Source organism: Corynebacterium sp. NML120713 (assembly GCF_001875735.1).
Lineage (GTDB): Bacteria > Actinomycetota > Actinomycetes > Mycobacteriales > Mycobacteriaceae > Corynebacterium > Corynebacterium pseudogenitalium.
This window is the reverse complement of sequence record NZ_MLCR01000024.1, coordinates 1-56,321: the sequence shown is the minus strand read 5'-3', so window position 1 is coordinate 56,321 and position 56,321 is coordinate 1. Positions and strand designations below refer to the sequence as shown.

Annotated in this window: 56 protein-coding genes and 1 pseudogene; 28 read left to right on the top strand and 29 right to left on the bottom strand. The window is 62.5% G+C overall.

All coding sequences use genetic code 11. The features are described 5' to 3' along the window. Window positions 1–379: 379 nt before the first annotated feature. From BJP06_RS10750 to BJP06_RS10740, 3 genes are read right to left on the bottom strand one after another with little or no spacing between them, the layout of a single operon-like run. A complete protein-coding gene (locus BJP06_RS10750) occupies window positions 380–1,396 on the bottom strand; it encodes a hypothetical protein (RefSeq protein WP_071573834.1) in 1,017 nt (338 codons plus the stop codon). After that, a complete protein-coding gene (locus BJP06_RS10745) occupies window positions 1,397–2,146 on the bottom strand; it encodes an ABC transporter ATP-binding protein (protein WP_071573833.1) in 750 nt (249 codons plus the stop codon). It lies immediately after the preceding gene. Then, complete coding sequence (locus BJP06_RS10740; protein ID WP_070361735.1) at window positions 2,143–2,520, bottom strand: GntR family transcriptional regulator; 378 nt, start codon at window positions 2,518–2,520, stop codon at window positions 2,143–2,145. Before BJP06_RS10740 ends, BJP06_RS10745 begins: the two co-directional genes overlap by 4 nt. 178 nt (window positions 2,521–2,698) lie before the next feature. On the opposite strand from BJP06_RS10740, the gene BJP06_RS10735 reads away from it, so the two are divergent. Continuing rightward, window positions 2,699–3,952, top strand: a complete 1,254-nt coding sequence (locus BJP06_RS10735; RefSeq protein WP_071573832.1) for an NYN domain-containing protein — start codon at window positions 2,699–2,701, stop codon at window positions 3,950–3,952. 182 nt (window positions 3,953–4,134) lie between these two features. Here BJP06_RS10735 and BJP06_RS10730 read toward each other — a convergent pair whose 3' ends face one another. Together BJP06_RS10730 and trxA are read right to left on the bottom strand one after the other, a co-directional pair. Beyond that, complete coding sequence (locus BJP06_RS10730; RefSeq protein WP_071573831.1) at window positions 4,135–4,872, bottom strand: PspA/IM30 family protein; 738 nt, start codon at window positions 4,870–4,872, stop codon at window positions 4,135–4,137. Beyond that, window positions 4,872–5,246 carry a thioredoxin gene (gene trxA, locus BJP06_RS10725; protein ID WP_071573830.1) on the bottom strand — a complete coding sequence of 125 codons (375 nt, stop codon included), beginning with the start codon at window positions 5,244–5,246 and terminating at the stop codon, window positions 4,872–4,874. The genes BJP06_RS10730 and trxA overlap by 1 nt, the downstream gene beginning before the upstream one ends. 93 nt (window positions 5,247–5,339) lie before the next feature. Here trxA and BJP06_RS10720 point away from each other — a divergent pair, with 93 nt between their 5' ends. Both BJP06_RS10720 and BJP06_RS10715 read left to right on the top strand, forming a co-directional pair. Further along, entirely contained in the window at window positions 5,340–5,540 is a 201-nt protein-coding gene (locus tag BJP06_RS10720; RefSeq protein ID WP_071565750.1) for a heavy-metal-associated domain-containing protein, read from the top strand. Further along, complete coding sequence (locus BJP06_RS10715) at window positions 5,540–7,729, top strand: cation-translocating P-type ATPase (RefSeq protein ID WP_071573829.1); 2,190 nt, start codon at window positions 5,540–5,542, stop codon at window positions 7,727–7,729. Before BJP06_RS10720 ends, BJP06_RS10715 begins: the two co-directional genes overlap by 1 nt. On the opposite strand, the gene BJP06_RS10710 is transcribed toward BJP06_RS10715, so the two are convergent. The 9 genes from BJP06_RS10710 to BJP06_RS10670 form a co-directional block, all read right to left on the bottom strand. Continuing rightward, window positions 7,719–7,913 carry a hypothetical protein gene (locus BJP06_RS10710; RefSeq protein ID WP_070361729.1) on the bottom strand — a complete coding sequence of 65 codons (195 nt, stop codon included), beginning with the start codon at window positions 7,911–7,913 and terminating at the stop codon, window positions 7,719–7,721. The two genes, BJP06_RS10715 and BJP06_RS10710, sit on opposite strands and share 11 nt — an antisense overlap. Window positions 7,914–8,042: 129 nt before the next feature. Beyond that, window positions 8,043–9,515 carry a replicative DNA helicase gene (dnaB, locus tag BJP06_RS10705; protein ID WP_071573828.1) on the bottom strand — a complete coding sequence of 491 codons (1,473 nt, stop codon included), beginning with the start codon at window positions 9,513–9,515 and terminating at the stop codon, window positions 8,043–8,045. 436 nt (window positions 9,516–9,951) lie between these two features. Next, window positions 9,952–10,404 carry a 50S ribosomal protein L9 gene (rplI, locus tag BJP06_RS10700; RefSeq protein WP_070361727.1) on the bottom strand — a complete coding sequence of 151 codons (453 nt, stop codon included), beginning with the start codon at window positions 10,402–10,404 and terminating at the stop codon, window positions 9,952–9,954. A gap of 47 nt (window positions 10,405–10,451) precedes the next feature. Continuing rightward, a complete protein-coding gene (locus tag BJP06_RS10695; RefSeq protein ID WP_071573827.1) occupies window positions 10,452–11,021 on the bottom strand; it encodes a single-stranded DNA-binding protein in 570 nt (189 codons plus the stop codon). A gap of 41 nt (window positions 11,022–11,062) precedes the next feature. Further along, window positions 11,063–11,359: a 30S ribosomal protein S6 gene (rpsF, locus tag BJP06_RS10690; protein ID WP_070361725.1), complete on the bottom strand. Its 297-nt coding sequence runs from the start codon at window positions 11,357–11,359 to the stop codon at window positions 11,063–11,065. A 138-nt stretch (window positions 11,360–11,497) separates the two neighbouring features. After that, window positions 11,498–11,686 carry a hypothetical protein gene (locus BJP06_RS10685; protein ID WP_071573826.1) on the bottom strand — a complete coding sequence of 63 codons (189 nt, stop codon included), beginning with the start codon at window positions 11,684–11,686 and terminating at the stop codon, window positions 11,498–11,500. After that, entirely contained in the window at window positions 11,614–13,128 is a 1,515-nt protein-coding gene (locus tag BJP06_RS10680) for a glycosyltransferase family 87 protein (RefSeq protein ID WP_071573825.1), read from the bottom strand. Before BJP06_RS10680 ends, BJP06_RS10685 begins: the two co-directional genes overlap by 73 nt. 10 nt (window positions 13,129–13,138) lie before the next feature. Further along, window positions 13,139–15,328, bottom strand: coding sequence for a transglycosylase domain-containing protein (locus BJP06_RS10675; protein WP_071573824.1), 2,190 nt, complete (start codon window positions 15,326–15,328; stop codon window positions 13,139–13,141). Between the two features lie 63 nt (window positions 15,329–15,391). Continuing rightward, window positions 15,392–15,754 carry a DUF5318 family protein gene (locus BJP06_RS10670; protein WP_070478730.1) on the bottom strand — a complete coding sequence of 121 codons (363 nt, stop codon included), beginning with the start codon at window positions 15,752–15,754 and terminating at the stop codon, window positions 15,392–15,394. 97 nt (window positions 15,755–15,851) lie between these two features. Between BJP06_RS10670 and BJP06_RS10665 the strand changes: the two genes are divergently transcribed. The 3 genes from BJP06_RS10665 to BJP06_RS10655 are packed head-to-tail and all read left to right on the top strand — an operon-like array spanning window position 15,852 to window position 17,760. Beyond that, complete coding sequence (locus BJP06_RS10665) at window positions 15,852–16,301, top strand: MarR family winged helix-turn-helix transcriptional regulator (protein WP_070361721.1); 450 nt, start codon at window positions 15,852–15,854, stop codon at window positions 16,299–16,301. Window positions 16,302–16,315: 14 nt separating this feature from the next. Then, a complete protein-coding gene (locus BJP06_RS10660; protein ID WP_071573823.1) occupies window positions 16,316–17,275 on the top strand; it encodes a universal stress protein in 960 nt (319 codons plus the stop codon). A gap of 2 nt (window positions 17,276–17,277) precedes the next feature. Further along, a complete protein-coding gene (locus tag BJP06_RS10655) occupies window positions 17,278–17,760 on the top strand; it encodes a hypothetical protein (protein WP_071573822.1) in 483 nt (160 codons plus the stop codon). On the opposite strand, the gene BJP06_RS10650 is transcribed toward BJP06_RS10655, so the two are convergent. Both BJP06_RS10650 and BJP06_RS10645 read right to left on the bottom strand, forming a co-directional pair. Next, a complete protein-coding gene (locus BJP06_RS10650) occupies window positions 17,723–18,631 on the bottom strand; it encodes a rhodanese-related sulfurtransferase (protein WP_070975355.1) in 909 nt (302 codons plus the stop codon). The two genes, BJP06_RS10655 and BJP06_RS10650, sit on opposite strands and share 38 nt — an antisense overlap. Window positions 18,632–18,641: 10 nt before the next feature. Next, complete coding sequence (locus BJP06_RS10645) at window positions 18,642–20,135, bottom strand: DUF1846 domain-containing protein (protein WP_070975356.1); 1,494 nt, start codon at window positions 20,133–20,135, stop codon at window positions 18,642–18,644. A 236-nt stretch (window positions 20,136–20,371) separates the two neighbouring features. On the opposite strand from BJP06_RS10645, the gene BJP06_RS10640 reads away from it, so the two are divergent. From BJP06_RS10640 to BJP06_RS10620, 5 genes are all read left to right on the top strand, one after another. Further along, the gene (locus tag BJP06_RS10640) at window positions 20,372–21,166 is read left to right on the top strand and encodes an Fpg/Nei family DNA glycosylase (RefSeq protein WP_071573821.1); all 795 of its coding nucleotides are present in this window, start codon (window positions 20,372–20,374) and stop codon (window positions 21,164–21,166) included. Between the two features lie 16 nt (window positions 21,167–21,182). Further along, on the top strand, window positions 21,183–22,610 hold the full coding sequence (locus BJP06_RS10635) for a bifunctional ADP-dependent NAD(P)H-hydrate dehydratase/NAD(P)H-hydrate epimerase (RefSeq protein WP_071573820.1): 1,428 nt from the start codon (window positions 21,183–21,185) through the stop codon (window positions 22,608–22,610). 281 nt (window positions 22,611–22,891) lie between these two features. After that, on the top strand, window positions 22,892–23,902 hold the full coding sequence (locus BJP06_RS10630; protein WP_070478580.1) for a hypothetical protein: 1,011 nt from the start codon (window positions 22,892–22,894) through the stop codon (window positions 23,900–23,902). A 10-nt stretch (window positions 23,903–23,912) separates the two neighbouring features. Further along, window positions 23,913–24,962, top strand: coding sequence for a hypothetical protein (locus tag BJP06_RS10625; RefSeq protein WP_071573818.1), 1,050 nt, complete (start codon window positions 23,913–23,915; stop codon window positions 24,960–24,962). 66 nt (window positions 24,963–25,028) lie between these two features. Then, window positions 25,029–26,141: an MFS transporter gene (locus BJP06_RS10620; RefSeq protein ID WP_083433286.1), complete on the top strand. Its 1,113-nt coding sequence runs from the start codon at window positions 25,029–25,031 to the stop codon at window positions 26,139–26,141. Here the strand turns inward: BJP06_RS10620 and BJP06_RS10615 are convergent. Then, on the bottom strand, window positions 26,133–26,786 hold the full coding sequence (locus tag BJP06_RS10615; protein ID WP_071573816.1) for an ABC transporter ATP-binding protein: 654 nt from the start codon (window positions 26,784–26,786) through the stop codon (window positions 26,133–26,135). The two genes, BJP06_RS10620 and BJP06_RS10615, sit on opposite strands and share 9 nt — an antisense overlap. After that, complete coding sequence (locus BJP06_RS10610; RefSeq protein WP_070363407.1) at window positions 26,787–27,758, bottom strand: ABC transporter permease; 972 nt, start codon at window positions 27,756–27,758, stop codon at window positions 26,787–26,789. Between the two features lie 120 nt (window positions 27,759–27,878). Between BJP06_RS10610 and BJP06_RS10605 the strand changes: the two genes are divergently transcribed. The 3 genes from BJP06_RS10605 (at window position 27,879) to BJP06_RS10595 (ending at window position 30,200) form a co-directional block, all read left to right on the top strand. After that, the gene (locus BJP06_RS10605; RefSeq protein ID WP_255365848.1) at window positions 27,879–28,997 is read left to right on the top strand and encodes a sensor histidine kinase; all 1,119 of its coding nucleotides are present in this window, start codon (window positions 27,879–27,881) and stop codon (window positions 28,995–28,997) included. After that, window positions 28,990–29,601, top strand: coding sequence for a response regulator transcription factor (locus tag BJP06_RS10600; RefSeq protein ID WP_070478570.1), 612 nt, complete (start codon window positions 28,990–28,992; stop codon window positions 29,599–29,601). The genes BJP06_RS10605 and BJP06_RS10600 overlap by 8 nt, the downstream gene beginning before the upstream one ends. Before the next feature lie 197 nt (window positions 29,602–29,798). Then, window positions 29,799–30,200: a hypothetical protein gene (locus BJP06_RS10595; protein WP_071573814.1), complete on the top strand. Its 402-nt coding sequence runs from the start codon at window positions 29,799–29,801 to the stop codon at window positions 30,198–30,200. 365 nt (window positions 30,201–30,565) lie between these two features. Here the strand turns inward: BJP06_RS10595 and BJP06_RS10590 are convergent, their stop codons facing one another. Then, complete coding sequence (locus BJP06_RS10590) at window positions 30,566–31,759, bottom strand: multidrug effflux MFS transporter (RefSeq protein ID WP_071573836.1); 1,194 nt, start codon at window positions 31,757–31,759, stop codon at window positions 30,566–30,568. Window positions 31,760–31,776: 17 nt separating this feature from the next. Between BJP06_RS10590 and BJP06_RS10585 the strand changes: the two genes are divergently transcribed. The 4 genes from BJP06_RS10585 (at window position 31,777) to BJP06_RS10570 (ending at window position 35,253) form a co-directional block, all read left to right on the top strand. Then, window positions 31,777–32,178, top strand: coding sequence for a hypothetical protein (locus BJP06_RS10585; RefSeq protein WP_071573813.1), 402 nt, complete (start codon window positions 31,777–31,779; stop codon window positions 32,176–32,178). A gap of 250 nt (window positions 32,179–32,428) precedes the next feature. Next, the gene (locus BJP06_RS10580; protein ID WP_255365847.1) at window positions 32,429–33,103 is read left to right on the top strand and encodes a hypothetical protein; all 675 of its coding nucleotides are present in this window, start codon (window positions 32,429–32,431) and stop codon (window positions 33,101–33,103) included. Then, entirely contained in the window at window positions 33,100–34,029 is a 930-nt protein-coding gene (locus BJP06_RS10575) for a hypothetical protein (protein ID WP_071573812.1), read from the top strand. The genes BJP06_RS10580 and BJP06_RS10575 overlap by 4 nt, the downstream gene beginning before the upstream one ends. A 27-nt stretch (window positions 34,030–34,056) precedes the next feature. Next, window positions 34,057–35,253 (top strand): hypothetical protein, encoded by a 1,197-nt coding sequence (locus BJP06_RS10570; RefSeq protein ID WP_071573811.1) that lies wholly within the window; start codon window positions 34,057–34,059, stop codon window positions 35,251–35,253. A gap of 403 nt (window positions 35,254–35,656) precedes the next feature. On the opposite strand, the gene BJP06_RS10565 is transcribed toward BJP06_RS10570, so the two are convergent. Genes BJP06_RS10565 through leuS form a run of 4 tightly spaced genes read right to left on the bottom strand, consistent with a single transcriptional unit; the run spans window position 35,657 to window position 40,705 of the window. Further along, a complete protein-coding gene (locus tag BJP06_RS10565) occupies window positions 35,657–35,977 on the bottom strand; it encodes a DUF202 domain-containing protein (protein WP_071573810.1) in 321 nt (106 codons plus the stop codon). Further along, window positions 35,974–36,696 carry a VanZ family protein gene (locus BJP06_RS12480; RefSeq protein WP_369822288.1) on the bottom strand — a complete coding sequence of 241 codons (723 nt, stop codon included), beginning with the start codon at window positions 36,694–36,696 and terminating at the stop codon, window positions 35,974–35,976. The genes BJP06_RS10565 and BJP06_RS12480 overlap by 4 nt, the downstream gene beginning before the upstream one ends. 22 nt (window positions 36,697–36,718) lie before the next feature. Then, the gene (locus BJP06_RS10550) at window positions 36,719–37,825 is read right to left on the bottom strand and encodes a hypothetical protein (RefSeq protein WP_143110625.1); all 1,107 of its coding nucleotides are present in this window, start codon (window positions 37,823–37,825) and stop codon (window positions 36,719–36,721) included. Window positions 37,826–37,879: 54 nt separating this feature from the next. Then, window positions 37,880–40,705, bottom strand: coding sequence for a leucine--tRNA ligase (leuS, locus tag BJP06_RS10545; protein ID WP_071573808.1), 2,826 nt, complete (start codon window positions 40,703–40,705; stop codon window positions 37,880–37,882). A 1,568-nt stretch (window positions 40,706–42,273) separates the two neighbouring features. Here leuS and BJP06_RS10540 point away from each other — a divergent pair. From BJP06_RS10540 to BJP06_RS10530, 3 genes are all read left to right on the top strand, one after another. Continuing rightward, window positions 42,274–42,753 carry a hypothetical protein gene (locus BJP06_RS10540; RefSeq protein WP_071573807.1) on the top strand — a complete coding sequence of 160 codons (480 nt, stop codon included), beginning with the start codon at window positions 42,274–42,276 and terminating at the stop codon, window positions 42,751–42,753. Between the two features lie 98 nt (window positions 42,754–42,851). Further along, window positions 42,852–43,343, top strand: a complete 492-nt coding sequence (locus tag BJP06_RS10535) for a hypothetical protein (RefSeq protein ID WP_071573806.1) — start codon at window positions 42,852–42,854, stop codon at window positions 43,341–43,343. A 70-nt stretch (window positions 43,344–43,413) separates the two neighbouring features. Continuing rightward, complete coding sequence (locus BJP06_RS10530) at window positions 43,414–43,872, top strand: hypothetical protein (RefSeq protein WP_071573805.1); 459 nt, start codon at window positions 43,414–43,416, stop codon at window positions 43,870–43,872. Here the strand turns inward: BJP06_RS10530 and BJP06_RS10525 are convergent. Then, on the bottom strand, window positions 43,869–44,390 hold the full coding sequence (locus tag BJP06_RS10525) for a flavodoxin domain-containing protein (RefSeq protein WP_071573804.1): 522 nt from the start codon (window positions 44,388–44,390) through the stop codon (window positions 43,869–43,871). The two genes, BJP06_RS10530 and BJP06_RS10525, sit on opposite strands and share 4 nt — an antisense overlap. Window positions 44,391–44,429: 39 nt before the next feature. On the opposite strand from BJP06_RS10525, the gene BJP06_RS10520 reads away from it, so the two are divergent. Further along, the gene (locus BJP06_RS10520; protein ID WP_071573803.1) at window positions 44,430–44,849 is read left to right on the top strand and encodes a YbaN family protein; all 420 of its coding nucleotides are present in this window, start codon (window positions 44,430–44,432) and stop codon (window positions 44,847–44,849) included. Here BJP06_RS10520 and BJP06_RS10515 read toward each other — a convergent pair. Beyond that, window positions 44,830–46,548, bottom strand: a complete 1,719-nt coding sequence (locus BJP06_RS10515; RefSeq protein ID WP_143110624.1) for a hypothetical protein — start codon at window positions 46,546–46,548, stop codon at window positions 44,830–44,832. The two genes, BJP06_RS10520 and BJP06_RS10515, sit on opposite strands and share 20 nt — an antisense overlap. A 28-nt stretch (window positions 46,549–46,576) precedes the next feature. Next, window positions 46,577–47,188: a DUF3558 family protein gene (locus BJP06_RS10510; RefSeq protein WP_071573801.1), complete on the bottom strand. Its 612-nt coding sequence runs from the start codon at window positions 47,186–47,188 to the stop codon at window positions 46,577–46,579. 143 nt (window positions 47,189–47,331) lie between these two features. Between BJP06_RS10510 and panB the strand changes: the two genes are divergently transcribed. Continuing rightward, window positions 47,332–48,135 carry a 3-methyl-2-oxobutanoate hydroxymethyltransferase gene (panB, locus tag BJP06_RS10505; RefSeq protein WP_071573800.1) on the top strand — a complete coding sequence of 268 codons (804 nt, stop codon included), beginning with the start codon at window positions 47,332–47,334 and terminating at the stop codon, window positions 48,133–48,135. Window positions 48,136–48,146: 11 nt separating this feature from the next. Further along, window positions 48,147–48,971, top strand: a complete 825-nt coding sequence (panC, locus tag BJP06_RS10500) for a pantoate--beta-alanine ligase (RefSeq protein WP_071573799.1) — start codon at window positions 48,147–48,149, stop codon at window positions 48,969–48,971. A 167-nt stretch (window positions 48,972–49,138) separates the two neighbouring features. On the opposite strand, the gene BJP06_RS10495 is transcribed toward panC, so the two are convergent. After that, window positions 49,139–49,348, bottom strand: coding sequence for a MarR family transcriptional regulator (locus tag BJP06_RS10495; RefSeq protein ID WP_071573798.1), 210 nt, complete (start codon window positions 49,346–49,348; stop codon window positions 49,139–49,141). 355 nt (window positions 49,349–49,703) lie between these two features. On the opposite strand from BJP06_RS10495, the gene BJP06_RS10490 reads away from it, so the two are divergent. The 3 genes and pseudogenes from BJP06_RS10490 (at window position 49,704) to BJP06_RS10475 (ending at window position 53,206) form a co-directional block, all read left to right on the top strand. Then, entirely contained in the window at window positions 49,704–51,422 is a 1,719-nt protein-coding gene (locus BJP06_RS10490) for a DUF5635 domain-containing protein (RefSeq protein WP_071573797.1), read from the top strand. A gap of 130 nt (window positions 51,423–51,552) precedes the next feature. After that, a pseudogene (locus BJP06_RS11765) lies at window positions 51,553–52,083 on the top strand (hypothetical protein); the annotation flags it as partial. Between the two features lie 67 nt (window positions 52,084–52,150). Next, on the top strand, window positions 52,151–53,206 hold the full coding sequence (locus tag BJP06_RS10475; RefSeq protein WP_071573794.1) for an NAD(P)-dependent alcohol dehydrogenase: 1,056 nt from the start codon (window positions 52,151–52,153) through the stop codon (window positions 53,204–53,206). 186 nt (window positions 53,207–53,392) lie between these two features. On the opposite strand, the gene BJP06_RS10470 is transcribed toward BJP06_RS10475, so the two are convergent. Together BJP06_RS10470 and BJP06_RS10465 are read right to left on the bottom strand one after the other, a co-directional pair. Next, window positions 53,393–54,190, bottom strand: coding sequence for a hypothetical protein (locus BJP06_RS10470; protein WP_255365846.1), 798 nt, complete (start codon window positions 54,188–54,190; stop codon window positions 53,393–53,395). Window positions 54,191–54,319: 129 nt separating this feature from the next. Beyond that, the gene (locus BJP06_RS10465) at window positions 54,320–55,276 is read right to left on the bottom strand and encodes a diaminopimelate dehydrogenase (protein ID WP_070361687.1); all 957 of its coding nucleotides are present in this window, start codon (window positions 55,274–55,276) and stop codon (window positions 54,320–54,322) included. 243 nt (window positions 55,277–55,519) lie between these two features. Here BJP06_RS10465 and BJP06_RS12360 point away from each other — a divergent pair. Continuing rightward, window positions 55,520–56,321, top strand: an 802-nt coding sequence (locus BJP06_RS12360; RefSeq protein ID WP_255365845.1) for a hypothetical protein, incomplete at its 3' end; no start/stop codon positions are given.

The following is a 56,321-nucleotide window of genomic DNA, read 5'->3' as shown; positions in this document are numbered from 1 at the left end:
TTCAAGCATCACCGCCGGCACACACCAAAACATGGCACACAGCACGCAACCAAAAGTCAATGCAATCAAAAAAATAAAAAGTACATTGGCACACTATCGAGTTCTCAAACAACAACCGCACACCCAAACACACCACAAAACACAGTGGCGCATTCAAAGCGACGAAGATTGACACTAACAAAACATTCTCAACAACGCAAACACGCGCCGTATCACAGAACCTATTTCATTATGTCGGCCAGCGGTAGTTTTCCTAACCGCCATCTCACCATCCAACCCTCTAAGGAGTCTGTCTGGCGGGGCGTTGTCGGTCTCGCTGACTCACATAAAGTTACACACACACCAACAACAACACAAATCGCCAGCCCAGACCGCATTTTTACAACTTCATTTCAGGGTTCTTTTGGGCGCCATTGACGCGCCCACTGACGTACAGGGCGATCGTCACAAGCGCCAGCAGCAACGCACATCCGGCCACACCGAGTACTCCTTTCCAGGGCACGGGGTTACGGAGGAATTGCCAGAGGATCATGATGGCCATGAACGTCACCAACTGGTTGCGCCCCCATGCCAACGGCATCGCAAGTCCGGTGAGGATCAAGATGAACGTCGCCCAGACAGGTGCGGAGGGGAGGGTGTGGGCGTCGAGAAGTGTGGGAAGGGAACGCAGCGCAACGTAGATCCCCGCGGATACCACCACTGCCCCCAGCCCATGCAGGCCCCATGTGCGGCGGGGGATTCCGTAGGCGCGGGCGGTCGTCGACGAACTTGCGCCCCAAGAATAGATTGCCGCGAAGCAACCGAAAAGGAAAAGGTCAGGGATGGTTGCGACGAACGGTATCCATGTTTTGTCGGCGAACGAGCGCACCGCAAACTGCACGGCGACCGAGCCAAGGCCGAAGGCCGCGGCCAAGAGGAGCGGCTGCTTCCAGAAGAGCTGGAACGTCAGCGGTTGGTCCAGGCGCAGCCCCATGATGGCCGAACCGTTGTCGGAAGAGTTGAGTTCTTCGCCGGTGGTGGCGTCGTTAGTTACGTATAGGGCAAGCCAGCCGGTGACCAGTGCGATGGCGAGCAGGCCGTACAGCGATGGGCTCACGATCAGCGTCGGGATGCAAAGTACGGCCCAGACCGCGAGGGCGGCGCGTCGCTTGTACGCGAGGGCGCGCTTGCGGTTCATCCCGTAGGAACGAAAAACGTTCGACTCGGGAATAAGGGTCATATAGAGGAGGAGCGAGGACATCGTCGCTGCTGTAATGACCAGTGGGACGCTGCCCAACCAGTCAGCAGAAATGGTCGCCGCGCCCATGAACAGGCCGAAGAGCGTCATCCAGAAGCGCCATTTCGAGCCCGCGAACATTTGCGCACGGAAGAAGCCAGGGCGAACAAAGGTCTGCATTTAGCTCACCTCCAGGAGGCGCTCGATGACATCGCCGAAGTCGACGGGCCGCAGGGGGTTGTGCAGGCCGAGACGTTCGGCGTGGGCGTCGGCATCGTCGGCGGTCACGTGCGCGCTGACCTTGCCGTCGCGCCCCAGCACCAGGGCGCTGCTCAGAATTTTCGACGCCTCTTCGATATGGTGCGTGGCCATCACAAACGTACGCCCGCCCTCGGCGACGTCGAGGAGGTGGCGGTAGAACACGTTGGTGTTGTGGACGTCGAGGCCGACGTAGGGTTCGTCGAGAAGCGTGAGCTCGGCGCCAGAGGCGATGCCGACAATGTTGCCGACCATCGCGCGCTGGCCGCGCGACATCTTGCTGTACGTGGTGCCGAGCGCCTCGTCGAGGTCGAAGTCGTCGATGAGGCGGCGCGCGAGCCCATCGTCCCAGTTCGGGTACCGCAGCTGCGCGCCCTTGAGAATGTCCTTGCCGCTCCAGCTCGCCGGGTAGCCGACGTCGACGCCGGTGAGCGCGACGCGGTCCATCACCGCTGCGTTATCGAACGGAGCCAGGCCGAACACCTCGACGGCGCCGCCGGAGGATTTCAGTTGGCCGGCGACAATCTGCAACAACGTCGACTTACCGACGCCATTTCGCCCCAACAGCCCGTGGATGCCGCCAGACGGCAGGTCGAAGGACACCCCGTTGAGGACGTGCTTCTTACCAAAGTGCTTCTCCAGCCCATCGGCGCGGATAATCGTGGCATTCATTGATACATTCCTCTACTTTCTGCTACTCGATGTACAAGGTCGATCAAGTCGTCGCGGCTAAGGCCAACGCGGACGGCTTCGTCGATGAGAGGGGCAACGAACGTACCCGGGAACGCTTCCCGGCGGGTTTCCAGGATCCGTTCGCGCGCGTCCGGGGTGACGAACATCCCGAGGCCGCGGCGCTTCTCGAGGACCTGGGCGTCGACAAGTAAGCCGAGGCCCTTGCGTGCTGTCGCGGGGTTGATGTTGTGGAAGGCTGCGAGCTCGTTTGTCGACGGTGCCCGCTCGCCCGACTTCAGTGTCCCGTCGACGATGAGGTCCTCCACTAACTTCGCGATCTGCACGAAGAGTGGCTCTGAATCCCCAACCACCATTCCTCCCTTCGAGCTCGTTGGTTAGTTACTGCACTAACTAACTATAGAACTGTGGTCAGGTAGCTCGCAAGGACCCCTACGAAATTTCTTGAACTACTAGCATGAGTAGGCACACAAACATATGTAGCCTTGTGATGAAAAGAATTTAACGACAATAAAGAATCGGAATTTAGGAGCCATGCTTGAACGCACACTGGTGTTCGTCGACACTTCTTACCTACTGGCGAGCTTTTACAACTCATGGGAAATCGGCGCGCGAGCACAATTAGAAATCGACTTACCCGAGGTAGTCGCCAACCTCGGAGTCATGATCAGCCACCAACTCCACCAACCCATCCACCGTCAAATGTGGTACGACGGCATCCCCGACTCCGGACCCCACCGCTACCAGCGCGCGCTGCGCTCCTGCGACGGGGTCCAACTCCGTACGGGGCAACTCATCGAATGGGGTGAGCGGCGCACCCAAAAAGGCGTCGACACCCGACTCGTCGCCGACCTGGTCATCAACGCAACACGTGGCCAGTTCAGCGACTTCGTCCTTGTCTCCGGCGACGCCGACATGATCCCAGGCGTCGAAGAAGCCACCAACAACGGCGTACGCGTCCACCTCTACGGATTCGGCTGGGACTCCATGTCCTCCGCCCTCCGCCACGCCTGCGACACCACCACCATCCTCGACCCACGCGAAGACTTCGCAGACTCCATGCAACTCCGCGTCCTCGAAGGGCCCCTCCCACCAAGCATCCGGGAACGCCCGATCGCCGACGCCGAACCCGTCGAAGACAACCAAGGCCCCACCGAAGTGCCCGGCCTGGGACCCGACCCACTCGCTGCGCCGGAGGAGCCTGCTGCTGAGGAGCCCGCTTCAGACGAGCCGGTCGATCCACCGGCCACGGAAACCCCAGTTACCCCGGCGGCCCCGCCGACCCCATCGCCTGCCGATATGCCGAAGCCCGGCCCAAAGCCTGGCCCGGTCCCCACGGAACCACCGACACCGGTCAAGTCGGCAGAGCCTGCAACACCTGCCGAGGACCCGAAGCCGGAAACCATCTCCGACGAGGACACCGACGACGTACCGGCCCCCAAACCGGCACCGAAGCCGTCGATGATGGCACCGCGCCGCAAACTCCGCTCCCGCTACGTCCCACTGCCAGAAGAAGTCTGGACGTCCTCCGGCTTCCAAACCCCCTACGACGTGGGACAACAGTACGCAGCCTGGTGGTTCGAGAACGCCGCATCCAGCGAACAGCGCGACAAGGCCCACATGCTTTCCGGTGGCGGTCTGCCGCCGGAGATCGATAGGCCGCTGCTCCAGTTCGCCTGCGAGACCCTGCACGAGTACACCCTGACGGAAACCCAGCGCGTCAACCTTCGCGACGGCTTCCACTCCGGCATCCGCGGCGTACTCATCAACATTCGCCGCGAAAGCTAACACACTTTCGATACAACAAGGCCCCTGTCCGACACATTCAGGTCGGGCAGGGGCATTCTTTCTGCGTTGTGCGCTGCGGTTTTTCTAAATGTGAGCAACAGGATTGTAGTAATCCCCATTTCGAACTTATTTTCGGGGAATACTACAATCCTGTTACTACAGTTTGCGGCGCTGAGGTTTTCCTAATCCTTGCTGTCCTCGATTTCCTTCGGGGCCTCGGAAGAGGACGAAGCCGACTTGCCGCCGGAAAGCTCAGCGCGGATCTGATCCAGGCGGGCGCTGGCGGCGACATCGCTGCCGGCCGACTCGATTTCGGTCATCCGGTCCGTCATGGAGGACTTAGCCAGCTCCTGCTCGCCGAGCGCCTGGGCGTAGCGGCGTTCGATCTTGTCGCGGACGCCGTCGAGGGTCGGGACGTTGTCGTTGCCACCGAACTGGTTCATGGAGTCCATGGTTTTGGTGGTCTGCTCTTGCATTTTCGCCTGGTCAAGCTGGGATTCCAGCTGGGAGACCTGGGCGAGCTGCTCCTGCAGGCGCGCTTCGGATTCCTTCTGCTTCGCTTGAGCTTCCTGGGCGGCTTGCTCGGCGGAGGCGTACGCCTGCTTGGTTTGCTCGAGTTCCTGCTCGACGGACACCAACTGGGTGGCGATGACCTCAGCGGCGGCGTCGTCGTTCATCTGGAGGGCGGTCTTGGCCTTCGCCTCGAGGTCCTGCTGGGACTTCAGCAGGCGATCCAGCTTCATGCTGAGCTGGTTGCGGTTACCAATGATGGCGGCTGCGTGCTCCGTGATTTCCTGGTGCTGCTTCTTGGCGGCGGCCACGGCCTGCTGGATTTGCACCTTCGGATCGGCGTTTTCGTCGATCTTGGTGTCGAAGGACTGCATCAGGTACTTCCAGCCCTTTACGAATGGGTTTGCCATTACTGTTCCTCCTGCGCGTTTTGGGCCTCGACCTGGCGGCGGACCTCGTCCATATCGAGTGCTTTGACCTGTTCAACGAGGTCATTGAATGCGGATTCCGGCAGGGCACCGGCTTCGCGGTAGACCATGATTCCGTCGCGGAACACCATGAGCGTCGGGATTGCCTGGATATCCAGGGCGACCGCTACTTGCTGGTATTCCTCGGTGTTGAGCTTCGCGAAGGTCACATCCGGGTGCTTCTCGGAGACCTTTTCGTAAACAGGCGCGAACTGGCGGCAGGGGCCGCACCAGGACGCCCAGCAGTCGACGATGACAATGCCCTCTCCGAGAACGGTTTCCTGGAATGTTTCCTCAGTGAGGTCGGTTGTGGCCATTAGGTAGCTCCTTTTCGTTTTTTGTTAGATTGGCAGCTATCAATGCAACACTAACAAGTGCGGGGCGATTCCCGCAGGAAGGAAGGAAATATTATGGCAACGCAAACATTCCAGGTTGAGGGCATGAGCTGTGGGCACTGCGAGCTCAGCATCCAGGAAGAGGTCGGGGAGATCCCAGGCGTGACCTCGGTGAACGCTGACCACACAACCGGCAAGGTTGTGGTTGAGGGCGCAGAGGTGAGCAGGGAGGACGTCGATAAGGCGGTTGAGGAAGCGGGGTTCAAGCTGCTCTAATGTCGAATGCACAGATAGAACTCGGCGTTTCGGGCATGACGTGTACGTCGTGCTCGTCGCGGGTGCAGCGAAAGCTGAACAAGATGGAGGGGGTCGAGGCGTCGGTGAACTTTTCGACGGAGACCGCCTCCGTCGAGTACGATCCGGCGCTCGCGGACCCTGATGCGTTGATCAAAACGATTCGGAACGCGGGCTACGATGCGTTCACGGTCACTGACGCCGACGAGCCGCTTGCCGACGCCCCCTCCGAACCCGAGCGCGACACCCTCCTGTGGACCATCGTGTGGTCCGCGGTGGTGTCGCTGCCGGTGATGCTGGTGTCGATGATTCCGGCGTTACAGTTCACGTACTGGCAGTGGGCGGCGTTTGCTGCCACGACCCTGGTGTATTTCTCGGCAGGGTCGCTGTTCCACCGCAATGCCCTGTTGAACTTGCGTCACGGCAGCATGACCATGGATACGCTGATTTCCATGGGCACCACGGCCGCCTACGGGTGGTCGATCTATGCACTGTTCTTCGGCAACGCGGGCGAACCGGGCATGAGAATGCACATGAGCCTGACGCCGAACTCTGCCGGGATGGACGAGGTCTATCTGGAGACGGTGTGCGTCGTCATCACGTTCTTGCTGCTTGGGCGCTGGTTCGAGCACCGCGCGAAGGGGCGTAGCTCCGAGGCGTTGCGCAACCTGCTGCACATGGGGGCGAAGGACGCGACGGTGCTGCGCGACGGCGTGGAGACGCGCGTACCCATCGCCGACGTGAAGGTCGGCGACACGTTCGTGGTGCGCCCGGGCGAGAAGGTCGCGACGGACGGCACGGTGGTCGAGGGACGCTCGGCGATCGACGCCTCGATGCTCACCGGCGAGTCTGTCCCCGTCGATGTCAAGGAGGGCGACGACGTCACCGGCGCGACCCTGAACACGCACGGGCGCCTCCTTGTACGGGCGACGCGCGTTGGTTCGGACACGACGCTGGCGCAGATGGGCCAACTGGTCAAGGACGCGCAGGCAGGCAAGGCGCCGGTAGAGCGGCTGGTGGACAGGATCGCGCAGATCTTCGTCCCGACCGTGATCGCTATCTCGGCGGTTTCCCTGGTAGCGCACCTGCTGTTGGGCTATAGCGTGGCCGCTGCGTTTACGGCGGCGGTGGCGGTGCTGATCATCGCGTGCCCGTGCGCGCTCGGCCTGGCCACCCCGACCGCCATCCTGGTGGGCACCGGGCGAGGAGCCGAGCTCGGGTTGTTGATCCGCGGCCCGGAGATCCTGGAATCCACCCGCCAGGTGGACACCATCGTGATGGACAAGACCGGGACCGTCACCACCGGCGAAATGACCGTGGTTGACGCGAATGGCAGCAGCGACGCCCTCGCACTCGCCGCCGCCGTGGAGGCGCACTCGGAGCACCCCATCGCCCGTGCCATCACCGCTTACGTCCAGGACGCTCGCACCGAGTCCGTCACCGACTTCCGGAACGAGCCCGGCATCGGCGCCAGCGCGACCGTTGACGACAAACACGTCCGGGTGGGGCGCCCAACGGTTGACCTCGGCGAATACCGGGACGACTTTGAGTCCATGGAGGCGACTGGCGCGACCGTGGTCGCCGTCGAGGTCGACGGCGTGCTTGAAGGGGTTATTGCGGTGCGCGACGCCGTGAAGGAAGACTCCCGGGTGGGCGTCGAAAAGCTGAAGGAGCTGGGGCTCGAGCCGCACCTGCTCACGGGCGACAACCGCGCGACCGCGCTCGCCGTGGCGAAGGAAGTGGGTATCGACGCCGCCAACGTCACCGCCGGCGTACTCCCCGCCGACAAAGTCGAGCTCGTGCGCAGCCTGCAGGACGCGGGCAAACGCGTGGCGATGATCGGTGACGGCGTGAACGACGCCGCAGCGCTCGCGCAGGCCGACCTTGGCATGGCGATGGGCGCCGGTACCGACGTGGCCATCGAGGCCTCCGACATCACCCTGATGAATAACTCGCTGGTCAGCGCCGCCGACGGCATCCGCCTGTCGCGCGCGACGCTGCGCACCATCAAAGGCAACCTGTTCTGGGCCTTTGCGTACAACGTGGTGCTCATCCCCGTGGCAGCCATCGGGCTGCTCAACCCCCTGCTTGCAGGCATAGCGATGGCATTTTCATCCGTGTTCGTGGTGACGAACTCGCTGCGGCTGCGCCGCTTCCGCGCTACGCGCTAAACAGGCCGCGGAGGCGGTGCAGGACACCGCTTGGCTGGGAGGTGGCGGCCAGCTCGTCGATGCTGCGGGGGAGGTTCAGCAGCATCGTCGAATCCTGGTTCTTCGCGACGGTAATACGTTCCTCTAATTGGGCCACCGTGTGGGCGCACGCGGACGGTGCGTCGTGCATCATTCGGACAGACATTGTGACTTTTCCTTCGTTCGTAACTGTGTTAGGCCACAATGCTAGCCAGAAACGCGCAGCGTGTCATGCATGGCGAGCCAACCCTAAGCAAGGGCAGCCTTGGCTGCCCACCCCCGGACGGGTGCAGGATTAGCCGTGCGCCATGTTCACGAAGCGCGAGTAGTGCAGCTGGTGTGCAACCGGAATCGTGTCGATTGGCCCGCCGCGGTGCTTCGCCACGATGATGTCGGCTTCGCCGGCGCGCTCGTCGTCGCGGTCCTGCGAGTCCGGGCGGTAGAGCAGGAAGACCATATCGGCGTCCTGCTCCAGGGAGCCGGATTCGCGGAGGTCGGCGAGCTGCGGCTTCTTGTCTGTGCGGGCCTCGGGGCCACGGTTGAGCTGGGAAATCGCGATCACCGGTACCTCGAGCTCCTTCGCCAATAGCTTCAGGTTACGGGAGAACTCGGAGACCTCCTGCTGGCGCGACTCCACTCGCTTGCCGGAGCTCATCAGCTGCAGGTAGTCCAGCACGATCAGGTCGAGGCCCTGCTGCTGCTTCAACCGGCGCGCCTTCGAGCGGATCTCCATCATGGTGAGGTTGGGGGAGTCGTCGATAAAGAGTGGGGCGTCCTGGATCTCCTCGAGACGGCGGGTGAGCTTCTCCCAGTCCTGTTCCCCCATCTGGCCCGAGCGCATCGAGGACAGCTTGATCTCCGTTTCGGCGGAGAGCATGCGCATGATGATTTCGGACGCGCTCATTTCCAGCGAGAAAATCACTGAGGTCTTGCCCTGCTGGATTGAGCAGGAGCGCATGAAGTCGAGCGCCAGCGTCGACTTACCGACGCCCGGGCGCGCCGCGATGATGATCATCTGCCCTGCGTGCAGGCCGTTGGTGAGCTTGTCCAGGTCAATGAAGCCGGTGGGCACGCCTTGCTCCAGGCCACCGCCCTGCGCGATGGCTGCGAGCTCGTCGACAGTGTCCTGCAGCAGGTCGCCGAGCACCTTGTAGTCCTCGCCGGCGTTCTTGCGAGAGATCTGGAAGAGTTCCTGCTGAGCTCGGTCCACGACGGCGTCGATCTCCATGCCGTCTTCGCCCTCGTAACCGAGCTGCACCACGTGCGTACCTGCGTTGACCAGCTGGCGGAGGATCGACTTCTCTTCGACGATCTCCGCGTAGTAGCGGGCGTTTGCGGCCGTCGGCACCTCGGAGATAAGCGTGTGTAGGTAGGGGGCGCCGCCGACGCGCTCAAGCTCGTTGTTGCGGTCCAGCTGGCCTGCGACGACCACCGCGTCAATGTCGGATCCGTGCGAGTACAGGTCCGTGATGGTCTTGTACACCAGCTGGTTCGCTGGGAAGTAGAAGTCCTCCGGGCGCAACGCGTCCGAAACGTCAGTGATGACGTCCTGGTTGAGCAGCATGGCGCCAAGCACGGAACGCTCCGCGCGCTCGTCGTGCGGGGGCTGGCGGTACTCCTTCAGGTCCTTGCGGCCCCGGTTAAAGTTCGACGACCCGCCGTCCCACTGGCGTGGCTCCGGTGGCACCGAGGACTCCGGAGGCTCCGGTGGTGGAACGTAGTCGTCGTCAAAATCGTCGAAGCTCGCGGCACTCGAGTTCTCAGCCATGCAGCACCCTTTACCCTTTCGTGTTGCACAACAGCGTACCGGATACCCCGGAAATTCACGTACCGCCAGTTGAGTTATCCACAGGGGCTGTGAATAGTTTTCTATTGTGCCTGGGGTCTATCCACAGGGGATGTGCACAACGTGTGGAGAGTGTGTGGAAAAGCCATCGATAGCGCGCGCTACAGCGACATCTTCGCAGGTCACACCACTTTTATTCAAGACCATACCCGTTGGCACCCCCGGTGGAAAACCCGCTACCAGCCGGTTTGACTAGGCGATTACGGTGCGCTAAACGCATTGTCACATGGGCGCCACACCGCCTCACTGTGGAGAGTTATCCACAGGCGAAGGTAGGCAAACGAAAACGGGCCCCGCTCCTCACAAGCGGGACCCGTTCTCAAGCTGTTGTCGTTGGACTACCTATCGGTAATCGTCGTTATTTGCTAACGACCTCGAAGTTCACTTTGCCTTCCACGCTGTCGTGGAGGTTCACCTTGACCTGGTATCCACCGGTCTTGGTAACAAGGCCCTTCGGTACATTGATGCGGCGCTTGTCCAGGGATGGACCGCCGGCTGCCTTGACAGCTGCTGCGATGTCGCCAGGCTTGACGGAGCCGAACAGCTTGCCCTTCTCGGAGGTACGCACTGGCACCTTCACGCCGGTCAGCTGGTCGAGCTGATCACGCAGCTCCTTTGCGTGGTCCAAGTCGCGGACCTCGCGCTCCTTCTGTACACGCTGAATATCACGGATCTGCTTCTCTGCACCGCGGGTGGCTGGGATAGCCAGGCCACGTGGGAGCAGGAAGTTACGGCCATAGCCGCCCTTGACCTCGACGATCTCGCCTGCCTCGCCAAGGTTATCAACGGCAGCGGTGAGGATCAGTTTCATGAATCCTAACCTTCCTTGAGTTGAAAATGCTTATGTGTGGGAAATGCTTAGAACGGGGGCTCGTCGTCCATCCCGCCGAATCCACCGGCAGGTGGAGCCGAATTCCACGGATCGTTTTGTGGCTGCGACTGCTGTGCCTGCTGCTGTTGCTGTGCAGGCTGCTGCGGTGCCTGACCAAACCCACCCATGTTCTGAGGCTGCTGCTGTTGCTGTTGCTGCTGTGGGCGACCGTAACCCGAGTTGCCCTCGCGTGGCGTGCGCTGCACGTTCGCGGTGGCGTACTTCAGGGACGGGCCCACCTCATCAACTTCGACCTCAAACACGGTGCGGTTTTCGCCCTCGCGGGTCTGATAGGAGCGCTGCTTCAGGCGACCGTTGACGATAACGCGCATGCCCTTCGCGAGGGACTCTGCGACGTTCTCCGCCATCTGACGCCAGCAGTTACAGGTCAAAAACAGGGCCTCGCCGTCTTCCCACTGATTCGTGTCGCGGTTGAACTGGCGTGGCGTGGAAGCGATGCGGAAGTTCGCTACCGCTGCACCACTTGGAATAAACCGCAGTTCCGGGTCCGCAACCAGGTTGCCGACGACGGTGATCGGTGTATCGCCTTGTGCCATTGTTTTGACTCCTTCGTTTCCGTGGTTCCGAAAGCCGTTCTTTACTTGTCGGTTCGCAGAACCTTGGTGCGCAGCACTGATTCGCTCAGGCTCAGCACACGATCGAGCTCTTGGACGGTATCTGCTGCGCATTCAAGATTGATGACAGCGTAGATGCCCTCTTCCTTCTTGTTGATTGGGTACGCAAGACGCTGCTTGCCCCACACATCAACGTTTTCTACCTTGCCGTTTTCCTTACGGACGATCTCGAGGAACTTGTCCAGGGACGGGGCAACGGTGCGTTCATCCTGCTGTGGATCGAGGATGATCATTACTTCGTAGTGACGCACGGACCTCATCACCTCCTATGGTCTAGATTTGAATGTTTTCGGCCGCCGCATTGTGCGGTGGCAGGAGGGTCGTTGCGTCAAGCAACCCCACCAGCGTACCCCACCCGTTACGCTGGGCAAAATACTTCTCGACGCCCCCTCCCCGCCCTACTGCGGATTGGGCACGGCTACGAAGACCGCGAGGATCACCGGAATGACGGTAATGAAGACAAAAGCGGCAAGACCGTAGCCAACGGCGCGGGGGATTTCTTGACGGTTCGTCGCTACGAACGCTGCGGCGATGAAACCGAATCCGACTGCGATTGAGGCGATTCCGGTAACGGTTGCGGATCCCATGCTGGCTCCTTCCAATCTTCAGGGGTAGTCAGAAGCGGGTCGTGGCCGTTGTGTGCGGCAGCAACTTTATCCTCGCGCTTGCCGAACATCTGCTGGATAACCAGCACCATAATGGCGATGATGAGTGCGTCGCGGGAGATGATGACGGTGTCCAGCAGCGCGCCCGGGGCGCCCTTTTGGTCCTCGCCCATCATGTGCCACATCAGCACTGGCCACACCATCATGTCCACGGTCATCCAGGTCAGCAGCAGGCGCCAGTACGGCAGGGCTAGGACAGCGGGAACGATGAACCAGATGGAGTACTGGGGGCTCCACACCTTGTTGAAGAGGAGGAAGAAGCCGACGATGAGCACGAACAGTTCGGCGACGCGCGGGGTGCGCGGCGCCTTCAGGCCAAGCACGAGGACGGCTGCGCAGCCCGCGAGGAAGAGCACCAGCGTAACGGTGTTCAGGATGACGGGGGCGCCTTCGCCACTGTCGAATCCGCTCCAGCCGAAGACGCGGTTGATCACTGCGTAGATGGTGGTCCACTCCCAGCCGCGGTCAGTGTTCAAGCGGTTGAACTCATTCCATGCCTCCGGGTTGTGCAGGTACACCGGCAGGTTCACCGCAACCCAGGTCAGCGCCGTGGTGGCAACCATCTTGAGGAAGGGCACGAAATTCCGCTTCCGGATGGCCAACACCAGGTATGCGCCGAGGATAAACAGCGGCCACAGCTTGAACGCGGTACCGGCGCCAATCAGCACGCCTGCCAGCCAGTACTTCTTATTCCGCACGGCGAGCATCGCCGCCACCACGAAAAAGATTGAGGGGATGTCCCAGTTGGTAAACAGGTGCATGATCAGCAACGGGGAACCCACAACGAGCAGCGTGTCCCAGATTCGGTTGCCGGCAAGCTCCGCCACCATGCGCGCCGTAACCACCCAGATGGCGGCCAGGATGAGCACTGTGACGTAGAAGTACCAACCGGACTCCGGCAGGATGCGCGAGACTGCGAAGTAGGTGTTGCGGGAGATGAACGCGCAGAACTGCTGGAACAGGCCGGCGAGCACCGGGTACTCCATGTAGCGAGTCAGGTCGCCCTCAACCCAGGAGAAGTCGTAGACGAAGCCCGGCTGGTCCAGGCCGCGGCCGCCGTACAGCGGCAGGATGTCGTTATAGCAAAAGGAGGTGTACTGGCGGTTGCCGTCCCAGTTGACCTGCATCACGCCGGCGTCGTCAAGCTTGCCCATCGCGCAGTTTGACTTTGAGAGCGCGCCGAGGCCGATGAAGACGTAGGCGAGCGCGAAAATGGTGCGCAGCGGCGTCCAGAACTTAGAGCGTCCAATTTGGGCAAAGCGCCCCATAGGTCCGCCGAGGAACTCCACCCAACCGCGGGCGGCGGGTTCGGTGAGGGCTGGCTGGACGCGATCCTTCGGGTCAGGCCACGTGGTTGCTGTCATCGTTGCTCCGTTATCCAAAGATATCGTTTATAACCTGGTCGATTGCGTCCTGTACCGGGTCCGGCCGCGGCGCGGGCGCCGGTGCTGGCGCCGGAGCCGGAGCCGGTGCGGGGGCTGGTGCCGCCGGCTGGCCAGGTCCGGCCTCGCCTGCAGGGGCGTCGGCGACGCTGCTCGGCGCTGCCGCGTCCGACGGGGTGCCCGTGGTCGAGTTACCGGAGAAGCCACCGTAGTACCCGCCCAGGTTCACGCCGCCCGAGTAGGGGTTGACGCCCCAGTACACCGGGGAGGCCTCAGGGAAGTACTCGAAGTCCTGGCCCTGCAGGAGGGAGTCCAGCACGTTCTTCCAGATCCGGCCTGGAGTGTCGGCGCCGAACATGATGCCGCCGTAGGAGTTGAAGATCGCCGAGGTGTTGTCGGCGGTACCGACCCACACGGCCACGGCGAGCTGCGGCGTCGAGCCGACGGTCCACGCATCCTTGTTCAGGCCGGTGTTACCAAGCTGGGCGGTACCGGTCTTCGCGGCGGACGGGCGACCGCCTGCCAGCACGGCGTTGGAGTACGGGACGACGGACTGCATCGCCTTGATCACGTTATCAGCGACCTGCTGGGAAACGCGGCGTTCCGTGTAGCCGGGGTCGAACTCGTAGAGGACCTCGCCGTAGGCGTCGGTGACGCGCTGCACGAAGTGCGTCGGGTGCGCCAGGCCGCGGTTCGTCAGCGTGGAGACGGCGGTGGCCATGTCGAGTACACGGGACTGATACTGGCCCAGCACGATGCCCTCGTAGGGCTGGCCACCGTTTTCACGCAGCGTGACCGGGATGCCCGGGATGGAGCGGGCCACGCCGAGGGCGTGCGCCATGTCCGCGGTGTCCTGCGTGGTGTTGTCCAGGTCATCCTGGATGCGCATGAACGCGGTGTTCGAGGAGGTGCGGGTGGCGTCGAGCATGGAGAGCATGCCGGAGCCGCCGCCGTCCCAGTTGGTCACTACGTGGCCGCCTGGCAGCGTCACCGGGGTGGCCGAGTACATCGCGTTGAGCGGGATGCCCTGCTGCAAGGCCGCGGCCAGCGCGAAGATCTTGAAGGTGGAGCCGGTCTGCAGGCCGGCGTTGGCGTAGTCCCAGCCGGAGGCGTCGTCGCCGCCGTAGTAGGCGCGTACTGCGCCCGTCTTCGGGTCGATGGCCACGACGCCGGTGCGGGCGTCGTCCTGCAGGAGCGAAAGCTGCTCGCGGGAAATCCGCTCAACCTCTGACTGCGAGTTCGGGTCAATCGTGGTGGTGATCTTCAAACCACGGTTGGTAAGGTCCGACTCGGAGATGCCGATGGTGGCCAGCTCCGTCATCACCTGGTTCTTAATCAGGCCGTTCGGGCCGCTCGCCTCGGTGTAGGCGGAGTAGGTCGACGGATCGCGGGTCTCCGGGTACTGCAGCCCGGCGCGCTTCGCAGGGTCGAGCTTGTTCGTCTCAACGAGCCCATCCATCACGTAGTTCCAGCGGGCTTTCGCGCCATCAGGGTTGGTCCACGGGTCGAGCTGGCTCGGTAGCTGGATGGAGGACGCAAGCACGCCGCCCTCCTCCAGCGTCAGCTCGCTGGCCGGTTTGTCGAAGAATGCGTGCGCGGCAGCCTCGATGCCGTATGCGTTGCGCCCGAAGTAGACGGTGTTGAGGTAGGCGTTGAGGATTTCTTCCTTGGTCCAAGAGTGGGTCATCTTGATGGAGTAGACGAGCTCTTTGGCCTTGCGCTCATAGGAGTGCTCATTGCCGACCAGGGCGTTCTTCACGTACTGCTGCGTAATCGTGGAGCCACCACCGGCTGATGCGTTGCCGGTAATCTGGCCGATCACGGCGCGACCGAAGCCGGTGAAGGAGAAGCCGGAGTTGTCCCAGAAGTCGCGGTCCTCGGCAGCGAGGACGGCGTTTTGCACGTCAACTGGCACCTGCTCCAGCGGGATCTGAACGCGGTTGCCCTCCGGCGGCACGATGCGAGCCAGGTCGGTTTTGCCGTCGTTAAAGTAGAGGTTTGAGATCTGCGCCGTTTCGATCTCATGCGGCTCCGGGATGTTCGCCCGCTGGTAGTTCCAGATAAACCACACAGCTGGGATGCTGGCCAGCAACACCACGAGCAGGAGCATGGCTAGGACCCATTGGCCCGTCCGCGACCGGGACTTGGATGGGGTCTTGGTTTTCTCGTCTACGTTAGTCACACATTGTCCCTGTACGATCACCTACAGAATTGCTACAGCACACACTACCCGTACCGGGCGTTTTTACCGCACTGGAGTGGCGGTCCATTCTTGCAACAAGTGGTTCCAGTGGCAGTGGGGGCACACTTCCACCTTGTGCACGGTGATTGGGCCGACCTCACCCACGAGGGTGTCAATCTCGGCCTCGCTGCGTGCGGTGCCGGTGCGACGTCCAAGCTTTTCGCTGTACACCCAGCGCACTTCTCGCATGTCACGGCCGCAAATTGGGCAGTTTCTTTTCGACGCCTCTCCGTGATGTTCTGCGGCTGCGCGGAGGAGGAAGTCGGCGTCGCAAAGCTCTTCTTTGGGAATGTGCCCGGCGTGATAGGCGCGAAGGGCCGCCCGGCGTTGCCATTCGTGCGAAACTTCGTGCTGGTAGGTGAACATCGCCGCCATACTAGCGCAACAACATAGTTTCCTTCGCCTATGTATAGAATGATGCGTTGCACGTTTTGTTCGTCTCTTTTGTACAAGGCAGGTCCTTATGGCTGATCGTCCTGACCCGTTGGAGTTGGCACAGCGTATTCGCCCGGCGATGACGAGTTTGTATGTCGCGTATTTCCGAAATACGGAACGCTCCGACCTCACCGGCCCCCAGCTTTCGATCTTGCGTCGCCTCGAGGTGGAAGGGCCGAGCCGGATCAGCCATATCGCCACGTCAGAGGGCGTGCGGATGCCGACGGCCTCGAACACCATCAACCAGCTGGAGAAGCGCGGCCTAGTGCACCGCACGCGCTCCGCGGAGGACAGGCGCGGCGTGCTCGTCGACCTGACTGACCAGGGCAAACGCGAGCTGAGGCGAGTGGGCAAGGAGCGCACGCAGTACCTCGCGGATATGCTCGCCACGCTTGATGACGCCTCGCTGCAGCAGCTCGACGCCGCCACCGAGGCAATTAATACCCTGGCAGACGTCTACGCGAACCCGGAAAGCTAATACACTAGGTCGGTATGGCGCCACGATCTTTCTCTTCTGAACTAGCCCAGTCCTTTGAGTCTGAGCGCCCACTTCGAGTGCTCGTCGGTTGGGATGCTTCCAACTCGGAGGCGATCGAGTTCGCCGCCTGGCTGGGGCGGAGCCTGCCCGTGACGGTGCGGGTTGCGGCGTCGGTGTCGGGTTCGTGGACGAAGTCGCTGTCGTCGAAGAAGTACGACAAGTGGCTGCAGAAGCAGCGAGACACCATCAGCGAGAAGGCCACGAAGGCGCTGAAGCACGAGTTGCCGCGTTCGCAGTGGGCGGACCCGGTGGCGCAGGTGCTGGAGCGCGGCAGCCTCGCGGAGTGCCTGTTCGAGATGGCGGACGGTTTTGAGGCTGATATTTTGCTGCTCGGCTCGAAGTCGAAGACGTCGAAGGGCCGTTTCCGGCCGACCTCCGACGCGGACGAGATGATGCACTCCTCCCCGCTTCCGCTGGGCCTGGCGCCGAAGGGCGTGCAGCTTTCGAAGAAGGGCATCACCCGCGTCACCTACTCGCTCATCGACTCTGGCGCGGTGCAGCCGAGCTTCTCCGGCCTGGCGTACGCCACCACGCTCGCCTGCCTTCTCGACGTCCCGCTGCGCATCATCGCGTTTTCCCCCAGCGAGGGCGGCGGTTTCGACGATCAGGAAGACCAGATGGAGTGGAACGAGGCCGCCCTCGGCCTGTTGGACCGCGCACGCGACTCGGCGTTTGCTGTCGCGGAACACCTCGGGCCGGAGCACACCGAGCGTCTCGACGTCTCCACCTTCGTCGCCACCGGCAAGGGTTGGAAGAAGGCCATCGACTCGGTGAAGTGGAAGAAGGGCGACATTTTGTGCCTGGGCTCGAAGTCCTCGGGCCCGCTCAAGCGCGTGTTCGTTGGCACCCGCGAGGGCGAGTTCATCCGCTTCGCCCCCGTGCCCGTCATCGTGTACCCACGAGGGAAGCACTAACCATGGCTGACGTGTTTGACCACCCCGAAAACGATCTGCATTCCGGCGCGGACCGCTTCTCCCGCCTCCGGCCGGAACCGGCCAGCTTCGACGAGCTGGCCTTAGAGCCGGACCCGCTGGAGGTCGCGCGGCGCAACAAGGCGTCGACGAAGCAGGCGATCGCGCTTGCTGTGGTGACGGTGCTGGGCACGCTGTTGTTCGCGTGGGCACTCGCCGCCGTCGCCCGCGTGCAGGGCGGCCCCCTGTGTGAGGCCGGGGACGCGACGTGGCTGTGCACCGAGTCGTGGCGGACGTGGTGGGCCGTCGTCACCTCGATTCCGCCGGTGGCGGGCCTGCTCACCTGCGCGGTGCTGATGGTGCGCAAGCTCAACCGCTACGAACGCTGGATCCCCTGGATGGGCGTGTTCTGGCTGCCCATCGTGCCGTTCACCATGTGGTGGCTGACGGTCACGATTGGGATGCTGGCGCTTGATGCGACGCACTAGCGCAATCTGCGCAGTAGGGGTTCTCCTCCCGGCAGGCCTCGCAGCTTAAGTACTGGTGGCGGCACTCCGGCTCGTTCGCGCAGTTATAGAACATGTTCGACGGCGCCCCGCAGTGCACGCAGTGGCCAAGCTGCACATAGTCCGGGTCATTCTCCGGGCCGAACTCGGTGTGCATCCGCTTATCGAACACGTACAGCGAGCCCTCCCACAGGCCCGAGTTGCCGTACTTCTCGCCGTAGCGGACGATGCCGCCGTCGATCTGGTAGACCTCCTCGAAGCCGCGGTTCTTCATCAGGCTGGACAGGATCTCGCAGCGGATACCGCCGGTGCAATAAGAGATGACTGGCTTGTCCTTCATCCAGTCGTACTTGCCGCTCTCCAGCTCCTTGATGAAGTCGTGGGTGGTTTCCACGTCCGGGACCACGGCGTTCTTAAACTTGCCGATCTCAGCCTCGCGGGCGTTGCGGCCGTCGAAAAACACAACATCCGGGTTGTTGGCCACCAGCTCGTTGACCTCCTCCGGCTTCAGGTGTGTGCCGCCCCCGACGACGCCATGCTCGTCCACCTTCAGCTCGCCCGGCGCGCCGAACGCCACGATCTCATCGCGCGCCTTGACCGACAGCTTCGGGAAGTCCTCCGCGCCGCCCTCAGACCACTTGAACTCGATGCCCCGGAAGTACTCCTTCGTCTTCTTCACGTAGGTCTTGCAGGCCTTAATGTCGCCGCCGACGGTGCCGTTGATACCGTCCTTCGAGATCAGGATGCGGCCGGTCAGTCCCAGGCCCTCGCAGAGGTCGCGCTGCCAGAGGCGTACCGCGTCCGGGTCCGCGATGGGCTGGAACTTGTAATACAGGAGGATCTTGCTCGTCATGCCCACGAGTTTAGCGCTTGTGGTAGAGCCCCTTCTTCCAGTACTTCGGCTCGGAAGTCACCAGCACGCCGAGGTTGCGGAAAATGCCCTCGTCGACGGAGCCGAGGATGGTGCTGGTGTGCGCGTCGCAGCCGCGCAGGTTCTTCAGCTGCTCCAGCGCCGCCGCCGCATCACTGCTTGTCGACGCCGACACCGACAACGCAATGAGCACCTCATCAGTATGCAGCCGCGGGTTCACGGACCCGAGGTGGCGCGTCTTCAGCGTCTGGATCGGCTCAATGGAATCCGGGGACAGGAGGTGGACGGAGTCGTCGATGCCCGCGAGCACCTTCAGGGCGTTGAGCAGCACCGCAGCCGACGGCCCCAACAGGTCCGTAGTCTTGCCGGTCACGATGGTGCCGTCCGGCAGCTCCAGCGCGGCGCCCGGCGAGCCGGTGGTTTGTGCGACCTCCAGGGCCGGGGCGACCACCACGCGGTCCTGCGGGGTCACCTCCGCCTTGCGCATGATGTTCAGGATCCTGTCGGAGACGGTGTGGTCGGTGTCGTCGCGGCGCTCGTCCACGAGCGTCTTGTAGTACCGGCGCACGATCTCCTGCTTCGCCGCGTGGCGGCAGGCGGCGTCATCACTGATGCAGTAGCCAGCCATGTTCACGCCCATGTCCGTCGGTGACTGGTACGGCTCCTCCCCCGTCACCTCGCGCAGCAGCGCCTTGAGCAGCGGGAACACCTCAATATCACGGTTGTAGCTCGTGACGGTCTCCCCATAGGCGTCCAGGTGGTACTGGTCGATCACGTTGACGTCATCAAGGTCGGCCGTCGCGGCCTCGTACGCGAGGTTCACCGGGTGCGACAGCGGCAAGTTCCAGATGGGGAACGTCTCAAACTTGGCGTAGCCAGCGTTAATACCGCGACGGTGCTCGTGGTAGATCTGGCTCAGGCACGTGGCCAGCTTGCCGGAGCCCGGGCCCGGCGCCGTCATCACGATCAGGTCGCGGGACGTCTCCACGTACTCGTTGCGGCCAAAGCCTTCCTCGGAGACGATGCGCTGCGTATCGTGCGGGTACCCGGCAATCATGTAGTGGCGCGACACCGTCAGGCCCAGACGCTGCAGCCTCTCGATGAACGCCTCCACCAGCGGGTTCTCACCCTCCAGCTGCGTCACCACGACATTCTCGACGAGGAACCCGCGCTCCCTAAACACGTCCACGAGGCGCAGCACGTCCTCCTCGTAGGAAATCCCAAGGTCCGCCCGCATCTTCTGACGCACCACGTCACCCGCGTTAAACGCGATCACGATCTCGACCTCATCCTTGATGCGGTCCAACATCGCAATCTTGTTATCCGGCGTAAACCCCGGCAGCACGCGGGAGGCATGATTGTCGTCGAAGAGCTTGCCGCCCATCTCTAGGTAGAGCTTTCCCCCAATTGCTTTTCGTCGGGCCGAAATGTGCTCCGACTGCATCGCAATGTACTTATCCCGATCAAATCCAACGCTATATGGCATGGAACCTGAAGTATACCGGGCCTGCCCGCGCATCTCTATTTGTGCACGTTGGGGCGGGTTGGTTCCCGTCGACCTCTTACGGTCGACCAACCCTGGTCAGCGCGGAATCAGGTTTTTGGCGTCGAAAAGCCCCAAATTGCCGTGACCTGCATTGGTCGACGCTAAGAGGTCGACCGGAGCGGAAGTCGGCGCGCACTGTACCTTAATCGGTGAGATATAAGGAGTAGCAGAGTCCAATGCCCGAAGGCCACGTCATCCACCGCCTCGCCCGCCACTTGAACGACACGTTTGCGGGGCAGCCCATCGAGATTTCCTCCCCGCAAGGGCGTTTCGACGTCTCCCCGCTCGCAAACGCCACCCTGACGGAGGCCCGCGCGGTGGGCAAGCACCTGTTTTTGGAGTTCTCCACGGCAACGGTGCACGTGCACCTGGGCCTGATTGGCTCCTTCCGTTTCGAGCCCGCCGAGGACGTGTGGGGCCAGATCCGGCTGCGGCTGGCCAACGAGGACGTGGCCGCGAACCTGCGCGGCCCGCAGTACTGCCGCTACGTCTCCCCACCGGAGGAGCAGGTGATTCTGGACCGCAGCGGCGAGGACCCCCTCGATCCGGACGCGGATCCGGAGGCGCTGTGGAAGCGGGTGCGGGCGTCGAGACGCACGATTGGGTCATTGATGATGGACCAGCAGTACTTCGCGGGCGTGGGCAATATCTATCGTGCGGAACCACTGTTCCGCCTGGGTATTTCCCCGTTCGTGCCGGGCCGCGCGTTGGACCACGAGGAGTTCCTGCAACTGTGGCAAGACGTGCGCGAGCTGATGGAGTATGGGGTGGAGCACGGCCGGATAGATACTGTGCGCCCCGAGCACAGCCCCGAGGCGATGGACAGACCGCCCCGGAAGGACGACCACGGCGGTGAGGTCTACGTGTACCGCCGCGCCGGCGAGCCCTGCTTTGTGTGCGGCACGCCGATTGAGGTGTGCAAGTACGAGGGCCGAAATTTGTTCTGGTGCCCCTCCTGCCAGGCGGAATAGCGCGTAGAATGGCGGAATGTTTGCTGCACCGTTTGCGTATTCCGCCGCGGAGATTCGGGCCGCGGAAGCTCCCTTACTTGCTGCCGAGACGTCTCCTGATGCGTTGATGCAGCGCGCCGCGCACGCTGTGGCGCGGGTGGCGCGTGAGATGTCGGGGCCGCGGGAGCGGGTGTTGCTGCTGGTGGGCCCGGGCGGCAACGGCGGGGATGCGCTGTACGCGGGGGCGGAGCTCGTCAGGGAGGGCTGGCACGTCGAGGCTTGGCTGCCACTGGGCCGGGCGCAGCAGCGGGCGTTAGATGCGTTTGTGGGGGCCGGAGGTGGGGTCGTCGAGAAGCCTGGGGCGTGCGACCTCCTTATCGACGGCCTCTTCGGCCTCGGCGGTGCCGGCGACCTGCCCGACGCTGTCGCCGACATCGACGCGAACCAGGTGCTCGCGGTGGACGTGCCGAGCGGCGTGGATGCCGACACCGGCGAGGCCGGCCGCAACGCCCTGCAGGCCGACGTGACGGTGACGTTCGGCGGGTGGCGCTACGCGCATGCGCTGTCGACGCGCTGCGGGAATGTACTGTGCGCGGACATTGGCCTACCGCTGCCGGAGAGCCACGTGCGGGCATACCGCGCGGTGCCCAACACGGGCCTGGACCTCGAGGGCATCAGGCCGATGGGCCCGGTGCCGGTGAGCGTCAAGGAGCCCGGCGCCGATGACGACAAATACACAGGCGGTGTGGTGGGCATCCACGCTGGCAGCGGCACGTATCCGGGCGCGGCGCTGCTGTGCACGGCTGGGGCGGTGACGGCGACACCGGCGATGGTGCGGTTCGCGGGCGCGCAGGCCCTCGAGGTGGTGCGGGCGCGGCCGGAGGTCGTGGCCACCCGCGAGTTGGAGCAAGCCGGTCAGGTGCAGGCGTGGGTGTGCGGTCCTGGTATCGGGATCGATGGGGAGGCGGATGCTGCCGTCGATTGGGTGTTGCAGCAGGGTGTGCCGGTGGTGCTCGACGCGGATGCGCTCACCCTTGTGGCCCGCGCGCCGCGTAAGTTGGCGCAGGTTGTTGTGACTCCGCACGACGGTGAATTTTCACGCCTATATATAGGTGCGACCAAAGGCCGGGTCGAAGGGACCGTCGACTGCGCCCGCCAACTTGGTTGCACTGTGGTCCGCAAAGGGCGCGCCACTGTCGTTTCAGACGGTCAGGAATCCATCCTTATCGACGCCGGCTCCTCCTGGGCCGCCACACCCGGCTCCGGCGATGTGCTTGCCGGGATTATTGGGGCTCGTGTGGCGCGCGACGGGATAGACGACGTCCTACTTTTGGCCCAGTCGGTTCAGGTACACGCGGTGGCTGCGTGGCTCGCTTCCCGGACATCGTACGGCCACGCACAGACTTCTGCTAGCGAAATTGCATCCAATGTGCGTAGCGCTACGGCGTGGTGCGCACGTTTTTAGCAAAAGCAGTGTAAGGCCCCTAAATTACAGCGGTGTAATTTAGGGCCGATGAACTGCATTTTCACCCCGTACACCCCCAGAAAGGGTTAGGTGGGGTATGGTCCCTTTGTTTGGTTTGTGGCTTCCTTAAATGTAGATGTTGAACAATCCCGCAAACACATGTCATGGACCTGCGAGTATGTGAATATTAAGGTTTATTTACGGTTTTTCCTGGATAAATACAGAAACACGCGTCAACGAACGAATACGTTTCCGCAGCTCCCTCGGCTACACTCAGAAATATGTTCAACAATCGGAGACTCCAAGCAATCGCAATCGCGCTCTCGCTCGGCGCGTGCGCCATGGTCGCCCCTTCCGCTGAAGGTGCCACCGTTGGCGAGAATGTCTCCGGCGTATGCTCCATCCGCCTTAACGCCGAAGAGACAAAGCTTTATGAGCAGTCGAAGGGCAAGGCAGCAAGCTTCGACGTCGACAAGGCGTGGAAGCTCGCATTCGAGCAGGCTTTCCCAGCAGCCAAGGTGCACGGCGAGAAGCTGTACAACGATCTGAAGTCGGACTTTGCGTACCAGCAGCAGTTCCAGCCAGATCCTCGCCCGAAGCTCGCTGAGCTCGCTAAGCAGGTCGCTGAGGACTCGGAACTGCCAGAGTCTGTCGCACTCGACTACGTCACCCACAAGTGGAGCGACGCAGTCGTGGCAGGCTTCGAGAACCCGGGTCGCCTCCCAGAGATCCTGGAGTACGACAAGTACTTCGAGAACGGCGAGATCCCAGCCTCGAAGCAGTCGTTCCGCGCACCGGAACCAGTCTTCCCGACCATCGGTGACCGCGACGCCCTGATCCAGGAGAAGAAGGACCAGTTCAAGGGCCTCACCGACGAACAGGCAGCTGCTTGGGTTGACCAGTTCGAGAACCAGGAAGGCGTCGCAGAGACCCGCACCATGGCGGAGGTCGAAGCAGCGCTGAACCAGTCGAAGGACAACTGCCGCGACGGCAAGTCCGGCATCGTGCTCTTCCCAACGCAGCACTCCAACCCGGACGCAGTCTCGCAGGGTGCTGAGGGCACGGACCGTAACAAGGAACAGCAGCCAACCACCACGCCTTCCTCTCCGACCACCACGGTTTCCGTTGACGTTCAGGTCAACCCATTGAACGGGAAGACCACTGTGAACCAGGAGCCTTCGAAGACAGTCGATACGAGCGATAACTCGGCTGCCCTCATCGGTGGCATTGTTGGCACCATCGTGATTGCAATCCTGGCGGTCCTCGGCCTGACAGCAGCCAAGATGCTGTAATCTCATCTCCATGGAGTCTCGGAGATTTTTCACTGGCGTTGTAGCCCTCGGGCTCAGCGCCAGTTTGCTATCTCCAGTTGCGGACGCCGCCGTCATCGGCCCCCAAGATCCCGCAACGAAACTCTGCGCGTTCTACCTCTCCCCCGCCGAATACGCCCGCCTCATGAACGCAGCGCGCCTCCACTTCTCCGCGCCCGAAAAAGAGTACGCGCTGGACTATCAAACATTCCGGCAAGCGTTTCCGGAGCTGGGGAAGGTCGAAGAGGACGTCTATAAGCGGATTAGGGAAGAGGAAGGGCGAGAGTTTCTCGCTCCCAGCAACTTCGCGCGGCCCGACTCGCTGCAGCACACGTACGCGGTTGAGGCCTTCACTGAGGCGGGGCTGCCCGCGAGCGTCGCCGAGTGGTACCTATTCAAGTACAGTCCGCAACGCACCACACCGCAGGCGTCGGCGGATGACGTGCTGACCTACCACTACTACGAACTGATGGGGCAATACCAGGTGCTCGGGCCAGGGCAACGCGCCCTGTTCCGGCCGGTCACCCAAGCCACTGAAACCCCAGACATCGCGCGCGAGCTCCAAACCCGCTTCCCCGGGCTCAGCGACGCCGCCGCAACCGCCTGGGCGCAGCAATACGCAGACACGTTCTTCTACACCAACCTGCGGCGCGTCAAGGAATACGTCACTCTGCGGGAGCGGGCTGAGCAGCTCTGTGCCGCCGGCGGCGACGCCACCCTGGCGCTACCGATCCCGCCGAACGCGGTGAATACGGTGGTGCCGCCGATCCCGACGCTGACTACCAGCACGGCACCAAAGCCCACGCCCACGACACCGGCCACGCCAACCACCCAAGCACCCGAGCCGACCGCAACGGCCACAACGAGGCCCGTGGCAAAGCCGACTACGGAACCGACCCCAACCACGACTACGCCCGAGACCGTGGAAGAGAAGGAGCTCACGCCGCTCGCAATCGCGGGAATCGTGCTTGGGGTACTCGGCGCGGTGCTAGCGGGAGGCACCGTGATCATGCAGGCGCTGAACCTGGGGGCGTTCGCCTAACACGCGCGGTGTAGGTTGTCACGTGTGAGTAAACAGTCGTCGCTCCCTATGCTGCCGTTGTCCGCGATGAGCTTCGCGGCGTTCGTCTACGTCACCTACGAGATGTTCGCGGTGGGTCTGATTCGGCCCATGGCACAGGACCTCGGCGTGACGGAAGGCCAGATCGGCCTCCTCATGAGCGTGTACGCCGGCCTCGTCGCCGTGGTGACCATCCCGCTGATGCACTTCACCCGCAACTGGGACCGCAGGCCAGTCTTCCTGGCCACGCTCGGCTTCCTGGCCGGGGGCGTGATCTTGCAGGGCATCGCGAACAGTTACGCGGTGCTGGTGGCGGCGAGGGTGACCGCGGCGTTTACGCACGGGCTGTTCTGGTCGCTCATCAACCCGATGGCCGCACGCCTTGCGCCGAAGGGGATGACGGGCAAGGCCGTGGCGACGGTGTCGTTCGGGTCGACGATGTCGGCGGTGATCGGTACGCCGTTGACCACCATGCTCGGCGGGATGATCGGGTGGCGCGGCGCTACCTGGGCGTTGGGCGTCGCGGTGATTTTCTCGGTGGTGGCGTTAGTGGCGTCGCTACCCTCGATGCCGGCGAAGCACCCGGAGCCGGCAGCGGGGGCGAAGCGGACAAAGTCGGCGATACCGTCGCTGGTCCTCTTCCTGACGTTCAACGTCACCGCCGTGTTCACCACCTTTACCTACCTGGCGCTGCTCATGACGACGACAGCCGGGCCGAAGCTGGTCCCGTTCGGGCTATCCCTCTTCGGCATCTGCGGGGTGATTGGCGTGCTGACGGCGGGCAACACGGTGGACCGGCGCATGATCCGGGTCAACGGGTTCGTCGCCGTGCTGCTGGTCGGGTCGGCGGCGTTGGGGCTGCTCGCGCTGGAGACGAAATCGGTACTGCTCATCATCGCGATGATTATCGTGTTCGGTCTGGCGAATGGGGCGCTGCCGCCGTCGGCAACCACCATCTTCCTGCACGCCGGGAAGCGCAACGAAGACCTGGCAAGCTCCATCTACGTGGTTACCTACCAGGTCGGGATCGCGGCCGGGTCCGCGCTCGGCGCCGCAGTGGTGGACGCCGGCTTCCTGCCTGGCACGCTCTGCATGACGGCCGGGCTGGCGGCCTGCGCGTTCATCACCTTGGCGCTTGGGTCGCGGCCGCGGCTACGCTGAAACGCGCTCGCGCGACACGTGGCCGTCGCGGACGCGGACAACCTCGTCGCGCTCGGAAATGAGGCTGGCGTTGTGGGTGACGAACCCGCAGGCGATATCGTGCTCCTCCACCAGGGTGCGCAGCAGCGCCACGATCTCGTGGGAGCGCTCGGAGTCGAGCGCCGCGGTCGGCTCGTCCGCCAGGATCAGCTTCGGCTCCCCCATCAGCGCGCGGGCGATGCCGACGCGCTGGCGCTGCCCGCCGGAGAGCTGCTGCATGCTGCGGTCCCCAAGCCCGTCGAGGCCGACTTCCGCGAGCAGCTCGTTCGCGCGGTCCACGCGGGGCTTCACACCACGAATATGGTCGGTGACCAGCAGCTGATCCCGGACATTCAGCGCCCCGATCAGGTTGGCCTGCTGGAAAATCATCCCGATCTTCTGCAGTCGGACTTCGTCGGAGACCGGGGTGGCGTCGACAAGAACGGTGCCGCTGTCCGGGGTGAGCAGGCCCGCCGCCGCGGAAAGCAGGGTGGACTTGCCGGAGCCGGACTCACCAATGATGAAGGTGAGGTGGCCGGGGTTGGCGTCGAAACTGACGTTATCCAGCGCCGTGAGTGTGTCCTCGCCGTCTTGGTACGTGACGGTGACGTTTTCCATGTGCAACATTTACGCAATACCTCCCAGTGCGAGCTGCGGCTCAACTTTTGTAATTTGGCGCGTCGCGATGAACGCGCCGACCATCCCAATCGCCCAAATCGCGAGCGGCGGCCCCGCGACCGTGAGCACCGTCAGCGAGAACGGCGCAACCTTCGACGCCGCCAGCCCAATGCCCAGCGCAATCAGGGCGCCAACCGCCGCGCCGATGCCCAGCAGCACCGCCGCCTGACCCAGCGCATCCTTGCGCAAGTAGCTATTCGACGCCCCAATCGCCTTCAAAATGGCCAGGTCACGGGTGCGCTGCATGGTCCACACCGTCAAGAAGGCCACAATGACCAGCGCCGCGATGGCGTACAGGAAGCCCAGGATCATGTTGAAGGACGCCTGCTCCGACTTGTACGCAGCCAGGCCGTTGAAGGAGTCCTTCATACTCATGCCACGGTCATCGCTAGCGAGCAGCACCGTGCCGTCCGCGTCGGTGTGCATAGCGGCCTTCCAGTCCTCCGTATTCACCCACAGAACCGCGGTGTGGGAGAAGTACAAGTCATCCGTGACGGCGTCGACGGTGATCGGGGTGCCGCCGACGGAGAGCTCGTCGCCAGGAGCGACGTTCAGCGAACGCGACGCGACCGCGCCGTCGCCGAGCACCTCGCCGCCGGGCAGCTCCGTGCCCTTCGGCAGACCCAGGATGGAGATGGACTCCTCCTTGCCGTTCTCGCGCAGCAGCAAGGTTTGGCCGGTGCCCAGCGGGACCGTGCCCTCCTCCGCCGTCACGCGCGACGTCATATAGGAAGGCTCATCCATGTCCTGGAAGACGACCGACTTTGCATCCAGTGCCTCCAGGGCCTCCGTGTTCTGCTTGCCCAAACCGTTGGTCAACCCGGTCAGCATCACCACGAGCAACGTGATCAACCCGACCGTGCCGACAATGAGGCCGAACCGCCCCTTGGCTTTCACAATTTCTCTCAATCCGACGAACATGCCCACATTGTGCGTGTGAGCAGGCATAATCCACATCGGGAGCGGGGTTGAACCTCGAATCAACCGTCCGGTTGATCCGCCCTCCATCGGATGTCGGGTGCACCGTCTAAGGTGAGCAACGTGAACACCACCAACCGGATCCTCACCTTCCTGCGCGTCAGCCTGCACGTGCTGGTCGCCGTGCTGCTGTTCGTCGGCATCGCCTCCAGCGGGTGGAACCCGCTGGCCATCTGCATGGCGGTCCCCTTCGCGTTGCTCTACCTGGCCGGGACCGTGGCCTACAACGAAGGCAAGCGCTTCCCCCGCGCTGCTATGTACACCTGGCTCGCCGCCGTCCTCGCGCTGTGGGTGGTTATGGCGCTGCACGCCGCGGAGTTCGTCTGGCTGGAGTTCCCGCTGGTCATCCTGGTCTCCGTGGTGCTGCCCACCTGGTCCGGTATCGCGGTGGCGGCGCTGCTGCTGGCCTTCACGCTGTCGGTCACAGCGCCCGGCGCGGGAATCGGCGGAGTGGTCGGTCCGCTGCTGGGCACCGTGCTGGCGCTACTGATCTACCACTCCTACCGGGCACTCCGCGCCGAAGCCGACCACTACAAGCACCTCGCCTACGAACTCCAGGCCACCCACATGGAGCTCGCAGCCGCCGAGCACGCCTCCGGCGTCCTCGAGGAACGCGCCCGCCTCTCCCGCGAAGTCCACGACACCATCGCGCAAGGCCTCAGCTCCATCGTGCTGCTCGGCCGCACGCTGGACAAACAAATCACCGAGCCCGGCGCGAAACAGATCCTGGACACCATCCGCGCCACCGCCTCCGACAACCTCGCCGAAGCACGCCGCTTCGTCGCCGTCAACGCCGGGCCCGCCGAACCCCTGCCACGCAGGCTGGAGGAGCTCGCGCGGGGAGCGGAGGGGCGTCAACAAGCACTCGGGCAACGGCTCACGGTGGACCTCAACGTCGAGGACGTGCCCGAGCCCGCCGCCGGCGTCATCGAGCGAGTCGTGCGCGAGGGGCTCTCCAACATCGTGCGCCACGCCGGCGCCACCCGCGCCGTGGTCACGGTGGAACAGCTTGGGGACGTCGCCACCGTCGACGTCTTCGACAACGGTCGCGGCATCACCGGCCCCGAAGGCTACGGCCTGCGCGGTCTGCGGGCGCGCGTCGCGGAAGTCGGCGGCACCCTCAGCGTCGAAGGTAACGTACTAGCAGCAAGCATCCCCCTGGGAAAGGACACCCATGAGTGAGATCAACGTCATGCTTCTCGACGACCACCCCGTCGTCCGCGCCGGCCTCCGCGCAGTACTCGACTCCTTCGGCGACATCACCGTTGTTGGCGAGGGCGCGGACGGGCGCGCCATCGAGCGGATGCCCGACAACGTCGACGTTGTGGTCACCGACATCCAGATGCCGAACGTGGACGGCATCGAAGTCACCCGGCGCCTCGGCGAAGCAGGCGGCCCGCCCGTGCTCATCCTGACCACCTACGACACCGAAGCCGACGTCGTCGCCGCCGTCGAAGCCGGCGCCCTCGGCTACCTGCTCAAAGACGCCCCCGAGGACGAACTCCACGACGCCATCATCGCCGCCTCCCAGCGCAAACGCGTCCTCTCCCAGGAAGTCGCCGGAGTCCTCGCCGAGCGCCTCATGCGCCCCGACGAAGCCCTAAGCGCCCGCGAAATCGAAATCCTGCGCGCCCTGCAGACCGGCGCCTCCAACCGCGCCATCGCCGACCGGCTCTTCATCTCGCAGGCCACGGTGAAAACCCACCTGATCCACATCTATAACAAGCTCGGCGTGGACAACCGGACCGCCGCCGTGGACCGGGCGAGGGAGCGCAAGATTATTTAGGGGCTTTGGTGGGGAGCTAAATTGCTCGACAGTGCTTGAGCTTGAATCCTTTTCCTCGTGGAGGCTTTTTCTGCGCTGGGAAGACTTCCGATGCTGGCTTCGGTGCATAAGCACTAGCACTCGGCGCAACCGAAATTGCTGCCCCCGTGAAAGCTAAACTTACTATCCCAACTACTCATGAACGGAGCGGCTTTCGAATGACCAGTCTTTCTTCCTTGTCAAATGGTGAGCTGCAAGGCTTTTACGAAGAGCTTTACGTGTATTGCTCTGAAAAGGATTCTTACCACATTGCAGAGCGTTTCCAGAAGGAACTCAAACTTTCCTTCTCCGAAATTGACGCTCTTCCTGATTTCACAGTTAGTGAATGCGATGAAGACGAGTATGAACTTGCTAAAGAATTAGAACCTGGTAGCAATCAGGAAAGCCTTCGTCCGTACATGATTACCCAGCACTTCTTCTTGGAAGTCTTAAACCTAAGTGACCAGGTGATTGACCCTATTAGTGATGCTGTTTTCGCAGCCGTTCAACGAGCGACAGAAGATGTCCCATACTTCAGTTTCATGGGCTTTCTCAAGGACAATCGCTCTGAGGATAAGTAGAACCGGATCGAAATCGATAGCTCTTTTTCTCTAAGTTCGAGCGTTGAGCTGGACGTGCACGCAAAAGACCAGGTCGCTGATTGTTAATGTGGGTATTTGGCGCTAACCGCGGCAGAACGTGCACCAAATTCCCGATTTTCCGGAAAGGTGCCTGGCTATTTCCCCAGGTCGCGATCTCTGCGCAAAGGAATTTGGTGTCACCCTCGCCGACCCGAGTGACAAAAGACGCAACCCACTTTTCACGACCTGGGCTTTTACCGGGTTCAGCCGACAGGATTGCGTCCATTGTCACTCGCTCCCCACTCCATGCACCAAATTCCAGCATTTGAAAAGCGGCCCCAGGATACCTGCACGCCACAGAAGTGCTAGATGTTTTTAGGCCTGGAATGTGGTGCAGCGCTACCCAAAAGCACTCCCAAAAGGGCCAGGCCGGCGCAGGTGAGGATGCCATTGGCCATCGATGCGGTCGGGTTGGACCCGAGCGCCACCAGGGGAGGGACCAGGCCGCCGATGATGAATTGGAAGAAGCCCATCGCGCCGGTGCCGGCGCCGATCCCGATGTCCCGGATCTCCTCCACGGCGAGCGCCGAGGCGTTGGCCATGATGAACCCGGCCATGGCGGACAGCGTGGCGATGAAGGGGAGCATCGTGAGGTTGGGACCGAGCTGGCTGTAAGCGAGCAGGATCAGCCCGGCGAGGATGTCAACAGATAACGCCACAACGAGCAGGGTGCGTGGCTGGTGGGTCTTAACCAGGCGCATGTTGATGGAGTTCGACAGCGGGATGAGCAGGGCGATGCCGCCGAAGATGAGGGAGAAGGTGGTAGGTGTAACGCCGAGTTGGACCTGTAGGACCAGCGGGGATGCCGAGATGTAGGAGAACAGGGTGCCGAAGCCGAGCCCGGCGGCGAACATGTAGCCGAGGAAGGCGGGGCGACGCAGGCATTGGCCCATGCGGGGGAAGATGGTGCGGAGGGTGCCGCGGGTGCGCTTGGCGGGCGGGAGGGTTTCGGGGACGAAGCGCCAGGCGATGAGGATTTGGGCGAGGTTGACGGCGGCGATGGTCCAGAAGACGCCTCGCCAGGTGAAGGTGGGGATGATCAGGCCGCCGAGTACGGGGGCGATTGCGGGCATGAAGCCGGAGATCGCCATGAGGCCTGACAGGCCGCGGGCGGCCTCGCGGCCGCGGGCGATGTCGGGGATGACGGCTCGCGTAACGACGACGGCGCAGCCCCCTGCCAGGCCTTGGAGGAATCGGGCGGCGATCAGGAAGGAGATCGTGGGGGCGACGGCGCACGCCACCGACGCCGCGAGCGCCACCGCGGAGGCGACCAGGATGGCGGGTTTGCGGCCCGTCCCGTCAGAGATAGCGCCGAAGACTAGGTTGCCGAGTGCCATCCCGAGCATGAACCCTGAGATGGTCAGTTGGGCGGAGGAGGGGGACGTCGATAATTGGGTGGCGAGCTCGGGCATGCCGGGCAAGTACATGTCGATGCCGAGCGGGCCCGCCGCGGTGAGCAGGGCGAGCGCGAACAGGAGGCCACCGGAAAGTTTCTGCACGCCGGTAGGATAGTCGCATGCGTGCAACTGTAGAAATCTGTTCGATCGACGATGTGCCGGAGTCGCTGCAGGCGCTCACAGACCGCGAGCCCTCAGCGTGGGTGGCGCTGCGCGCGGTGGACACCACGCCGGGCGGGAAGCTGCGCGTCCACGCGGGGCGCCTGGCCGGGCAGGAGGTGCCGGGGCCCAAGGGAAGGCTTGCCGCGGAGCTGCGGGTGGCGCCCGGCGCGCAGGTCACCGTGTGGGTCAACGACGAGTACGAGCACCACGTGCTGGCCCAGTCGGAGGGGCTGCGCCTGGAGGGTGTGGCGCTGAAGCCGGGCCAGGTCGGGCGGATTGCGGCTGGGCACCTGGCCGTCACGGTGCGCAATACGGGGGAGGAAACCGGCCGAGCGCTGCTGTTTGGCCGCGTTACGTAGTTGGCCAAACGGGCCCGGCGGGCTTAGCGTAGGTGCATGCAATTGCCTAAGTATGGCCCCGCGTGGGCCGGGTCCCTGATGGGGACGTCGATCGCCTCTACACTGTCCGGGTTGCACGGGTTCCGCCTCGGACAGGTTGCGTTTGCACTGGTGGCGGCGGTGTTGCTGGCGGTGTTCACGGTGGGCATCCGTAACGAGCCGCCGCGGCACCAGAACATGGCGGCGTGGGGCATGTACACGATGGGGGCTTTTGGCGTGCGGCTCGGCGTGGACGGCGCTGACCGGCAACGACATCTTCCAGCTGATCAGTTGGTGGATCGGCGCGCCGCTGTCGATCGCGGTGTGCCTGTGGCAGCTGTGGGGCTTCTGGAAGGTCTCGGAGCACTACACCACCCCGGCGTTCCCGTGGGGGCTGGCGCCGGTCACGCCGATGGTCGCCGCGACATCGGGCGGGCAGCTCGCCGCAGAGCACGGCATGTTCTACCACCACGCGGGCATCGTGTGCTTCTTCTTCACGTTCATCCCGGCGATCCCACTGTTCGCCTACTGCTACTGGTCGCTGTGGCGGCGCCGCGAACGCCCGCGCGGCGCGGCGGCAGGCACGGCCTGGATTCCACTCGGGGTTGTCGGCCAGTCGACGGCCGCCTCCACCTTCCTTTTCGACGCCCACCTCTACGGCATCATCATGTTCACCATCGGCGTACCGTGCGTGCTCTTCGGCATGTACTGCTTCTACCAGGCGGTCTTCACCTGGGCGCCGTACGGCCCCGGCTGGTGGGACTCCACATTCCCGGTCGGCACCCTGTGCCTGGGCTCCTGGACCGAGGGCTGGCATGCCCTCTCCTTCGGGCTGCTGCTCCTGCTGCTGTTCCACTGGTGCGCGTGCGCACTCCGATTCGGCACCTGGCAGCGTGAGCGCGTGTGAAAACCAGGACCAGCTATAGCCTGCCGCCAGCGGGCCCGGCGTGGGGCGGCAGCCTCATGGGGACCTCGCTGGTGGCAACGCTGCTGGTCATCAGCGGCCTCGACCCCGTGGCGTGGGTCGTCGCCTGCATCGGGGTCGCCATCTTGGTGGCGCTCGTGGTCGGGTTCATCATCTACCGCACGCCACGCTTCCGCCAGGACACAATGGCGCCGTGGGCCATGACCTTCATCGGGATCATGTCGCTCGGCACCGCCTGGACCAACCTCACCGACAACCTGGCATTCATCCTCGTCGGCTTCTGGATCGGGGCGCCCGCCTGCCTCGCCGTCTACGCCAACCAACTCCGCGGCTTCCACGGGCCACCGAACTTCGCCTGGGGGCTCGCGCTCGTCGGCCCCATCATGGCATCCAACACAGCCGCCACCACCCACGTCAAAGGCGGCGGCGACATCTACTGGATACTCGGCGTGTGCTGCATGGTGGCGTCGATAAGTGCGGCGTACCCGCTGTTTGCCAGGGTGTATGTGGCGGCGTGGCGTCGAAAAGTAGACTTGAGCGGGCCGAACGCCGCGACCGCCTGGATCCCCCTCGGTGTGGTCGGGCAGACCGTCTCCGCCGTCGACCTCCTCTTCGGCAAAGACGCCGAACTCATCGTCGGCACCGTGCTCCTCATCATTGCGATCCCCATGATCGCCTTCGCCATGTGGCACTTCTACCCCGCCGTCGCACACTGGGTCCGCTACTCCCCCGCCTGGTGGGCCTCCACCTTCCCCACCGGCACCATCAGCGTCGGCAGCCACCACCTCGCCGAAGTCTGGAACCTCGAATGGCTCACCATCATCGCCGCAGCACTGCCCGCCCTCCTCGTCCTCCACTGGCTCCTCTGCATCACCCGCTGCACATTCTGGGTAGTTCTCGAGCGCTAAAAGCTACAAAACTATAGAGTGAACCACATGAACATCTCACTATTAATCACCGTAGAAAACTCCCGACCCGAGATTTCACGATGCATTAATGTTGACCACTCGATGTACCTGGGGGAACTCGCACTCGTTATCGACGCCACCCTCGGCTTCTCGAGCGCAGCAACACACATGTTTTCGGGGACCATCAACGGCGAACAACGCGTCTACACCGCCCAACCAGCCGCCGGCGAATACGACGAAAACGACCTCACCGTCCAAGACATGCCCGAAACCATGAGCTACATCTACGACGCCGGCGCCAACTGGAACATCAACGTCCAAGTACTCGGGCCATCCACCATCGCCGGCCCGACCCCCGTCCTGATCTCGGCGCTCGGTCCCGACGTCATCGAGCACCTCAAAGGCCCCGCCATGATGACCGAGCTCTATGACGAAGCCGTCCGCCTCGCAGCCGGCCAACCCGCCGACATGCACATCACGCCAACCCTGTTCTCCGCGATGCCCGTGATGTCGCCGGGCCACATGGTCGACAGGCTCACCAAAGCGGACCCCGTCAGCATCTCGAACCGCATCTACTACAGCGTCGAAACTATGGTCAGTCGCCAAATGATGGACCCCAACGCCGCAACCGAAGAAGACGAAGAAGTCCGCGAAGCGCTCCGCGAATACCTCGCCAACCGCGAAGACCTCAAAGACATCATGGCCATCGACCCCAACCCCGAAAGCAACCCCGCCGTCATGGCCGCCATCGGCGAATTCCTCGAAGACTACTACGGCCCCAACCCAACCTTCGAATCCCCCGTCTACACCGGCATCACCGAAAACCTCTACGACCTCATGGACGGCATCCTCCTCGACGACCCCATCTGGCGGCAGCGCCTCCACAACTTCTTCGTCGAATCCGGCTTCATGCGCGCCGAACAAACCGGGCGCTACACCATCACCGACGAAGGCATCGAACTCCTCAGCGGCGGCGACAACCCCTTCGACTTCGCCGAAAACATCGCACGCGGCTTCTACGCGACCTTCGGCCGCGAAAACTGGAACCAGCTCATGTTCAACCTCATCTCCGACTCCCCCCACACCGCCGACTCAACCATCTACAAAGAAGGCACCACGCTGCTCGCGTCCTTCGGGTTCGGCGAGAAAGTCGACGGCGAGTTCAGCCTCAACGGCGACGGCTACGACATGCTGAAGTGCATCGCGATCGACTTTTCCTCCTAGCGCTCTTCCTCGAGCGCCCGACTTGAGGTAGTGCTCAGAAGTTTTGTCGGGATTTTGTGAACAGAATTGCGTCCGCTGTCAGGCCCATTTCCCAATGAGGCGACACGCGCACCAAATTCCTTGTTTTCACGCGCGGGTCGGCGTGTTTCCCCAGGTCGCGGATTGCCCGGGTAGGAAAAAGGAGCACAAGACTGGCGTCGAGTGGCAAAACACACACCCGCCTTTGACCTAGATATTCATAATGCCTGGTCAGAAATGGGCTAGGTTTTCCTAGCTGCGTGATTTGTCACTGCGTCGAATCTGACAGCACCAAATTCCTTGTTTTCCGCACGCGGGTCGGCGCGTTTCCCCAGGTCGCGCGCTGCTCGGGTAGGAAAAAGGTGCGCACCCCTAATGCGCACCTCTAATTCACCAGGACAAGCCACAGGCCCAGCCCGCCCAAGCCCACCAGGGCAGAGGCAGTGGCGAAGACGGAGACCGTGTTTGGCTGGGAGCGTTCCTGGGCGAGGTTGTGGGCTTCGGTGCGGTAGAGGCGTCGATATCTGGAGATGAGCACGGTCGCTAGGGTGAGGAGCAGACCGATGGCGCCGAAGACTGGCACGGGGTAGGCGTGGGACCAGCGCAGGAGCACCATCGAGCACACGAGCATGGCTAGGGCGGTGCGGGTCCAGCTCAGGGCGGTGCGCTCGGGCTGGAGGCCGGGGTCTGGGACGGGGATGGTCACGAGAGGAGCCCCACTAACACCACGATGGAGGCGACCAGGATGCCGACGCCGAGCAGCGGCGCGATCGCGGGGGCGGGCAGAGGGCGCCCGTGGCGCAGCGCTCGCTCGACGCGGACCCAGCGGATGGCGGCGCCGGCGGCGATGGCCATGCCGATCACGATGACGGTGGCGGCAGCGAAGGTTTGAGTCTCTGGGGTGATGCCGGTGACGTCAAAGGCGCCGAGGGCGATGCCGCCGGCGAGAAATGCGAGCGCGGTGCGGGTCCAGGCGAGGAATGTGCGCTCGTTAGCGAGGGTGAAGCGGGCGTCGGGTTCGTCGCCGTCCGGGAAGACGGTGCGGGTGAAGCTGGGCATGTGGACAAGTGTAGCGCCCAGGGCGCCGCCGGCGGTGTTGATGAGGAGGTCGTCGATATCTGAGTAGCCGGCGGCGAGCGCGTACTGGGCTACTTCGATGCTTAGGGACGCCACCATCGCCACGAGCGTGGCCTTCCAGACCTTGCCGAGCCGGAGGCGGGCCAGGTAGCCGACTGGGAGGAAGAGGACGATGTTGCCGATGAGGTTGAGCCACGGCCCCCACCAGACTCGGTAGTAGATGAAGGAGCCGAAGGGGATGAGGCGCAGGTGGCGGACCTCGTGCGAGGATGCTTCCCACACCCCGGGCAGGCCAACGTACGCCTTGCCGACGGTAAAAAAGAGCACGGCCGCGGCGGTCAGTGCCACGGCCGTGTAGTAGGTGCTGCGCTTAGGCAACGGCTACCTCGTGCGGGACGGGGCCGCCGGAGACCTGGCGGTAGGCGTATACCATCGCCAGGAGTGCTGGGGCGGCCAGCAGCGTGCCCAACACCAGCGAGACGAAAGCGGCCACGCCGGAGGCGGCGCCACTGCCGGAGACGGTGGCCATCAGGATCCCGCAGACGATCATCAGGCCGAGCAGACCACCGTAGTTGCGCTTCGCTGTGGTGAAGCCGGCCTTGAAGGCGTCGCCGAAAGTGCCGTTGTTGTCGGCTGCGTAGAACGACTGGAAGATGAAGAACGGCGAGATAAGCAACATGATCAGCACCGCGATGCCGATCCCAACGAATAGGGTCACGAACGCGGATGGGTCGATAGCGCTGAGATCACCGCTCGAGGCGGTCAGGAGCGCCTCCGGGTCCGCGCCGGCGAAACCAGCGACGAACCCGATCACCATGAGCAGGGCGAAGATCAGAGTCGTGATGATGCCGACGACCACCGACATACCCAGCGTCTTGCCGTAGGCAGCCGACTTGATGTCCTTCAGGACGAACTGCTTCGGGCCGACCAGGGTCTGCTGCAGCGCGGCGGCCAGGAACAGCGGCGTGACGAAGAATAGGGCCAGCATGCCCAGGGCGCTGACCGTGTCGCTCTGGAAGACGGCCCCGATGTTGTTCAGCAGCGCGTACACAAACGCGAGCACCAGCCAGGTGCCCGGGTTGGCGTAGGCGGTTTTGAAACCGTACTTCAGCGCAGCGCCGACGGACAGCTTCCCGGTGCCCAGCCCGTGCGCGACGCCGTTGACGGCCGGGTTGCTGATCGGGTGCGGGGTGACGCCGTCACCGTACTGGGCGGGCGTGATGCCGACGAAGCCGTCGTCGTTCGCCAGCATGGCTGCCGCGGGGCTGGTCGGCACGGCGAGCTGGGCGCCGTGGTAACGCAACGCACTCTCCCCGGACGCCTGGGCGGCCGAGTTGACGTCAAACGCACCGAAATCAGCCTGCTCCTCGTAAGACTGGCTAGAGGACTGGCCGTAAGGCGACGCGCCGTATTCCGGGTAGGACGGGATGCCGCCCGGGTTCTGCGGATCGTTATTAGGTGTATTTGGTTCAGTCATGGTGCCCAACAGTACACACAAACGCTCCGCAGCACCTACACGTTTCCTGAACGTTTACTTAACGACCAGGTTCACCATGCGTCCCGGCACCACAATCACCTTGACCACGTTCTTGCCGTCGGTCAGCTCCTTGACCCGCTCGTCGGCCAGGGCGAGGGACTCGGTGTCCTCCTTGGAGGCGTCCGTCGGGACGTTGATCCGGGCCTTCACCTTGCCGTTGATCTGGACGGGTAGTTCGATGGTGGCGTCGACAAGGAATGATTCCTCGAAGGTCGGGAACGGCTCGAACGTGATGGTGTCGGCGTGGCCGAGCTTCGCCCAGAGTTCCTCAGCGATGTGCGGGGCGAGCGGCGCGACCATCTGCACCAGCGGAGTGACCGCCGCGCGCGGGGCGCCCGACGGGTACGTCTTGGTCAGGTAGTTCGTGAATTCAATCAGCTTTGCGACGACCGTGTTGTCCCGCAGGTGCTCGTAGTCATCGCGGACGCCCGCGATGGTGCGGTGCAGCTGCTTGTTGTCGTCCTCGGTGAGCGCGGCGTCGGTGACGGTGACCTCGCCGGACTCCTCGTCCACAACCAGGCGCCACAGGCGCTGCAGGAACCGGTGCGCGCCAACGACGTCCTTCGTCGCCCACGGGCGCGACGTGTCCAGCGGGCCCATCGACATCTCGTAAACACGCAGGGTATCCGCACCGTAATCGCGGCAGATGTCATCCGGGGCGACGGCGTTCTTCAGGGACTTACCCATCTTGCCGTACTCGCGGTTGACCTCCTCGCCATTGCGGTAGAACTTGCCGTCCTTCTCCTCCACCTCGGCGGCCGGGACGTACACGCCACGCGAATCCGTATAGGCGTACGCCTGGATGTAGCCCTGGTTGAACAGGCGGCGGTACGGCTCCTTCGAAGAGACGAAGCCCAGGTCGTAGAGCACCTTGTGCCAGAAACGGGCGTAGAGCAGGTGCAGCACCGCGTGCTCCACACCGCCGACGTAGAGGTCCACGCCGCCCGGGTCATTCTCGCTGCGGGGGCCGGTCCAGTAGCGCTCGTTCTCGATGTCGCAGAACGCGTCCTGGTTCGTCGGGTCGATGTAGCGCAGCTGGTACCAGGAGGAACCCGCCCATTGCGGCATCACGTTCGTGTCGCGCCAGTACTTCTTCGTACCCTCACCCAGGTCGAGCTCGACCTCGACCCAGTCCGTGGCCTTCGCCAGCGGCGGCGCTGGCTCAGAATCCGCGTCCTCCGGGTCGAAGGACACCGGGTTGTAGTCCTCCACCTGCGGCAACTCGACCGGCAGCATGTCCTCCGGCAGGCCGTGCGCCTGGCCGTTCTCGTCGTACACGATCGGGAACGGCTCGCCCCAATAGCGCTGGCGGGCAAAGAGCCAGTCGCGAAGCTTGTACTGGATCTTCTCCTCACCAGCACCGTTCGCGGCCAGCCACTCGATCGCCTTCGCGATGCCCTCGTCCTTGCCCAGGCCGTTGAGGTCCAGGCCCTGCTCGTTCGCAGAGTTAATGTGCGGCGCGTCGCCGGTGAAGGCAGTTTCTGCGATGTCCCCGTCAAGCACGGGCACGATCGGCAGACCAAAGACGGTCGCGAACTCGTAGTCGCGCTCGTCGTGCGCCGGCACCGCCATGATCGCGCCCGTACCATAACCGGTCAGCACGTAATCCGCGATGAAGATCGGCACCTGCTCGCCGCTCACCGGGTTCGTCGCAAACGAACCCAGGAACACGCCAGTCTTCTCCTTATTCTCCTGGCGCTCCAAGTCACTCTTGGCAGCAATCGCCGCCCTATACTTCTCGACGGCCACCTTCGGCGACTCCGCCCCATTCGTCCAACGCTCATCCGTGTCGGCCGGGAAAGCATCGGCGGTGAGGGCGTCGACAAGCGGGTGCTCAGGCGCAAGCACCATATAGGTCGCGCCAAACAGTGTGTCCGGGCGCGTCGTGAAGACCTCGAGCGGGCCCGCCTCCGACGCGAACGCCACCTGCGCACCACGCGAACGACCAATCCAATTGCGCTGCATCGCCTTGACCTTCTCCGGCCAATCCAGCAAATCAAGGTCATCGAGCAGGCGATCCGAGTAGTCAGTAATACGCATCATCCACTGACGCAGACGCTTCCGGAACACCGGGAAATTCCCGCGCTCCGAACGGCCCTCCGCCGTGACCTCCTCATTCGCCAGCACCGTGCCCAGACCAGGGCACCAGTTCACCATCGAATCGGACAAGTACACCAAGCAGAACTCATCAATCGCCTTGTGCTTCTCCGCGTGCGTCAAATCGCGGAAGTTACGGCCGTCCTTCGTCGTGCGCGCACCCGTGAGCAGGTCACGGACCAGCTCCTCAATCGGACGAGCCTTCTGCAGGTCCTCATCAAACCAGGCGTTATAAATCTGCAGGAAAATCCACTGCGTCCACTTATAAAATTCCGGGTCGGTCGTCGCCACCGAACGACGCGGATCATGGCCCAGACCCAACTGGCCCAGCTGACGCTTCATATTCTGGATATTCGCCTCAGTCGTCGTACGCGGATGCGTACCCGTCTGAATCGCGTACTGCTCCGCCGGAAGACCAAACGCGTCATAGCCCAACGTGTGCAGCACGTTCTTGCCCAACATGCGGTTATAGCGGGCAAACACGTCCGTCGCGATGTAGCCAAGCGGGTGACCCACATGCAGCCCCGCCCCCGACGGATACGGGAACATGTCCTGCACATTCAGCTTGTCCTCGGGCAGCTCGCCACCCGTGGCGAGGTCGCCGACCGGGTTCGGCGCGTTAAACGTGCCGTTGTCCTTCCAGAACGTCTGCCACTTCTGCTCAATCTGATTTGCCAGGCCAGCGCCGTAACGGTGCGCTGGGGTTTCGCTCGCGTTAGTCATGGATACACAGTGTAGTGGGTGAGGTGTGGCGGGGTGGGATGTGGCTGGGTGGGTTTGTTGGCCGGGTGGGGTGTGGTGGGTTGGGTTTGTTGGCTGGGTGGGATGTGTCGGTGGGGTGGGATGTGGCTGGGTGGGATGTGCCGTCTAAACGTTGCTAGAGATTTTGTGAACAGAATTGCGTGCGGCTTGGCTCGTGGGCTGCTCCGGTCGACCTCTTAGCGTCGACCAATGCAGGTCAGCGCAAGATGGGGGAATTGGCGTCGAAAAGCCTCAAAATGTCGTGACCTGCGTTGGTCGACCGGAAGAGGTCGACGGGAACCTCGACGGGTTGCGGGCCCTGCGCTTTAGAGAGACGCTCTGCTGGCAGACCCTTCTGCCGCCATCGGGTTAGGAATAGCTTGCATTGAACGTCTCCAAGAGTACTGTGAATCTGCAGAAAGTGAGGACAAGGTCCCTCGCTATGAGTGGAGAAAGCTCTACAGGACAATTGGCGCCTGTAGGGCTTTCTCCTTTTACTCAGGACGCAACCTGTAAATTTGGCTTAGGGGGTCGCTAGATCCAAGCAGTCGGAAATGAAAAACGGCCCCAAACAAAAATGTTCGGGACCGGAATTTCCTTTAATTTGCAGGTGATTCCTGCTCAATGACCGCAATCATACCCATCCCTTTTCTACAGAGCAAACCAGCCAACGCTGACATAATGAAGGAAAACAAATGCAACCGTCTTCATATCAAAAGCTCATCACAAATATCCCTGCCCCACGGTTTCAAACCTATCTTGATGCAGCACACCAGGAACCAGAAAAAGCCCTCGCACTATATCAATGGAATATCGATGCAGCCGCCGCAGTGACAAGCACCCTAGCGCTAGTTGAAGTTGCGCTGCGGGATACGATTGATCAACAGCTACGAGCATGGAACATGCAAGTCGGCGGTACACCAGAATGGATTACCCAGCCACAGGTACCCTTATCACATATTGTCCGCCGCACTCCACCATCCAGCTGGACCAATAGCCCCCACAGGCGCCAAGGAGACCTTCATGGATCATGGTGGGAAGCAAAAGCAAAGGCTTCGATGAGAGATCCACTGAACGGGCATGCAGTCAAACCACACCCAACCCACGACGACCTCGTGGCCGCGCTAACTTTTGGGTCATGGAGGCACCTCATACCGAAACCAATTCGGCTCGGAGGTCGTGCGAACGCTCCACAATTCGACATCTGGGACCAGGCAATAGATCTTCGGACAAATATCTGCGCAACTGGTAAAGGATTCGACGCTTCAGCAGGTACCGCCTATTTCTGGTGCTCAACCCTCCTACATGCCAGAAATAGGGCCTCGCACCTCGAGCCGCTTCTGGATACCGGCACGCTGCAACACTGGCATCGAATTGCCAGCCGTACGGTTCACGCACTATGGCCTGGCGCTGAAGTTTGGATTACCGGCCCTGCACGCATACCCGAAGTCATCAAACGCAAGCCCTAACCTAACTCCAGCCGCAAGAAACGATCGTTATCTCAAGAAGGCAAGAACTACACCACCAACGCTGTTGACTCGCTGCCCTCCGTGGTTGAGCCGCACGAGGCTCGCGCAGCTGCATACTGCCTGTCAATCATTGTGCCTACGCTCCTCGGCATCGTGGCGCTGGCCGTCTCCAGGCTTGCACCGGCTACGGATGCCGCGTCAAACAAGATGAGCTACCAGTATGGCCAGAAGTACTACACACTGAAGCTCGATTCTAAAAATATAAACGCCACCTTCCTGCAAAGTGAGGTCAAGAAGGACAAGACCTTGACTGCTCTTGCAAACAAGGCTCTCCCACGCGCCCAGCAGTCGTCCGAGCCCCGCGAGGCATTCGGCTCTTCGCACGGTAACGACGCAGCGCGCATGAACGACGCCCTGGCGATCCAGGCATGCCTGCAGGGCAAGGACTTCCAGTCCACACCGATGGACGAAGGAAAGAAAGCCGGCATCATCATCGGGTTCGTGCTTGGCATCTTTGGCCTGCTCGGGGGAATCGTGCAGCAGGCTGGACTGTTCCGCTAGACCCCTGCATCTCCCCCGCCTTGACAAATGATGAGGGGGGGGGGGGCTTGAATATACAAGAACCTTATTTCTTCCTGTCAACTAAAGGAGATCTCACTGTGAAGAAGTTCGCAACCGCAGCCGTAGCTGCAACCATGGCACTCGGCCTGGCGGCCCCTGCGGCCAAAGCGGCCGATACCGTCACTGTCACAAATACAATGGTCAACGGTAACTGTGTTATCAAAGTGCTTGACGGTGGGACTTTGACCTACAACCAGACGTTCACCCCTACCCAGGCAGAGGCCGAGCTGGCTGCAGATCCAGGGGACGGTTCTGAATTTGCTGACCGCCTCGGCTTCCTGTCCGGTATCGACGAAGGCTCCTGGAAGACCGCTAAGTGGGAATCCCGAAAAGCAATGAGCGCCTGCACCAAGAGCCGGAACTACAAGACCGACGGTATCACCGCGCTCTCCCTCAGAATGGACCGCACGGCACGTCTGGCTACTTTCTGGACGCTGACCGGCGTTGGCCTGCTCACAGGCATCGTTGCCCTCGCTCTACCAGCGCTGAAGCCAATGCTGCCAGCCAACATTGCAGCGATGCTGCCATAGGCACACGTTCCACCTGGAATGCTCGCCCCGCACCATGCGGGGCTTTCTCTCTACAAAAAGGAAAATACTCATGAAGAAGATCACCGCCACTATTGTCGCCGCCACTTTGGCTGCCTCCATGCTCGCGCCGACTGCCGATGCTGCGTCGAACACGATGAGCCACAAGAACTACCAGCCGCACTGCACGCTGAAGTTCGACAGCGCCAACATGACCAAGAACAACGGCACGCACACCCAGAACGAGGTCAAGATTTGGGTTGCACAGCAAGCGGATGCCAAGAAGCTGGCGGAGGCAGACCTGACCAAGCTGCAGCAGTCGTCGCAGGTCAGTGAGGCGTTTGGCTCCTCGACTGCTGAGGACACCGCAGCCATCAATGACGGCATGGCGCTCCAGGCATGCCTGCAGGGCAAGGATTTCAAGGCTGAGCCGATGGAAGACGGCACGAAAGCCGGCATCATTATCGGCGTCGTGTTCACGGTGCTGGCCGGTATCGCAGGCCTGGCAAAGCAGGCCGGTTTGATCCGCTAGCTGTTGTCGCGCATCCAGGCCTCGACGGGGGCGAGGCGGGTGAAGTCGACGCGGTCGACGTCCTTGTTATAGGTGTCGATCATCATGCGGTCGTTCGCGGACTTGCGCGGTTTGAGTCGCAAAGCGCCGACGACGCCCGCCATCGTGGCGGCGTGGGCGGCCGACAGCTCGGAGTAGTTCATGCGTCCGGGCAGATAGAAGCGCGTCACACTGTCCGCGCGGCTGCCCAAAAGTTTGGCAGAAAAGTCCTTATCGACGGCCACTTCGTCCAGGCTCATGCCGACGGTGACGAGGGAGACGGAGTGGGCGTCGAAAAGTGGGTCGGGGAGCTTGCGGATGAAGCTGGCGCCGGGGTTGTTCGGGCCGTGGATGGGGGCGAGGACCACGATGGGGCCTTCGGGGGTGAAGTCGGCGTCGGGGATGGGTTCGGCGGTAGTTCCGAGGCGTTTCGCGAGCTCATCGGCGTATTCCTTGGTGGAGCCGTAGAACGAGGCGTACAGGATAGTGCAGGCAGTCATACAATTATTGTTGCATGTTCCGACTAGAATGTGGCGACGATGCGATACGTGTACATGATTGTGGGGCTGGTGGCGCTCGCCCTGGGCGCGGTCGGCGTGTGGGTGCCGATCCTGCCCACGACGCCGTTTCTGCTGCTTGCGCTGGTGTGCTTCACGCGGAGCTCGCCAAGGCTGGAGCGCTACCTGCTGCGCCATGACACGTTCGGGCCATTCATTATTGACTACTACTCAGGACAGCTGACGCGGGCGCAGAAGCTGCGGATTCTGGGACTGCTGTGGTTGGGGATGGGCGCCTCCATATGGGTGGTGATAGTGGTGGTCGGGCTGTGGCCGGTGGCGTTGCTGCTCGCCGCGATCGGTGCCGGGGTGAGCGCGCACATCTGGCGGCTGCGGCCACGCCCCGAGCGCGCCGCCGAACTACGCCAGCGTGCTGGGCTGCCTACTGACCACGCACGTTGAACCCGATGACGCCGGGATTGACCAAGGGGGCGTCGCCAAGCAGGGCGTGGATGTTGCCCTCCCTCTCGACGGCACTGGTGACCGCTCTCGGGCGTTGCTTCTTGTCATCTTTGCCGCGGCCCTGCGACATTGGCGCACCCATGAAGCCGCCTCGCTGCCCTTGCTGACCTGCGGTGTTGGCGGCAGAACCTGTGGCACCCGCTGCACTGTTCTGGCCGCCGAAGCCACCTGTGGACCCGGCGCCTGGCCGTCCGGCGAAGCCTCCTGCGCCGCCGCCGGCGAGCCCCGCGTTGGAGCCAAAGCCTGAGGCTGTGGGTGAGCCTGCGCCTGCGCCTGCCGACGAGCCGAAGCCTGGCGCCTGCTGGTTCAGTGACCCGGCGCGATGGCGGCCACCACCGCCTGCGCCGCCCATTGGCATGCCACCGAATGCGCCTTGGCCTGCGCCTACGCCGGAGCCTGCTGCGGAGGCGGCGCCGGTCGTCGCACCGCTGAGCCCGCCTGCACCGGATGCGAGACCGCCGTGGAGGCCAGCGCCCGGCGCGACGTTCGCTGCCGGCGCGTTCAGCGCGCCTGGTGGAGGAAGCGTCGGGGCCTGCGCCGAGGCGACCTGGGTCGGGGTGGCGCCGGACGCGATGGCGTTGAGCATGTCCGGGTTCGGCTTCCCGAACTGCTGCAACACGTCCTGCGGACCACGCGCGTTCGCGAGATCCGTGTAGCCGTTGTTGGCAAAGATGCTGGCCAGTCCCGCTGGCATCGGTGCGTCCGCGAACTCGGGTGCTGTCGGCGCGGGTGGGCCGCTGATGGAGAAGTCGGAACCGGTGACATCGGTGAGGTCCGGAAGCAGCTTGACGAAGGTCGGGTTCGTCGCCGGCAGGTACGAGTTAACGTACATCGGGTAGGAACTGACGAAGGCCTCCTTCACGGCCTTCACCGCGGCCGGGGATACGGCCTCAGCTGCTATCGCCGCAGCTTGGGCTGCCGCCGCCATAAGTTGCGACGACGACGCCAACGCCGCCAACCCCGTGTTATTCCCAGCAAGCGCCGCCGAGTTGGCTGCGTACTCGGAACCCGCCGCCTGAATCAGCTGGAGACGCGCAATCGCCTGGGCGACGAACTCGGTCTCCGCCGAAGATTCGAGGGACGCAATGGCTGGGGCGATGGCCTCCACCATCTCGTAAATACGCTGCGCGTTCGACGTCCAATTCGACGCTAACCCCGACGGAATCGCTGTGTTCGTGGTCAAGATATTGCTCACCAGCGACTCGAAGCTCCCATCCGTCGACGCATACACCGCACTGTTGCTGAACGGCTGCGTCTTGTAACTCTTCGCAACCGCGGCCGCCGACGACATCCCCAGATTTGAACCCAACCCGCTCAACCCAGGCGTTCCACTAAGCCCGACCGCGTTCACAATCCCCGCAATCGAATCGTCCGCCATCACCGTATTGTCCAGGCAGACCTTCAACACCTTTGCCGACGACTTCACATTCCCCGTGAACGCGTCCGTCGCAAGCGGAGCGTGCTCCGAGTAGATCGCCCCGTGCTTCTCCCCTGCCTCGCGGAGGCCGGAGACGGCGGAGAAGGTAGCTCCTCCACCGACTGCACGGCCGCCAATAGCCCGATTTCCGCCTTGAGCTACTGCCAACAGATCCCGTACAGCAGAATTAACGTCATCAACTTCAATCAATATTTTTGTCATTTTTCCCCCTAAAAATGGTGACTAGTTTCTAACTTTGCAATAAATACAGTGATTCAAGAGCCTCGATAGCAATTTGGCAATGTTCATCGAATGAGACGTTCTCATGAACTGTATTAAAGAAAGCTCCAATGGCGCCTCGCTCCGTATCTATCTGCGCAATACACACGTGGAGAGATGAATAATCAATCCCGTCGTTATAGACATAAATTTCTGGCAACACCTCAGACTGGAACTCAGGGAGCAGCGTTCTCGCCGATCGCGCGAACTCTTCATTACCGTCAACGCTCAAGAGCTCGACGCTGCTGAACGCGTCGCCCTTAGCAAATGAACATGCCGAAGTGCCGTACATGGAGTCAATCTCCCCGTCCGTGCTCCGCTTGATTTCCCCGGTGAAGCCCGCGCGGCGGAATTCCTCTTCGGTGATGTCGTTGCAGGGATCGAAGTAGTCCTCGGGTGCGAGGGTGAATGGGTCGAAGTCGCCGATGGGGACGGTACCGGATTCGAAGACGAAGGCTTTTTGACCAGCAGAATCTGAGGGAGGGGCGTTGGAGGGGGCGGAGGGGGCGTCGATAAGAGTGGTGCTGGAGCAGCCAGCGAGAAGTGTGGCGGCGAGTAGTGGTGCCAAGGTATAGGTGCGCAAAGTGTCCCCCCGTTTTTCAAAGTGTTTCTACACAACCTAGTGCATTTCGCACGATTGTAAAGGGTTTTGTGTACACCATGGTGGACATCCGGTTTTCGCTAACCGCCAACAAACCACCACGCGCCGTCCTAATATAAGGCGGTATGAAACGCCTTCGTACTCGTTACTTCGCCCAGGCCAAGGCTGAGGGCCGCAAATTTACGGCCCTGACCAGCTACGACACCATGACCGCCCAACTTTTCGACGAGGCCGACATCGACTTCCTGCTCGTCGGAGATTCGGCGGCCAACGTGGTGCTCGGCCACACCACTACCCTGCCGATTACGCTCGACGAGATGATCACGTTCGCCGCCGCCGTCGTGCGCTCGACGCAGCGCACGTTTGTGGTGGTTGACCTGCCGTTCGGCACGTATGAGGAGTCGCCGTCGCAGGCGCTCGCCGCGGCGGTCCGCGTGATGAAGGAGACCGGGGCGCAGGCAGTGAAGCTGGAGGGCGGCGTCGAGATGGCGCCGACGATCAAAACGCTTGTCGACGCCGGCATTCCCGTCTGCGGGCACATCGGGTTCACGCCGCAATCCGAGCACGCGCTCGGCGGCTACGTTGTCCAAGGTCGCGGTGACGCGGCCCAGCAACTACTTGACGACGCCACCGCCGTCGCAAACGCGGGCGCGTTCGCGGTCGTTTTGGAGATGGTGCCTTCGGAGATCGCGACGCGGGTCACACAGGAGGTTCCGATCCCGACCATCGGCATCGGCGCAGGTAACGGCACTGACGGGCAGATCTTGGTGTGGCAGGACGCGTTCGGGTTCCGCGCCGGCGGGAAAACGCCGCGGTTTGTGCGTCAGTACGCGGACCTGGGCGCGCAGCTGCTGGAGGGCGCGCAGAGGTACCGGGAAGACGTCGAAAAGGGAGACTTCCCTGCTGCTGCCGAATCGTTCGAGGACTAAGGAAGGCCACCATGCGAGTCATTACCACTGTTGAAGAGCTCCGCGCGGCACGCGCCGAAGCGACCGGGACCGTCGGGCTGGTGCCGACGATGGGCGCCCTGCACTCGGGGCACGGCACGCTGATTGAGCGAGCCCGGGGAGAGGTCGATACGCTGATTACCAGCGTGTTCCTCAACCCACTGCAGTTCACCGATCTCGGCGACACCGACGATTACCGCAACTACCCACGCGATATTGAGGCCGACTCAACGTTTTGCGAAGGCCTCGGCGTGGACATCGTGTTCGCGCCCAGCGTCGAGGAAATGTACCCGGGCGGGGTGCCGCAGATCTGGGTCCGCACCGGCGAGATGGGCACCGTCCTGGAAGGCGCGTCGCGGCCGGGGCACTTCGACGGCGTAGCGACCGTCGTGAACAAGCTGTTCAACCTGGCCAAACCGGACGTCGCTTACTTCGGGCAGAAGGACGCGCAGCAGGTCGCGGTGCTGCGCCGGATGGTTCGCGACCTGAACCACGACGTGGAGATCCGCACCCTGCCCATCGCGCGCGCCGCGGACGGCCTGGCGCAGTCTTCCCGCAACGTGCGCCTCTCCGAGGCGGGGCGTTCGCAGGCGTTGGCGCTGTCGCGTTCACTGCGGACGCTGCAGGAGCAGGGCGAGGCGGGCGCGTTGGACGTGGATGCCGTGCGCGCGGAGCTCGCGGCTTCGGAGGGCGTGACGCTGGACTACCTGGTGGTCGTCGATCCGGATACGTTGCAGCCGACGTCCGAGCCCGGCCTGGCGCTCGTTGCGGCGACGGTGGACGGCGTGCGGCTCATTGATAACGCGCTGTTGGGGTAGGCTGCGGCTGCTGGTTCGGTGTTTTCGAGGGTGGCAGGTGTGGTGAAAAGCTTGCTCGGGATTTTGTGAACAGAATTGCAGTTGATGTCCACCCCAGCGGGAAAACAGTTCTTCCAGGACCACAAGGATTAGGGGCATGATGCTTATCGACGCCGCGTTGTCCGCATCTACTCGTCTTGTTCACCAGAAAGCGCGTAGCGCTGGTTCTTCGCGTTCCAGTGCTTTTCTGTGAACGTAATGATGCCTTGCTGCTCCATTGCCTTCAGGGTCGGGGTTATTTGACCGTAACTCATGCCAGTGTGCTCGACGATTTCGCGTTTGGACAGTGGCTGTCCGGCGGCGTGGAGCGCTTTGCGGGGACGCAGAGAGAGTTTCACCGATGCTCTTTGGCAGGCCGCGCGAGGCATCTTTTGCTTCGATTTTGTAGGTGTCGTTGCCTATGCCTCGCAGAGTGTTGATGGTGGTTTTGATAGCGGTTTCGCTCACGTATAGAAGCAAAACTCAAAATATAAATCAGAATCGCACTCAAAACCCGCAGGTTAAAGACCTATCTCACTATGTGAGAGCTATTCTGGACGCCGATCGCACTGCTGATCGGGGGCGTCTTCGGTACGGTGGCGCTGCCAGCGCTCGCCGGATGTGAGTGCCTAATCGTCCAAGGTTTCCCCGAAACGCAGAAACCTTGGTAGATTAGACATATCTATTCAAACAATCGCAGGTCGGAGGGGTCGTATGCAGCCCGGCTTTCACCCCCTTCGGCAAGATTTGGCTGAACAGGTCGACGCAATTCTGGCGACGGCGGCGGACGGACGCGTCCATAGGACGACCGAAACCCAGGATGTCGACTTCAAGGAGGAAGCTGGGCGTCGCAACGGGCCTGAGATCGAGCCCGGCCAGCTCCGGAACCCGATGGCGGCCACCAAACTCGCTGACGAAGTCGCCTGCATGGCCAACACCCCCGGTGGCGGCGCGCTCATCGTCGGCGTTGAGGACAAAACGGGCCGCATTATTGGGACGGAGTTGGACGTCGATTGGCTGCGGCAAGAGTTTTACCAGCGTGTGCAAGTTGCCCCTTCCATCGAAGAACGAGTAGTTGAAGGGCAACGGCTGCTCATCCTTTTTGTGGCAGCGTCCCAACAGCCCGTCCCCAACACGAGCGACCAGTTGCGCTGGCGCATCGGCGACTCGTACAAGCCGGTGGACCTTTCCGAATGGTGGGAGTACCAGCGCTCGCAAATGAATATCGACCCGATGGCGCAGGCCTCCGACCTCGGCGTTGGCGACGTCCGGCCACGTGCGCTTGAGATTGTTCGGCGTCAACAAGAAGCCTTCCGCGAGCTCACCGACGAGGAACTATTACGTGGACTCGGGGCACTCGACGCGAACAATAACCTCACCCAAGCAGGCGTCACGCTCTTCGCCGCCGCCCCGCGCGCGGTACTCGAACTCACAATTTTCGACGTCCACGGTGGCAACGTGCTGAATCGTGTCAGTGGCAACGCGGGGACGTCGGCACTTGAACAACTTGAGGATATCGAGCGGGCGCTGCACATCGTGAACAAGAACAACACGATCGTGTCCGGGTTCGTGCACCAACCGATTCCACAGATCCCACACAGCGCCGTGCGTGAAGCCCTGCTCAACGCGATGATTCACCGCGACTGGAACCGGCAAGAACCAGTCGACGTCCGCTGGATCGAACTCGACAGCACGCTCATCGTGCGCAGCCCCGGCCCATTCATGCCCGCCATCTCTGCGGCAAACGTGCTCAGCAACAGGGAAGCCCGCTACCCCGCCCTCGCCGACCTCTACCGCGCCATCGGACTCGTAGACAAGCAAGGCGTCGGCGTCGACCGTATGTACCAATCCATGATCATGCTCGGCCACCGGCCCCCGGAGATCATCGAGGTGCCCGGGCCGTACATCGAAACGACGCTCGTGGGCGGGCAGCCTGAGCTGCCCGTACTGGACCTCGTTTCACGCATCGTGCCGACGCCCCGCCAGCGCGACACACGCATCGCCATCATCCTGTACCTCCTGTTCAACCACCCTTTCATCACCCGCCGAAGCGTTGCCGAAGCACTGCAGTCCACGGAAGAAGCCGCCGAACTGGCCCTGACCGCGGCGCACCAAACGACGGTCAATGGCGAACCGCTGATCCGCAAGCATGGGGACGCGTGGCTCCTCAACGAGACGAGCCGCGCGGTGCTCCGCGATCACGAATCCCCCACCGCGCGGCCTGCCTGGTACCTCGGTACCGATCCGGAGAACGCCCGCAAAGTTGTCATGCAATGGCTCTCCGCATTCGGCGAAATCCGCACCACGGACCTCGTCGAACTTTGCGACATCTCCCGTTCCACGGCCACCAACCTCATCAGCGGATGGGAAGACGACGGACTACTCGTCGCCGTGGGAGGAGGGCGCTCCCGCAGGTATCGCAAGGGCGAGTAGGGCCTTTGCGGGTGCTGTGGGTTCTGTGCGTTCCGGGGTGGCAGGTGTGATGAAAAGCTTGCTCGGGATTTTGTGAACAGAATTGCACTAGCCTTCGTGCCCGGGCAACAGTCTTGACAAATGCTGAGGGGGTGGCGCTGATGGCCGCATTCATGGCGCAACCTCCTCGTTGGTGGATTGCAACCGTGCGGGCATCCTGCTCATTGAGATCGCGACTAGGCCGATCAGGGGCGCCGGTGAGCGCGCCCCTGAGGTAGCCCGCGCCTACGTGACGGCGTTGCGTGAGCTTGTCGACGCCGACGCGCTCGATCTCATCATTGAAACTGTTGAGGCGGGCACCAGCCCGGACGAGGCCCGCTCCTGGTGGGTTTCCTACCTGACGGGTAAGGCCAACGAGGCTGGTGTCTAGCTCACTGCCTTGGGCATCACGCCGCCGCAGGTCGCCCGCGTGGTGGAGTTGGTCAAGGAAGGCAAGCTGACCACCAAGCTGGCCCGCCAGGCCGTCGATGATGCCTTGGCCGCTCATCCGGACATCGTGGAGAAGTACAAGGCCGACAACAAGAAGGTTACCGGTGCCATCGTGGGCGTGGTCATGAAGGCCAACCAGGGCAAGGCTGACCCGGGGCAAGTCAACAAGCTGATTGCAAAGAAGCTCTCCTAGCGATCAGTCTAGTTGGAAAACGTTTCCATTATGCGAGGTCAGGCGGCTGCGGGGTACCGTAATCGCCATGACTATTTCTACTAAAGCTCTGCAGAAGACTGGCCCCGACGAACCGTTTAAAGTCGTCACCATCCAGCGCCGCGACCCGCGCGCCGACGACGTAGTTATCGATATTAAGGCAGCCGGCATCTGCCACTCGGATATTCACACTATCCGCAACGAGTGGGGCGAGGCGCACTTCCCGCTGACTGTTGGCCATGAGATCGCAGGTGTGGTCTCCGCCGTCGGGGAGAGCGTGACGAAGTTCAAAGTGGGGGATCGCGTCGGTGTCGGGTGCCTCGTCAATTCCTGCGGTGAATGCGAGCAGTGCCAGGCAGGCATGGAGCAGAACTGCCTCAACGGTGCCGTGGGCACCTACAATTCCGAAGACGTTGATGGCTCGATTACCCAGGGTGGCTACGCGGAAAAGGTCGTAGTGAACCAGGACTTTGTCCTTCGCATCCCGGATACGCTCGATTTCGACATCGCAGCACCACTGTTGTGCGCGGGTATTACGACGTACTCGCCACTGGCACGCTGGGATGTCAAGGAGGGCCAAAAGGTAGCCGTTGTGGGCCTCGGCGGTTTGGGCCACATGGGCGTGCAGATCGCTGCTGCCAAGGGTGCTGATGTCACCGTGGTCTCTAGAACCTCTCGCAAGGCCGATGAAGCCAAGGAGCTCGGCGCGTCCCGTACCTTAGCAACGACGGAAGAAGAGGACTTTTTCAAGAAGCACCGCGGTGAGTTTGATCTAATTTTGTCTACCATCTCCGCAGAGTATGACCTCGAGGCTTACCTCGGCATGCTCAAACCGCGCGGCATCATGTCTGTCGTGGGCCTTCCGCCGGAGGCGCTGTCGCTGCGTCTCAACCGCCTTGTGGGTGGCGGCAAGGTATTGACCGGAAACAACATTGGTGGCATCGCGGAGACCCAAGAAATGCTGGACTTCTGTGCCGAGCATGGGCTTGGTGCGGTCATTGAGAAGGTCAGCGTTGACGAGGTGGACGCTGCCTACGATCGCGTTGTCGCGGGCGACGTAAAGTTCCGCTTCGTTATCGATACCACGACGTTTGCCGAGCACTAAGGGGACCTTCGCCGGGTACTAGAGGGCTTGAATATACAAGAACCTTATTTTCCCCTGTCACCCACCAGTCATCGAAAATGTCTCCTTTCGAGCGTGCCGCGGCATTCTGGACTCCGCTAGCCGTGGGCATCGTTGCTCTCCTGGGCGCGGTCGCGTTGCCAGCGCTCACGCCGATGCTGCCGGAAATTACCACGCCACCGACGAGCCCGCCGGGACCTCCCAATGCTTCGGAACCATGTTCCTGATCTCGTTCGGAGTCTGCGGCGGCAACATGTCAACGACCTTGCGGCCACCGCCCGGCTTCGGCATCACCGAGGTATCGACGGCGCGCTGCGCATCGACCGTGTTCGCATGCGCATCACCGTACGTGAGCACCGCGACCGCGAACCCGGCACCGTAACTAACCGTCCCGGTGGAGCTGCAACGGTCGTCGGCCCAGCCGAACTTCGTGCCCTGGACACCGGGCAGTCTCGAGGTGCCGTAGTTCTGCGGGAAGCCATCGGCAGCGACGGGTGCCGCGTGCGCCATGCCGCGCAGCAGCGGCGCGGCCACCGGATCATGCCGGATGGCCTGCACAAACCTCGCGACGTCCACCGCCGACGTACTCGCCACTCCCCAGTTCCCACGCCGTTGAGTAGCGCTCAATTTGAAGTCGCGCGCGATCGCGTCAATCGCCTGTGGGTACGCAGCATCCAGCGTGCCCGCAATGCCATCGTTCGAGGTGCGCACCATCTCCTCCACCAGCGCCTTATGCCGCGGCACCCCGTGGTACAGCACCCAATAGCCCAGGTAGAGCTTGCTCAGGCTCAGGGCCGGCCGCGCCTCCCACCCATTTCTCGACGCCTCCACTCCCCCACCCGCATGCACCACAGCCACCGCGGACCGGGGCGAAGCGGCGTCGCCACGCACGGAGATCGCCGAAGCACTCGGCGCTGCCAAGATTGCGAGCACGAACGCCACAAACAGGGCAATGAACTTCTTCACAGGGGGCTCCTGAAAATGCTATTTCCAGGAAGTGTAGCCAGAAGAGTCAGAAAAATGTGAACAGATCTGCATATGCAAATCTGTTCACAAAATCTCTAAGGGCCTTTTGCGGTACCTTCTACCCGTGAGTTAGACGTCTCGGGCGATCAGGTCGTCGAGAGCGACCGGGGAGAGCAGGTACGGCGGGACCTCCAACACCGTGAACGCGCCCGACTTGCCATCCTCCGCGAGGCGGGCAGCCGCGCGCGCGTACGCGACGGCGACGGCGCCGGTGAAGTCGGGGTTGCTGGAAAGTTCCAGGGTGTACTCGACAAGCTGGTGGTTCTCGCCGACGCCACCAGTGGTGATCACGTGACCGCCGTGCGGCATGCCGGAATGCTCGCGGACGAAGGTGGCGTCGTCAATAAAGTTGACCTCGACCTCGTAGCCGACGAAGTAGTCCGGCATCGTGCGGATGGTGTGCTCGATGGCGGCCGTGTCGGCGCCATCCTCCGGCACGATGTAAACGACGCGCTTGTGGGCGGACTTGCCGTCGAGACCCTCGGTCTCGCCACGGCGCGCGCGATCCAACGCATCCGGCGCAGGAATCGTGTACTGCACACCCTTCGCGACGCCCTCAATCCTGCGCACCGCATCCGAGTGACCCTGCGACAGGCCCGGGCCCCAGAACGTGTGCTGCTGCGCATTCGGCAGAATTGCCTCCGCCATCGCGCGGTTCAACGAGAACATGCCCGGGTCCCAACCAGTGGAAACGATGGACACCGTGTTGTGCTCGCGCGCGACCTCATCCATCGCCTTGCGGTGACGTGGGATGTCACGGTGATTATCGTAGGTGTCCACGGTAGGCACGTACTTCGCGAACTCCGGCGCCTGCTCCGGAATATCCGTCGCCGAACCCAGGCACAGAATCGCGACGTCGATTTCGTCCTTGTACTGGCCAAACTCCGCCACCGGCAACACGCGGGTGTCCGTGTCCAGCTTGCTGCGGCGCGAGAAGATCGCCGACAACTCCATATCCGGCTGCAGCTTCACCAGCTGCTCCACGCTCTTGCCCAAGTTTCCATAGCCGACAATGCCAACACGCATAATGCGCCTCCCTTTCCTCGTGGCCCTTTGGGCTCGTGGCTTCTGGGCTGTTTGCCCATAAATTACGGGCCTACTTTACTCGCACATCGGCTGTGAGGGAATGCGCACGACGGGTTGGTGGCAGGTTGGTGGCTTGCTGGTGGCTTGCTGGTGGCTTGGTCACAGGGAGCGAGTGCCAAAGGACGCAATTTCCCCTAGGTGGCAGGCTGGTTGTGGGCCAAAACCCGAAGGAGGTCCACACTCATGTCCCCGCACGATATTCCCCCGCTGATACCAAACCCACCACGCAAGGATTGGGCAGACTACAACACCAACCCCGACCCCGACAAGACTCGTAAGCGTCGGCGTGCAAGCATGCCATCTGCACGCGATGTGCTGGCGTTGCCGACTGTAACCCTTGCACCCGGTGCCACGCTTTCCGATAGTGAGTTGGTCATGCCGGATGCTGCGGCAGTCGTGTTTATCCCCAACACTGAAGATCGCGGGATTATCACTTATAGCGATACCCAGAAACAACAGATGGTCAGGATCTATCAGCAGCTTCCCCATGGGGCAAAGGGGATATGGCTTGACCGTCAAGGAATCTATTACTCCAAGGTGCTCAGATGGTCGAAGCGGTTTGATCTTGGCACGTTTACCCAGCAACAACGCGCCGCAGTCTATACCGGGGCAACCACACCAGTACCGGTGGTGTTAGACGCTGAAGCAATCATCTCACTTGTCCACCAGTATGTTGCCGCCCCGCATGGGACAAAGCAGGCACTGCTTGATAAGCACGGCATCGTCAAAGACACGATGCGCCGATGGATCGATAAAGTCGCAAACGGCACGATTGCCCACTACACGCATACAAGAAAGGTAGAACCCATGAACACACCTAAGACCACCAACAACGACATGGTCACCATGTCGCGTAAGGAATACAACGCGCTACGCCGCGAGCTTGATCGAACACGCAAAGAGCTCAAGCTGTGGAAGGACACCAGTGATGTGCTGGGAAAAGCTATAGCGTCTCTGCCAGAAAACACTGGCGGGGACTCAAACG

Bases quoted from the DNA above. Each gene is read 5' to 3' on its own strand.
- BJP06_RS10630 (WP_070478580.1), top strand. From the start codon at position 22,892: ATGTTCAACAATCGGAGACTCCAAGCAATCGCAATCGCGCTCTCGCTC.
- BJP06_RS10620 (WP_083433286.1), top strand. From the start codon at position 25,029: ATGAGCTTCGCGGCGTTCGTCTACGTCACCTACGAGATGTTCGCGGTG.
- BJP06_RS10585 (WP_071573813.1), top strand. From the start codon at position 31,777: ATGCGTGCAACTGTAGAAATCTGTTCGATCGACGATGTGCCGGAGTCG.
- BJP06_RS10695 (WP_071573827.1), bottom strand. From the start codon at position 11,021: ATGGCACAAGGCGATACACCGATCACCGTCGTCGGCAACCTGGTTGCG.
- BJP06_RS10570 (WP_071573811.1), top strand. From the start codon at position 34,057: ATGAACATCTCACTATTAATCACCGTAGAAAACTCCCGACCCGAGATT.
- BJP06_RS10490 (WP_071573797.1), top strand. From the start codon at position 49,704: ATGCAGCCCGGCTTTCACCCCCTTCGGCAAGATTTGGCTGAACAGGTC.
- BJP06_RS10660 (WP_071573823.1), top strand. From the start codon at position 16,316: ATGGCGCCACGATCTTTCTCTTCTGAACTAGCCCAGTCCTTTGAGTCT.
- rpsF (WP_070361725.1), bottom strand. From the start codon at position 11,359: ATGAGGTCCGTGCGTCACTACGAAGTAATGATCATCCTCGATCCACAG.
- BJP06_RS10655 (WP_071573822.1), top strand. From the start codon at position 17,278: ATGGCTGACGTGTTTGACCACCCCGAAAACGATCTGCATTCCGGCGCG.
- BJP06_RS10475 (WP_071573794.1), top strand. From the start codon at position 52,151: ATGACTATTTCTACTAAAGCTCTGCAGAAGACTGGCCCCGACGAACCG.
- BJP06_RS10645 (WP_070975356.1), bottom strand. From the start codon at position 20,135: ATGCCATATAGCGTTGGATTTGATCGGGATAAGTACATTGCGATGCAG.
- BJP06_RS10745 (WP_071573833.1), bottom strand. From the start codon at position 2,146: ATGAATGCCACGATTATCCGCGCCGATGGGCTGGAGAAGCACTTTGGT.
- BJP06_RS10740 (WP_070361735.1), bottom strand. From the start codon at position 2,520: ATGGTGGTTGGGGATTCAGAGCCACTCTTCGTGCAGATCGCGAAGTTA.
- BJP06_RS10685 (WP_071573826.1), bottom strand. From the start codon at position 11,686: ATGGGATCCGCAACCGTTACCGGAATCGCCTCAATCGCAGTCGGATTC.
- BJP06_RS10665 (WP_070361721.1), top strand. From the start codon at position 15,852: ATGGCTGATCGTCCTGACCCGTTGGAGTTGGCACAGCGTATTCGCCCG.
- BJP06_RS10670 (WP_070478730.1), bottom strand. From the start codon at position 15,754: ATGTTCACCTACCAGCACGAAGTTTCGCACGAATGGCAACGCCGGGCG.
- rplI (WP_070361727.1), bottom strand. From the start codon at position 10,404: ATGAAACTGATCCTCACCGCTGCCGTTGATAACCTTGGCGAGGCAGGC.
- BJP06_RS10595 (WP_071573814.1), top strand. From the start codon at position 29,799: ATGACCAGTCTTTCTTCCTTGTCAAATGGTGAGCTGCAAGGCTTTTAC.
- BJP06_RS10610 (WP_070363407.1), bottom strand. From the start codon at position 27,758: ATGTTCGTCGGATTGAGAGAAATTGTGAAAGCCAAGGGGCGGTTCGGC.
- BJP06_RS10625 (WP_071573818.1), top strand. From the start codon at position 23,913: ATGGAGTCTCGGAGATTTTTCACTGGCGTTGTAGCCCTCGGGCTCAGC.
- BJP06_RS10635 (WP_071573820.1), top strand. From the start codon at position 21,183: ATGTTTGCTGCACCGTTTGCGTATTCCGCCGCGGAGATTCGGGCCGCG.
- BJP06_RS10680 (WP_071573825.1), bottom strand. From the start codon at position 13,128: ATGACAGCAACCACGTGGCCTGACCCGAAGGATCGCGTCCAGCCAGCC.
- panB (WP_071573800.1), top strand. From the start codon at position 47,332: ATGAAACGCCTTCGTACTCGTTACTTCGCCCAGGCCAAGGCTGAGGGC.
- BJP06_RS10735 (WP_071573832.1), top strand. From the start codon at position 2,699: ATGCTTGAACGCACACTGGTGTTCGTCGACACTTCTTACCTACTGGCG.
- BJP06_RS10525 (WP_071573804.1), bottom strand. From the start codon at position 44,390: ATGACTGCCTGCACTATCCTGTACGCCTCGTTCTACGGCTCCACCAAG.
- BJP06_RS10600 (WP_070478570.1), top strand. From the start codon at position 28,990: ATGAGTGAGATCAACGTCATGCTTCTCGACGACCACCCCGTCGTCCGC.
- BJP06_RS10720 (WP_071565750.1), top strand. From the start codon at position 5,340: ATGGCAACGCAAACATTCCAGGTTGAGGGCATGAGCTGTGGGCACTGC.
- panC (WP_071573799.1), top strand. From the start codon at position 48,147: ATGCGAGTCATTACCACTGTTGAAGAGCTCCGCGCGGCACGCGCCGAA.
- BJP06_RS10520 (WP_071573803.1), top strand. From the start codon at position 44,430: ATGCGATACGTGTACATGATTGTGGGGCTGGTGGCGCTCGCCCTGGGC.
- BJP06_RS10710 (WP_070361729.1), bottom strand. From the start codon at position 7,913: ATGTCTGTCCGAATGATGCACGACGCACCGTCCGCGTGCGCCCACACG.
- BJP06_RS10715 (WP_071573829.1), top strand. From the start codon at position 5,540: ATGTCGAATGCACAGATAGAACTCGGCGTTTCGGGCATGACGTGTACG.
- BJP06_RS10615 (WP_071573816.1), bottom strand. From the start codon at position 26,786: ATGTTGCACATGGAAAACGTCACCGTCACGTACCAAGACGGCGAGGAC.
- leuS (WP_071573808.1), bottom strand. From the start codon at position 40,705: ATGACTAACGCGAGCGAAACCCCAGCGCACCGTTACGGCGCTGGCCTG.
- BJP06_RS10730 (WP_071573831.1), bottom strand. From the start codon at position 4,872: ATGGCAAACCCATTCGTAAAGGGCTGGAAGTACCTGATGCAGTCCTTC.
- BJP06_RS10530 (WP_071573805.1), top strand. From the start codon at position 43,414: ATGAAGAAGATCACCGCCACTATTGTCGCCGCCACTTTGGCTGCCTCC.
- BJP06_RS10465 (WP_070361687.1), bottom strand. From the start codon at position 55,276: ATGCGTGTTGGCATTGTCGGCTATGGAAACTTGGGCAAGAGCGTGGAG.
- BJP06_RS10640 (WP_071573821.1), top strand. From the start codon at position 20,372: ATGCCCGAAGGCCACGTCATCCACCGCCTCGCCCGCCACTTGAACGAC.
- dnaB (WP_071573828.1), bottom strand. From the start codon at position 9,515: ATGGCTGAGAACTCGAGTGCCGCGAGCTTCGACGATTTTGACGACGAC.
- trxA (WP_071573830.1), bottom strand. From the start codon at position 5,246: ATGGCCACAACCGACCTCACTGAGGAAACATTCCAGGAAACCGTTCTC.
- BJP06_RS10550 (WP_143110625.1), bottom strand. From the start codon at position 37,825: ATGACTGAACCAAATACACCTAATAACGATCCGCAGAACCCGGGCGGC.
- BJP06_RS10750 (WP_071573834.1), bottom strand. From the start codon at position 1,396: ATGCAGACCTTTGTTCGCCCTGGCTTCTTCCGTGCGCAAATGTTCGCG.
- BJP06_RS10515 (WP_143110624.1), bottom strand. From the start codon at position 46,548: ATGACAAAAATATTGATTGAAGTTGATGACGTTAATTCTGCTGTACGG.
- BJP06_RS10650 (WP_070975355.1), bottom strand. From the start codon at position 18,631: ATGACGAGCAAGATCCTCCTGTATTACAAGTTCCAGCCCATCGCGGAC.